The following is a 55,648-nucleotide window of genomic DNA, read 5'->3' on the forward strand; positions in this document are numbered from 1 at the left end:
GCGGGTCGAACCGGGAAGTCGCAACCCGGCCGGCTCCACCGCGACACCCCGGCACGACCGCCAGCGCCACGCAACACCCCGGCTCGACCCGCCGGATCGGGGCACTACACGGCTCGACCCGCCGGCGCCGGCGCGACTTCCCGGACCGACCCGCCGGTTCGCTGTCGACTTCCCGGACCGACCCGCCGGTTCGACGTCGACTTCCCGGCTCGACCCGCCGGGGTGGGGCCACTACCCGGCTCGACCCGCCGAAATCAGGCCGGCGATTCAGCGGGTCGGGCCGGGTAGTGAGGGATGGCCGGCGGGTCGGGCCGGGTAGTGAGGGATGGCCGGCGGGTCGGGCCGGGTAGTGAGGGATGGCCGGCGGGTCGGGCCGGGTAGTGAGGGATGGCCGGCGGGTCGGGCCGGGTAGTGAGGGACGGCCGGCGGGTCGGGCCGGGTAGTGAGGTATGGCCGGCGGGTCGGTCCGGGCAGTGACGAATGGCCTTCAGCCCAGGCGTTCCTGGAGGTGGATGGTGATCTGGTCGCCGGGGTTCTTGCCGAGCCGGGCGCGGAGGTCGGCCTTGACCGGGAGTTTGTGGGTGCCGTCGCCGAGCGCCATGAACGAGCTCTCGAACGGGTGCCCGTCCATCGTGCCGCGAACCTTGACGAGCCCACGCGTGCCGAAGTATTCGGCCGAACCGGGCATCTGGACGTAGGTCCAGCCGCCCTTCTCGGGACTCTTCAGCAGCGGCGCGGTGAACTGTTCGTCCAGCGGCCCGGCCTTGCTGTTCTTCATGGTGGTTCCTCCTCGACTGTCGGTTCCTTCACTACCTACGTAGAGGCCGTGCCGCCGCTTTCGACATCACCCTAGAACTTCTTTCCGCGAGTGGCAGGATGGCTGGGTGCCCTTGAACGTGACCGTCCGACCGGGTGTCCGGACCGATGTGCCGGCGGTTCTCGACCTGCTTGACGGCGCGACCGAGTGGTTGGTGGCTCGAGGGCGGACGCAACAGTGGGGGACCGAGCCGCACTCGACGAGCATCCGGCGGGTCGAGCAGGTGAACGGATTCGTCGACGCGGGTGGGCTGTGGATCGCCGAGTCAGCTGGTCGTGCGGTCGGCGCGCTCGCGGTGGGCGAGGCGATGCCGTACGTGCCGCCTGCCACCGAGCCGGAGTTGTACATCCAGCTGCTGGTGACGGATCGCGCATCGCAAGGCCAAGGCATCGGCGCCGAACTCCTGGATCACGCCCGGTCGCTTGCGCGCAAGGATGGCGTCGACCTGCTGCGGGTGGACTGCTTCGCGGGGGGCGACGGGGCCTTGGTCCGGTACTACGAGAAGCAGGGATTCACCCGCGCCGAGCCGTTCGCAGTACGGGTCAATGACTCGGAATGGCTGGGGCAGGTTCTGTACCAGCGTCTGTGATCGGCTGATCTCGGAGCGGGCCGACGAGCGTGCGGTGAACGGTGCCGTGGGCATCGCTGCAGTGCGCGGTCTGGTCGCTGGCCGACGCGTGATCGACCTGCAGCGTCGAATGGGTCAGCTGATGCCGCTCGGCCAGCAGCGCCTCCACCTCGCCGCGGATCTGGTGACAGTCCAGCCCCTCCTGCACAAGTATGTGCGCCGATGCGGCCGGCTCGCCCGACGTGATCTCCCAGACGTGCAGGTCGTGGACCTCGACTACGCCCGGTACTGCGCACAGCTGGGCGCCGAGGGCTTGCGGATCGACCCCCGCAGGTGCTGCCTCGAGGAAGATGCGGCCGGAGTCGCGGACCAGGCTGATCCCGGCCTTCAACATCAGTACTGCGACCACCAGCGCGGCGATCGCGTCGGCGCGGGCGAATCCGGTCAACAGCACGATCAGTCCGGCCAGCGCGGTGGCGGCGAAGGCGAACAGGTCGTTCAGGATGTGCTGGAAGGCGCCTTCGATGTTCAGGCTCGTGCGGTTCGCCTTGCTGATCAGCCAGGTCGCGATCAGGTTCACCACGATGCCGACCAGACCGGTGATCAGGACCAGCGCGCCCTGCACGTCGGGCGGATGGATCATCCGGCGGATCGACTCGTAGACAAAGTACGCCGCCAGCAGGAGCAGGGTGATCCCGTTCGCCTGCGCGGAGAGGATCTCGACCCGCTTCAGGCCGTAAGTGAATCCACCGGCCGGCGGGCGGGCGGACAACCGGATGGCGATCAGGGCGAGCGCGATCGCGGCGGCGTCCGTGAGCATGTGTGCCGCATCGCTGATCAGCGCGAGCGAACCGGCCGCGAGGCCGACGACCACCTCGGCGGCCATGAACGCCAGGATCAACGCGAGCGCACCACTCAGCAACCGCCGATCGGCGCTCGCACTGACGCCGTGCCCGTGCCCGTGTCCCGCGCTCACGAGGTGCCGTTCCGTTCCGGGTGGATGGCGTCAGTGTGCTCGGTGTGGGTGACGGCCAGGTCGACGAGCATGCGGACGTGGGCGTCGTCGAGCCGGTAGTAGGCCATCCGCCCGTCCCGGCGGACCGAGACGACGCGGTGCGCGCGCAGTAGGCGGAGGGCATGGGAGGTCGCGGACTCGCTCATCCCGGTCACCGCGGCGAGGTCGCAGACGCAGAGCTCGCCGTCGAGGAGCGCGACCAGCAGCTTCAGCCGCCGGGGGTCGCCGAGCAGGCCGAACACGTCGGACGTGTCGACGATGTCCTGCTCAGAAGGCATCCTGGCGTTGACGGCAGCCACCCGCTCGGGGTCGACGAGCCGCACGTTGCACTCGTCCATCCTCGCGGCAGCTTGCACATCTGCAGAACTCTTCATACGTCCAGCCTAGCCGCTCCACCCGCCGAGCGACCACTTCTCAAGACCGTCACCGTAACCATCCACGTGCGCTGACCGAGTCAACTCGTCGGGCCCGTCCGATCCGGACAGGCCCGACGATGCGAACCATCAGGGCCGCAGCTTCCCGAAGATCACCCGACTGAGCAGAGCAACCAGAACAGACGCGATGAGCCCTGCCAAGGCGATCACCGAAATGACGCAGGCGACGTTCGTGGCCATCGCCAACTTGGCGTCGGACTTCGTGAAGCCTTCGGTCAGGATCGCGAGAGCGGCGAGCATGCTGAAGCCGATGCCCGCGGAGGTCATCACGATCAGGTGATGCCCGCCGAGCGTTGCTGTAGATGTAAGTCGTGACGAGTGGTCCAGCCACGGACCGAAGGTGTGCATCCAGACGACTGCCATCAGATCGGCAGCCATCAGGACCCACATGCTGGTGGCGGAGCGAGAGGTACTGTGCGTGGAGTTCAACATTGTCACCACCTCCTACTTGCACGGAGGACCAGCAACGCCGTCGGAGATCGGCGTAGGCCTGGACTTGGACAAACGCGCCACGTCGGTTGCGTCGCTCGTGGGCGCCCGCTTCGGTTCGACGAACCGACAAAGTCGGGACAGGACTCCATGAACGCTTCGCATGGCTGGGTGGGGTCCTGTCGTCTCCTCTACCGCTACTACCGACTACACCTAAAGTCAGTAGATTCCATGTATTGAGAGTAGATCTGGTGTAGTCGACTTGCAACGCGGCGAGTCGATTTGGTATGAACCGTGACCTGTGGTTACTGTGCGCTGGTCTCTCTTCACGGAGTGCTGACGAAGTCCCCCCACGCGGAGCCTGACTTGGGCCGCAAGGTCTCGAATGGGATTCTCCTACAGCACTTCGGGTGTCTTCGGGTGTATACACAGGTGTACGGCTATCGACCATATAGGTGCGCGGGCAGTCAACAATCCGGGAGTGATCTTGGCCCCTTCAGCCGAGGCCGTTCGTCTTGCCAGCAAGCTACGCGACCTCCGCGAATCGCATGAGCCGAGGCTGACTCAGGCGGTGTTGGCCGACGCGCTGAGCGCTGAAAAGCCGGTGGCAGTCGCGACGATCAGTTCGTGGGAGTCCTTGACTACCCCCAAGCTGCCGCCGGCGGAGCGACTGCACTCCTACGCGCTGTTGTTCTGCACGGATCGACCGATCACCGATCCTCCGCATCTCGTGCGGGAGAGCGAGCTCTCGACGGACGAGCAAAGGCGCTATCAAGACCTTTATCAGGAGCTCATCGGTCTACGCGATGCAGTCCATGGCGGTGTGCGCGGTTCTTCGCTGAGCGGCTCCTCCACGTGGACGTTCGAGGACGGGCCGGTCACGATCATCTGCCCAGAGGCACCGAGCGTGGACTGGCCTCCACTGGCGAATGAGAAGGATCCCAACTACACGCGGATGTATCGGTACGCCGATCTTGACTCCTTGATCGAGTTGTGGGGGCACGTCCGCGCTGCCAACCCCGACCTGAGCGTGGTCCATCGGCTGCCTTCAGAAGTGGTTGCCGATGAGCTGTCCGGTCATGTTGTCGTGCTCGGCGGCGTCGCCTGGAACCAGTTGGCGAAACGTTTGCTGAGGACCCTGCGCGAATTACCTGTGTCGCAGGTCGAAGTCGCGGACCTGAACACAGGCGAGATTTTCAGGAGCAGCGGTGCCGGCGGCCGAGAGTTCCGTCCGCTGTTTGAAGAAACCGAGGACGGTCGGGCACTGGTCGAGGACGTCGCGTTGCTGGCGCGCCTGCGTAATCCCTTCAATCACAGTCGAACCGTCACCATTTGCAACGGCATCCACAGTCGCGGCGTGCTGGGGTCCGTGCGAGCCCTCACCGATCTCAATGTCCGTGAGCGCAACGAGGCCTACCTCTCCGAACACTTTCCGGGCGGATCGTTCGCGTTGCTCATGCGCGTACCAGTCGTGGGAGCCGAGACACTCTCACCCGACCTGGAGATCGCTTCGAACCGACTCTACGAATGGTCTCCGAAAAAGAAGGCGACGGTCGAGTGAGCAATCAGACCAAACATGTGCCGTCACACGCTTCACTTCTGCGAGACGTGTCGGCCGTGTCCGTGTCGCCCGCAAGCAGTCGTCTGGATGCCATCGTGGTCCCGGCAGCGCGACCATCGTTGCAGCGTCTCATCTCACTGTCCGCCCAGCTGTCAGTCCCGCTGGTGGTGCTGTGCAGCCGGCAGGCGCAGGCAGACAAGATCGCGGCACGAGTGGAGGAGACGTTCGGTGCACGGGCGTTGATCATCGATGTGCCCGAAAAGTATCAGTTGCTCGGTCATCAGCCCCTCACCTCCCATGACGCCTTCCGAACAGCCAGCAATGAACGTTCGAGCGATCTCAGCATCAAACGCAACCTCGGCCTGGTCCTGGCCCGCCTGCGTGGCTGGAAGAAGATCCTCTTCGTCGACGACGACATCTACCAACTCCAACCGCGCCACATTTCGCGGCTTGCCGGCTCACTCGACCGTCATCCGGTCGCGTCGATGGCCAGCAGCGAGTTCCCGGACAACTCTGTCGTGTGTCACGCGCGACGCCTCGCCGGACTCGGACAGGACGTGTTCGTCAGCGGCGCAGTACTTGGCGTCAACACACAGTATCCAACGCTGTCGTTCTTTCCCGATATCTACAACGAGGATTGGTTCTTCTTCGCCCAGCACGCGGCCGCACGCTCACTACCAAAGATCGGCAACGTCCGGCAGGACGAGTATCAGCCATACGCCGATCCGGAGCGGGCTGCCCGCGAGGAGTTGGGCGATGTCCTTGCCGAGGGTCTGTACGCGTTGTTCAACGGTACGCTTGGCTGGGATCTGAAGGATCAGCTGAACGCTGCGACCAGCATCAGTCATTGGCGATTATTCATACAGGATCGCCACTCCATGATTTCCGAGACCTACGATCGCCTCTCAGCTGTGCCATACACCAGCGATTCGACGGACTCGAATGAAATCCGTGATGCGCAGAGGTCGCTGCGCCGAGCCGCGAAGCAGTTGGACGACACCGTCACGCCAGAGCTCTGCGTCAGCTTCATCAAGAGCTGGCGCGAAGACGAAGCTCGCTGGCACAAGGTCATGCCTGGCATCGGCTCTGCACTCAGTGAACGCGAGGCAATGAACAGGCTCGAGCTGAAAGATTGGATTTCCTGCGGTTACGGCTCCGGTCCGGAATCGTTCGTGTCGCTGATGGCTGCCTTACAATCCAACCTAAGCCGCTCCTCAACTCGGCGCGGAGCATCGGTCAGAGGCTGACGCTCCCCAGTGGTCTCGAAGCCCAAGTGTTCGTAAGCCGCACGAGCTTCATCGTTGCCGTCGAGAATCCACACCATCCAAGTGCGAACGTCCGGCTCCAACTCGGCCAGGTAGCGAAGGATGGCGCGCAGTACACCACTTCTGCGGTGCAGTGGATCGACCCAGACCGACTCGAGATGTCGTTCATCCGTCGGTCGGTCGTCGACCCGGACCAAGCACGCCACACCGACAACCTGATCACCGCTCCGAGCAACGATCCAGGCATCTTCGACAGCGAGAGCGCGCCATTCCGTCTCACCCCAAGACGCTTCGGCCTTTGACAGGAACGCGTCCGGAGAATCCCTGAGGGCACGCAGACGAACGTCCCGGAGGATTTTCCAATCGTCTCCAGCAGCACCTCGACGTCCAAGTCGACCTCCCCAGGCGCGTCTCAGCACTGCCGTTGAGCCGGTTCCAGTCTTGGTTATCGTGGCGGCACCGGCAATCGCGTCCTGAGTGTCGTCACAGTGAACGCGGCTGATTCCGTCGGCGGTCGAAGTACTAGTGTCTAGGCCACGCCCATCGGGGCCTCGCGGTGCACCACTCTGCTGGACGCCACTATCACCGCCCCGGCGCCTGCCGCGAAAGAGTGTCAGAGTGGGGGAATGAGCGACGAATTTCCCGAGCCGCGGGCCGGGGAGCGGGAATCGTTGGAGCAGTTCCTGGACTTTCATCGGCGGGGTGTCGTGGAGGCCCTGGATGAGGCCGACGACGAGGCGGCAGCCGCCCGGGTGTTGCCGGCGTCGGAGCTGACCATCGGCGGGATCGTGAAGCACCTGGCCGTCGTCGAGGATCTCTGGTTCACCCACAAGCTGCTCGGTGAGCCACGACCGGCGCCCTGGGACGAGGAGTTGTTCGCGGCAGACGCCGACTGGGACTTCAACTCGAGCAGGCATGACTCGGTAGCGGCGATCCGGGCGATCTACCTCGCCGCCTGCGACCGCAGCCGGGCGGCCGCGGCGCAGTTCGCGGCGCTCGACGCGACCGCTGCCCTACCGTCATTCGACAATGAACCCGTCAGTCTGCGGTGGATCTTCCTGCACCTGATCGAGGAGACCGCGCAGCATCGCGGTCACCTCGATCTGCTCCTGGATGCGGTTCGTCAGAACAACGGCGACAGCTCGGACCAGCGGGAGGCTCGGCAGTAGACCGGGATCACGTCGAGCGGTACGTCCCGGGTAACGAGGCCCCCATCCACGCGCTCGCCGGTCCAGACGTCGACCCAGTCGCCGGCCGGGAGATACGTCGTCCAGGTGGTGGCGGCGGGCTCGAGGACGGGGCTGACCAACAGGTCGTTGCCGAGCAGATACTGGTGCGGGAAGTCCCACACCGAAGGGTCGGCGAAGTCGAAGAACAGCGGGCGCATCAGCGGCCGGTCGGTGGTGATCGTGAGGGCCGCCTGTTCGACCAGGTAGGGCAGCAGCCGCTCGCGGAGCTCGGCGTACTGACGGAACAGCGGGATGACACGTTCGTCGCCGGTGATCTCCGCGACATGCCAGGGCGTGCGATCCCGGAGCGGAAGCTGATGGTGGTTGAACTCCGAGTGGTACTGCATGATCGGCATGAACACCGAAGCCGCCACAGCTCGCAGATACAGCTCGGCGTCGGGGACCGGACCCGAGAACCCGGCGAGATCCCAGCCCCAGTAGACGATTCCACAGGAGGCGGCGGTCAGCCCGGCGGTCACGGAGGAGCGGAACGCCTCCCAGGTGGAATCCTCGTCGCCGGCCCAGAAGATGCCGTGCGCCTGCGATCCGGTGAATCCCGATCGTGAGAACGTCACCGGCGCCTTGCCCGCCGAGCGCAGCAGATCGCCGAAGGTCCGCGCGTAGTGCACCGGGAACAAGTTGTTGCCCTCATCCCCACGACGGCCGTCCGCATAGACCAGATCGTGTCCCCACGCGTGCTCGCCGCCGTCGGTCTTGAACCCGTCGACGTCGAGGTCCTCGACCAGGTAGCGCCGCTTCTCCGTCCACCAGTCGCGGGTCCGCTGCACGGACAGGTCGGGCATCAGCGCGTGAGGGAACCACCAACCGCGATTGTGGTACGCCGTACCGTCCGCCTCGAGGACGACGTGTCCCTCCCGCACCATCGCCGCGGCATCAGCTGCGACCTGGCCCGTGGTGATCTCGGTCTTCTGCAAGGGGATCTGCCACAGGATCACCTTGATCCCGCGGGCGTGCAGTTCGTCGATCATCGCCTTCGGATCCGGCCACACGCCGTCGTGGCGATAGCTGAAGTCGCCGGCCTTGTGGGCGCTGCCGTCGGCGGTCACCTCGTACCGCGCGTCGCGCCAGATGGTGATGCCCTCTTCGTCGCTCCAGGCCTCGATCACCACGGCACCCACCGGGATCGCCAGGTCCCGGTGCGCGTCCATCCTGGCCATCACCAGCTCCTGGGTGTTCCACTCGTTGCCAGAGGCCCACAATCGGAACACCCAGGACGGCAACTCCTCGGCCCGGCCGACCTCATCCAGGAATGCCTTCAGTACTGCGGCCGGCCCGCCCTCGTAGATCGCCAGGTCGACGGTCGGTTCGTCGCCGAGGGCAACCTCTACCACCAGCTTGTCGCCCACAGACGAATACCAGGTACGCCGGGACGTGCGCAGGTGGAATCCCCAGCCGTTGCCTGAGGCATCCACCACATGGGCGAACGGCATCGGGAGATAGGTCCGGCCGTGCACGCCCTGCGACTTGTACTGCTCGAACACCACGGCATCGAGTGATCGCCCACGCTGGTCGAGCGCGTCGTACCGCTCGCCGAACCCGACCAGGTGGTCGTCCGGCCGCAACTCGAAGGCAAACCGAGCCCGGTGAACCCCGACGGCGGACACCAACCACTCCACGTCCAGGACCCGCTCATCACCGCCCCGCACCTCGCCAACAGCGTCCCGCGTCCACGCTGCAGGCGACACCTCGAACCACTCAGTCGTCTCGACGGCAGAGGCGCCGTGCGCGTGGAATCGGTACTTCACCGGAGCGTCGACCGGCGGCGTCACGCCGGACCACCCGCCGTCGCCGCCGAGCGCGTTCGCCTGGGCCTCGCTCAGGTGGCCTTCGCCGCCTGCGAGTGCGGCAGCATCCGACGCCGCGACCTGCGCCGGCGTGAGGTCGAGCTCGGTCGACCCCCACTCGCAGACAACCCGCTCGACGTTCGGCGAGACGACCACGCCGAGGCGAACCGGTTCGCCGGTCAGCGGCAGGACCGGCACGCGCTGGTCGGGGGAGGTGGCGTACGGGTGCTCGATGCCGTACGGGCGGTGCGTGATCATTCAGTCTTCCTTGTCAGCAGCGTCGGCTGTAGCGGTGATGCCGAGTTCGTCGGCGAGAATCAAATACATCCCATGTGACCAGAGCAACGGCGTCGCCACCGTTCCCCACCGAGCGATCCACTCGTCGCGCGAACCCGGATGCAAGAGGTGGTGCGGCACCTGCTCGGGCAGCTCGCCACGCTCGTCAGCCTGGTCGGCGATCCACCTCAGCTGCCGAAGTGCGCCGGCCCGATCTCCCGCGACTGCGAGGTTCCACCCGAGCAGTGCGGACAGCAGGATCCACTGGCCACCGCCGTAGAACACATCCGCGGTGAACCGATGAACCCCGCCGTCCACAGCGAGATCCCGCGCCACGGTCGCCAGCGTCGTACCGGCGAGGTCCTCGCCAGGGGCAACCAGTCCGAACGGCACGATGCAGGACGGTAACGACCCGTCGACTGCCGAACCGCCCAGCCACTTCGACAGATGCCCATCGGCGATGCCCTCGGCAACCACCAGTGCACGGATGCGCGCGGCAACAGTCAGCACGTCCGCCGAGACAAAGGGTGCGATGGCAACGAGCCCGCCATAGATCGCGCCCAGCGTCGACACATGCCGGTGCTCGACGTGCTCCTCCCACCAGTCGTAACAGGGTCGATCCCAGAAGGCGACGAGATAGTCGACGGCCACCTCGATCCCGGCCTGCCACCGCGACAGCTCCAACCCGTACCGCGCAGCGTGGGTGACCACCGCCCACAACCACAGGCCGTACCCGTCGGTCTGGAAGTCCCACCACGGGTCGGACCCGTCCTTGCCGTCGAACGTGAACCTGGTCGGCAGCATCGCCTCGTTCGTTGGCACCTCACCCCGGGCGACCGCCGCGCGCAGGTCGTCCACCTGCGCGCGGCGACGACGCAGTACGCCGTCCACCCAGTCGTGGAACCGCCCCGCCGACGCGACATCGCCGTACCGCGAGATGCCCTCCGCGGTGAAGGATCCGTCGCGCAGCCACGCGTACCCCTTGTACGCCGAGAACGTCGGTGCGGCGGGGTAGGCCCCTCCAGCGTCCTGGTGCTCGGTGATGACGGCGTGGCTGTGCCGGGCCAGGTCGCGCAGGCGGGTGAGTTCTTCGGTTTCGGCAAGGGCGGAGATCATCGGGTCCGTCACTTCTTCAGCAGGCCGTTGACCTTGGTCTGGGCATCGGCGAGCGCCTTCTCCACCGGCTTGCGGCCGGCGGCAGCGGAGGTGAGTTCCTGCGTGACCAGGTCCTGCATCTCCTGCTGACGCTCGATCACCGGCGGCAGCACGGTCGCCTCGAGCGCGGTGAAGACCGCTTTGCGGTTGGCCGGCTTCTTCTGGTCCAGGTACGGCGCGAGCTTCGTCTCGTCCGCGACCGGCGGCAGCTCCCACGAGGTCGCGAGCCGGGTCTTGGTGGTGTCGTCCGAGGACGCAAGGAAGGTGACCCACTTCTGCGCGGCGTCGGCGTTCTTCGAGGCGGCCGAGACGACCAGGCCGTTCACGAACATCGCGGACGCCTTCTCGGTGTTGCCGGGCTCGACCACGACGTCCCAGTCGAACGGCGCGTCGGCCATTCCGCTGAACATCCAGATCCCGGTGTGCCACATCGCGAGCTTGCCCGACTTGAACAGCTTCGAGTCGAAGTCAGGAGTGCCGGCGCCGTCGGCCTCGGTCGGCATCGTCTTGCCGACCTTGTCGATCAGGAACTTGGCCGCCTCGACGCCCTGCGGGGAGTTGAAGGTCGCCGCGGTCCGGTCGGCGTTCAGGAACTCGCCGCCGTTCTGCGCGAGCACCTTGTAGAACTCGTTGTACGACACCGGCTGGTAGTCGCCCCACACCTTCGCGCCCTTGTCAGTGAGCTTCTGTGCCGCGGCCTGCTCGTCCTTCCAGGTCCAGTCGGCGGTCGGCTCGGCTACCCCGGCCCGCTTGAACAGGGCCTTGTTGTAGAAGAGCACGACGTTCGAGAAGGACTCCGGTACGCCGTACTGCTTGCCGCCGTCGGTGAACGCGTCGTACAGCGACTTCTTGTACGCCGAGGAGTCCACATCCTTCAGCTCCGCCAGCGAGCCGTTCTTCGCATATGTCACGAAGTTCTCGTAGTTCAGCTCGAAGGTGTCGGCCGCGGTGCCACCAGCAACAGCGGTCTGGAGCTTCGTGAAGTAGTTGGCGTAGGGGACCGTCTCGACCTGGACGGTGATGTTCGGATTGGCGGTCTGGAAGGCGGTGACCAGTGCCGCCAGGTCCTTCTCGTGCCCGTCGTTGGCGGAGAAGTTCAGGTAGCGCACGACGGACTTGCCTTCCGGTGCCGCGGCTTGCTTGGTTGCCGATCCCTGCCCGCAGGCAGTCAGCGCGAGCGCAGCGGCAAGGCCGATGCCCGCCGTCTTCAAAAGGCGCATGGTGGGTCCCTTCACTTTCACTTGATGCCGGTGTGGGCCACACCGGCGATGATGTGGCGCTGCGCGAGCAGGTAGACGATCGCGATGGGCACGATCGAGACGACGGATCCCGCCATCACGACGTCCCACTGGGTGGTGAACTGGCCCTGCAAGGTGGACAGGCCCAGCGGTAGCGTCATGAGCTCCGGCGACCGGATCACGACGAGTGGCCAGAGGAAGCTGTTCCAGCTACCCATGAACGCGAACACCGCGACGGTCGCTAGCGCGGGCCGGATCAGCGGCAACACGATGGTGGTGAAGATGCGCAGATGACCCGCGCCGTCGATGGTGGCCGCCTCGTCGAGCTCCATCGGTACCGCGGTGACCGCCTGGCGCAGCAGGAACACCCCGAACGCCGAGGCGATCGTCGGCGCCAGCAGCGCGAAGTACGTGTCCTGCAGGTTGAGCGTCTTCATCTCGATGAACAGCGGCACGACCAGCACCTGCAGCGGGACCATCAGCGTGGCCAGGTAGAACCCGAACACCACGTTCTTCAGCGGGAACCTCAGCCGGGCGAACCCGTACGCCGCCATCGAGCCAGTGACGAGTTGAAGTGCCGTCGAGGCGACGGCCACGCCCAGCGAGTTGACGATGATCCGCCAGATCGGCATCGCGTCCAGGAGAGTCCGGTAGGCCCCGAGTGTGGGGTTGTCGACGATCAGGGTCGGGCCGTCGGCCAGCGATCCCTCGGGCGTGATCGACGTGATCACTGTCCACAGGAACGGGAAGAGCATGATCGCGGCGCCGACCAGCACAGCGACGTACAGGGCGATCCTGGCCGCGAGCGACCTGGTCTCCGGACCCTCGTACTGCGCCGCGCGGCGCGCGGTCCTGCGTCGGGTGTCACGCATAGTGCACCCACCGGCGCTGGCCGCGGATCTGGATCACGGTGATGACGAGGATCAGCGCGAACAGGATCCACGAGAGCGCGGACGCCTCACCCGCGCGGCCGTAGCGGAAGGTGAGGTCGTAGATCTGCCCGACCACCACCTGGCTGGACCCGGCCGGGCCGCCCGCGGTCATCACGTAGACCTGGTCGAACACCTGGAAGCCGTTGATCAGGGAGATCACGACCACGAAGAACGTCGACGGCGACAGCAGCGGCAGGGTGATCCGCCAGAACCGTTGCCACGCGTTCGACCCGTCCACCTTGGCGGCCTCGTAGAACTCACCAGGGATGGACTGCAGTCCGGCGAGCAGGATCACCATCACGAAGCCGAGGTCCTTCCACGCCGACGAAAGGATCACCGCCGGCAGGGCCCAGTGCGGGTCCGTCCACCAGCCGGGTTCGGGCAGGCCGAGCGTGCCGAGCACTTGGTTGACCAGACCGTTCGTGGGGTTCAGCAACCACTTCCAGACGAGCGCGACGACCACCCAGCTGGTGACCACGGGAAGGAAGTACGTCGCTCGCAGGAAGGCGCGTCCCTTCAGCCTCTGGTTGAGCGCCAGCGCCAGGCACAGCCCACCGGCGTACACGATCGGCAGGTAGCCGGCGACGTAGATCAGCGTGTGCAGGAGGACCCGTCGCGTCATCGGGTCGGTGATCAGGTTCGAGTAGTTGCCGAGGCCGACCCACTCCATCGGGGAGATCAGGTTCCACCTGTGCAGGCTCACCCACAGCGACGAGACCATCGGCACCAGCGTGAAGATGAAGAGCGGGATCGCGCTAGGCAGCAGGAAGAACAGAACCCAGCCAACGTTCTTGGCCCGTCCGGTCCTCATCCGGCGCCGAGCCGAGCGCGCACCAGGCGGCTTTGCTCGCCGCCGTTGTTGGCCGAGTCGAACGGGCTCGACAGCACCAGGGAAGCCGCTCCCCGGGCCCACTGGTCCTCCGTCCACGGCTCCACCACCACGGGCACCGCCTTGCGGGCCGGTAGCAACGATCGCCGGAACGACGGCTCGAACCCGGTCTGCCAGAATTCCCATCCGTCCACTCCCTCACCCATCAGGACGACGACCTCGGGGTCGACCGTGTGGATCACGCCGGCCAGCGCCCGCCCGAGCATCCCGCCGGCCTCTTCGAAGATCTGCTGCGCCGCGTCGTCGCCGTTGGCGGCCGCGCGCGACAAGGTGGTCAAGGTGCCGCGCCGGCCGATCACGCCACGGGCCCGAGCGGTTCGCTGCAGCCCGGCAGAGCCGATGTTGGCCTCGAGGCAGCCGGTCGAGCCGCACGTGCAGGGCGGCTCCTCGGCCCCCGACAGCCCGACCGGGATATGCCCGATCTCGCCGGCGCCGCCGTTCGCGCCGCGGTAGATGCCGCCATCGACGACGATGCCGCAGCCGATGCCGCGCCCGATCGTGACGACCAGGTACGACGAGTGGTCGCGGCCGATTCCGTACAGGCGCTCGGCGGCGGCCAGGGTGTTCACGTCGTTGTCGACGAGCACGGGGGTTCCGATCGCGGCCCGCAGGACCGGTCCGACCTGGGCGCCCTGCCAGGACAGCGTGGGGGCGTCGACGACGCCGGACGCCTGGGAGTCGACAGAACCCGGTACGCCGATGCCCACACCGAGCAGGCGGTCGTCGAGTTCGCCGACCTCTTTCGCGAGGATCTGGCCCAGCCGGTTGATCGCGTCCGGAGCGCCCGGGTCGTAGTCGTGCGAGGTCGACGAGCGCACCGTTCCGTCGAGCTCGACCGTGACGACGGCGACGTGGTCGGCGGTGACCTTCGCGCCCATCGCGACACCGGCGTCGTTGAGGAGCCCCAGCAACCGCGCCGGCCGACCGCCGTTGGAGGGGACCGACTCTAGCTCCTCGATCAGGCCGCGGGCGATCAGGTCCTTGGTCGCCTGGGTGACGGTGGCGGGGCTGAGCTTCAGCGTCCGGGCGATCTCGGTCCGCGACGTCGGGCCCTGGGTGCCCAGCAGCCCGACGATGCCGGCCGGCACCAGCTCCCCGCGAGGAATCACAGTCTCTCCCGACTTACTTCGACACTAAATTTAGTGGGAAACTAAGCCCGCCGAGCAGGGAAGTCAAGAGCGAGTGGACTAGGTCGCGCTCCCGCCCGGGCGCTTTCCCGGCCCTTCGGGTCCGTGGCACAGGCATGCCAGTGTCACCGGGCCCAGCTCATTCTGAGATCCTCGTCACGTACAGGTATGTCCTGAGTAAGGACTGTGTGAAGAATCGCTGCTGACGGCTCTGCAGGCGTGGCTGAGCGGGCGTCGGACCGTAAGTTCGGAGAGGTGTCAGTCGAGGTCAGGAGTGAACGAAGTGCAACGGGGCTGTCAGGTCATGCCGTCGGCATGCCTGCAGAGAGCGGCGTCGGCAAGGTCGTGTCGACGATGAACAAGATCCTCGCCATCGCCGGGGTGGCATTGCTGCTCGGCGGGTTGGCGCTCGGCTTCCGGTCGGTCTCGACCGCCGGCACCGACTGCGGTTCCGCCTTCCAGCCGGCCAGGGGCATCACGCCGATGGCCTGCGACGGCCGCCTGAACAATTCCGCCACGCTGGTTGCCGTCGTGATGATCGCCGGCGCCCTCTGCCTGGTCGCTGCCTTCGTCGTCAAGGTCGTCCGCGATCGCTCCCACGTCTGAACCACCTCGGCTGCCCGGGTTCGGCCTGGGAGGGTGTGGGCACGAGCCTGCGATCAAGGTCGGAGCACGAGCTTGCCTGTCGTACTGCGGGCGAGCAGGTCCTCGTGGGCGCGGCGAGCGTCGCCCAGCGGGTAGTTGCCGCCGACAAGGGGGCGGATCTTGCCCGTCGCGGTCAACTCCAGGAGCTCGGTGAGTGGTTCCTGGTAGCCGCGGGGATATTCCATCGCCGGCCGGAGCCAGAACCCGGCCACCACTTTGTTGCTCTCAGCAAGTACTTCGAGGTCCACAAGCGGGCGACCTTCCCGGGCGGCGTTGCCGTACGAGACCAATCGGCCGAACCCGCCGAGAACGTCCATACCCGCCAGCAGAGTCACGCCGCCGATGGCATCCAGGACCACGTCGACGGGCCGGCCGTCGTTGGCGGCCCGCACCCGGCCTGCATATCCGTCCAGTGCGCTGTCCACGGCGACGTCCGCGCCCAGCCTCACCGCGAGCGCCTGCTTCTCAGGTGTCGACGCCGCGGCGATCACCCGACCGGCCCCGAAGTACTTCGCCAGTTGCACCGCGAGTGAGCCGACCCCACCTGCGGCCGCGTTCACGACGACGGACTCCCCGGGCGCGAGGCGGGCCGAGTTCCGCAGTACGTGCCAGGCGGTCAGCCCCTGCACCAGCAGTGCGAGCGCCTCGCCATCCTCGACATCATCCGGTACGTCGACTGCGCGGGCAGCCGGCACGACCGCAGCCTCGGCGTATCCGCCGCCTGCGAAGATCGGGGCGAGCATCCGCCGGCCGTCCGGAGTACGTCCCACGACCTCGACGCCGGGGATGAAGGGAAGATCGGTGCCGCCGCGGTACGACCCTTCGGTGCGGTGCGTATCCGCATAGTTCACACCGGCCGCGGCGACCTCGACCAGGAGTTCACCGGGTGCGGGGACCGGGGCTGGGACCTCGACGGGAACGAGGACCTCCGGTCCGCCGAACCGGCTGACCTGGATGGCGCGCATGACTGATTCCTCTCGACCGGTGCTGGGGCTCGCTCACGGTACGAAGGCCCCGGGATGCCCAACAGTGCCGGCCGCTGATGGAAGAGATGATTCCATGAATGAATGCTCATGGAAGGGGTAGTCTGTTGGGCGTGCCTGAGGATCTCACCGCTGCGGAACTGCGCATCCTGGACGCCGTCGAGCGCGAGGGCAGCTTCTCCGCGGCCGCCTCGAAGCTGGGCCTGACCCAGTCGGCGATCTCGCACTCGGTCCGCGTCGTCGAGCGCAAGCTCGGGGCGGTCCTGTTCGAGCGCGGCCGGCACGGTGCTCGGGCCACGGCCGCCGGGGCCCGAGCCGTCATGCATGGACGCGGCGTCCTGCGTCTGCTCGGCGTACTGCGGGCGGACGCGCAGGCGGCGTCCGGTGGTGAGCTTTCGACCAAGCTGCGAATCGCGGCGTTCCGGAGTGCTGCCGCCCAGTTGCTGCCGTCGGCGCTGAGGCGGCTGACCACCAGACACCGGCAGTTGTCGTACGACGTCGCGATCGTCCGCGATATCGATGATGGCACCGCTGCCGAGGTGGTCGCCGGGCGGGCCGATCTCGCGATCGTCAACCTGCCGCATCGGCTGCCTGCGGGGACCGGCCTGGTCGGTGGAACGCTGGTGGACGAGCCGTACGTGCTGATCCACCCGGCCGGCGAGGACGACCCGCGGTCGCTGCCGGTGATCGACTGGCAGGAGAACTGCTCGACCGAGACGAAGGCGTGGTTCCGGTCCCAGGAGTGGTTGCCGCCGGCCACGATCACCGTGGCCGACGACACCGTGCTGCTGGCGATGGTCGCCCACGGCCTGGGGATGGCCGTGGTGCCGCTGACCATCGCGGCCGACCGGGCGCCGGGCGTCGTGGTGGAGGACCTCGGCCCCGCCGCGCCCCGCAGGACCATCGGCTATCTGGCGACACCCGAACTTGCCCGCAGTACTGCGGTCCGTGAGCTCGTCCGGGAACTCCGGGCCGAGCGAACCTCCTCGCCACCGAATCCCTCGGATACGGATGGTGGCGGGGATGATCCGGGCATCATGATGGGTCCGTGGAGGGAGGAACAGTGAGCGAAGTACTCGATCCTGTGAGCAGTGAAGCGCTCGACCCAGTGAGCAGCGCCGACCGGTTCGCCGAGCTGGCAGTCGAGCTGCACGAGTCGGACGGAGTCGGCGAGACCGTCGAGGCGGTGCTGTCGTTCGCCCTCGATGCGGTCGGCTGCACCCAGGCCGGCGTCGCAGTCCTGAACCGCGGCCGGCTGGAGGTCGCCGCGGTGACCGATCCGGTGATCGAGGACATCTACCGGTGCCAGATCGACGACGGCGAGGGTCCGCTGATCACCGCCGGGCTCGAGCAGCGAACGATCCGGGTGCCGGACACGGCGAAGGAGACCCGCTGGCCGCGCTGGAGCACGATGATCAGCGCACTGGGGCTGCAGACCGTGATGCAGGTGCCGCTGACGATCGCCGGCAGGACCGTCGGCGTACTGAGCCTCTACAGCACCAAGGTCGACGGCTTCGACGACGACGACGAGGCGGTCGCCCACATCCTCGCCCGGCATGCCGCCGTGGCGATGGCCACGGCCAGGCAGGAGGAGTCGCTGGTCGAGGCGGTGGACGCGCGGAAGTTGATCGGGCAGGCGATGGGCATCCTGATGGAGCGGTTCGCGGTCGACAGCGATCGGGCCTTCGCGATCCTGCGCCGCTACTCCCAGGACAACAACATCAAGCTGCGCGCCGTCGCCGAACAACTCATCGAGACCCGGAAGCTGCCCGGCCAACTATCGTGACGTCATGAGCTTCACCGGTTTCCCGACGGCCGCCCTGGACTTCTACGACGACCTGGAGATGGACAACAGCAAGACCTTCTGGAACGAGCACAAGCACGTGTACGAGGAGTCCGTCCGGGCGCCGATGGCCGCACTGCTCGCCGCACTCGAGGAGGAGTTCGGCCCGGCCAAGGTCTTCCGCCCGTACCGCGACGTCCGCTTCGCCAAGGACAAGACGCCGTACAAGACGCATCAGGGTGCGTTCATCGCCTGCGGTCCGTCGACCGGCTGGTACGTCGAACTCGCGGCGCCGGGTGTCCGCGTCGGCGCGGGCTTCTACGAGGCGCCGGCCGATCGCCTGGCCCGGATCCGGACCGCGATCGACGAGGAGCGGCGCGGCAGCGAACTCGAGAAGCTGCTCGCGGATCTCCAGACCGACGGCTGGACGCTCGGCGGCGACAAGCTCAAGACCAGCCCGCGCGGGTACGACGCGGAGCACCCCCGGATCGAGCTGCTTCGGCACAAGTCGATGACACTGGGGAAGTCCTACGGGTTCGAACCGGTGATCCACTCCGCCGACCTGGTCGGCGAGGTCCGCCGCGACTGGCGGGCCACCACCCCATTTCTGGAATGGATCACCGCGAACGCGTGAGCGGTGATCAGTCGTCGAGCTCCTTCAGCACCCGGGCGATGTGGTCGCGGGTCCGGGCCGGCGGGGGAGCGGCGACGCACAACGCCTCCATCGTCGCCGTGTACTGATCGAGGTCCTCGAGCTTGTCCAGATAGAGCGCACTGGTCAGGTGCTCGATGTAGACGATGTCCGGCAGGTCATGCTCGGGGAACCGGAGAATGCTGTACGCGCCGCCGGTGGCCGCGTGGCCGCCGGAGGAGAACGGCATCACCTGGAGCGTGACATTTGGCAGGTGCGTCGCCTCGATCAGCGACTCGAGCTGGACGCGCATCGCCTTCACCCCGCCGATCGGCCGGCGCAGTACGGACTCGTCGACCACGGCCCAGAGACGGACCGGGTTCACCGGGCGGTGCAGCACCTCCTGGCGACCGACGCGCAGCGCGACCCGGCGCTCGACCTCCTCCGGCGGGATCAGCCCGCGGCCGAGCTGCACAACGGCTCGCACATACTCCGGGGTCTGCAGTAGGCCGGGAATGAACTGCAGCTCATAAGTACGGATCAGCTGCGCTGCGGCCTCGAGGCCCAGGTAGGAGTGGAACCAGCTCGGCAGCACGTCGCCGAAGCGGTGCCACCAGCCGGGGTTGTTCGCCTCCCGGGCGAGCGCCAGCAGTCGGTCGCGTTCGTCGCCGTCGTCCAGGCCGTACAGCTTCAGCAGGTCGCTGACATCGCGCTCCTTGAAGCCGACCCGGCCCAGCTCCATCCGGCCGAGTTTGTCCTGACATTTTCAGCGGCAATCGGGCCCGATTCCGGCGTCGTAGAGCCCGCTCAGTGGCCGGTCTGAGCCTGCGAGGGGCCGTTCGAGGGTCACAACTCAAAAACGTGCGGATGCACGTGCATCGGGCGCTTGCATTCGTTCTGTGCGACCGCCATGATTGCTCTATGCACAGAAGGTGAGCTGAATCTCGCAAAAAGTGACATCGCGTGATTCGGCAGGCCGGTCCACAGACCGCCGGCGGTGACGTCGGCATGACTGGTTGGGGAACCCGAGTCGATGAGCAACCACGACACAGAGGCCGTTGACCACAGCGCCGATACAACCGGCGGTCGTGCGCCTGACGAGCTGACCGAACGGGAGATCCAGGAACTGGTGGCGCGCTGCCCCGAGCAGCAGCGCTGGGCCTTCGAAGGCTGGCTTCGCGGCGTCCGTCACCTCGATGGTGATCCGATCGTGAGCCTGGGATGAACCTCGACAGAGCAGGAGGCCGGAAGATGGTGCGGATCTGGTTAGGCGACCATCTGATCGCCGAGTATGTCGCCGAGCCGGACAGGGCCTCGCGGTACCAGCGGGTGATGACGCCCAAGTTCACCGGATTGCGAATCACTGTGGACAGTGCGGCCACCGCCGGTTCACTCTCAGAACTCCCGAACGAACAGCTCTGGCCCCTCACTGTTCAGTGAGCTCCGGCTCGGTCGGCGAACTGGAGTGAACCGCTCCCCGACTTCGCAGTGCTGTCATTGCCTGCTTGATCACTTGTCTTGAAGTACTGCGCTCCGAAGGCCGGTCTCCCGTGCGGAGATCGGCCTTTGTCGTGCCGGCGGTCCGGACGTTAAGAGGCCCCCTCACCACTCGCCTGGTGAAGGGGCCTCTTGCTTTCGTGATTCTCTAAGCGAGGTCGTCGAACTCCCCGTCGTGAACGCCTCCGAGGAATGCCTCGATCTCGGCCTTGGTGAAGACCAGCGCCGGTCCGTCGGTGTGACGCGAGTTCCGCATCGCCACGCCGCCGCCCGGCAGCTTCGCTACCTCTACGCAGTTGCCGTTGGGGCCACTCCGCTGACTCTTCCGCCAGGTCAGCTCGCTCATCGCGTCGCCGGGCATGCCGTTGTAGATAGCAGTCATCAGCTGCACCTTCCGTACGTCTTTGGCATATGCACGTGCATTTGGGCTTGCATTTGCATCGTACACGTTCCTGAGCCCTGTGTCCGGTCCATTACGTAGTGTGTTGAAACGCCCGTTGGGTACGGCGTGGCGGTCGCTGGCGGTGATGAGATTGAGGGCGCCGCGCACGGGGAAGGTCCAGCCAGGCAGTGCGTAGTACGGAGGTCGGCGGCATCCAGTCGCTGCTCGCCGGCGCCCGGCCGGGAACACCTCGCCCCGGCAACGTGGAACCCACCGGTCTCGACCAGGAATCGGTGTCGCGACCAGCGCGCATCGACCTTCTCCGATCACGATGTGCGGATCCGGTATCTGCGAAGTATTCGGCGCCCGGATCTGAAAATGCCGCAGTTCCCATTGGGCCGGAAGTAGCACCTGGATCGGCAGTCACATGACCCGCTCACGATCAACCGAAAGGCCTTGTGTAGTTGAGAGATCAGGGATCCGGCAGGGATTGGTTGAATCCACAGCTGGACACTCCCGCAGCGCGTGATCCAGCCGTTGACTGGTCTGCGAATGCACTAGGCTCGCGACAATAATCCCTACCAAACAAAGGCTGCGCCGATGGCGACTCCCGACGGCCCGGAAGCACCTCCGGAGTTCGACACTTCCCAACCCACCATCGCGCGCGTCTATGACGCCCTGCTCGGTGGTAAGGACAATTTCGCCGCCGACCGCGAGGGTGCGGCGACCTATCTGAAATACGTTCCGGACGCCGGTCGTTGTGCGATCGAGAACCGTGAAGCCCTGGTCAAGGGCGTGCAGTATCTGGTCCGATCAGCGGGGATCGACCAGTTCCTGGACATCGGGAGCGGTCTGCCGACGCAGAAGAACACCCACCAGGCGGCTCAGGAGATCAATCCTGAGGCGAAGGTGGTCTACGTCGACGTCGACCCGATCGTGCTGGCTCACGGCCGGGCGCTGCTGGCGACGAACGACAGCACCATCGTCGTGACGGCAGACCTGCGGGAGCCGCAAGGCATCCTGGGGAACAAGGAGATCCAGGACCACCTGGACTTCAGCCGTCCGGTCGCGCTGATGATCGTCGGCATCCACATGCACTTCCATGACGACGAGAAGCCGGACGAGTGGGTCCGCACGTTGATGGACGCATTGGCGCCTGGCAGCTACCTGTTCATCACCGACTTCGTCGACACAGGTGAGCCGCTGCAGAAGGCGATGGAGCAGGCCGGTCTGGAGAGCCTGGGCAACGGCTGGATCCGGACCCCCGAGCGGATCGAGCAGCACTTCCTCGGTCTGCCGCTCCTGCCGCCCGGTCTCGACTTCCTGGCGCGCTGGTTCCCCGAGAACCCCGACGCCGAGGTGCCGGAGGTCGAGGATCTGCAGCCGTACCAGCGGATCCTGATGGCAGGCATCGCCCTCAAGGCCTGATCCAAGCACCACCCGGATGGCGCGCGACCACCTCGGTCGCGCGCCTTTCGTTTGCCTGTCGATGCGGCGCCAGAGCGAGCTTCGCCGGAGCGGGCCGCCACCGGCGCTGCGGCTGACAGAGATGACGTGGATCAGGTCGTCCGCGAGCCGGGTGCCGTCCACCTCGGTCGCCATGCTCTCGATCGCAGGCAGCCGTGCACTCGGTCCGGGGGCGGCTATTTGCCCAGGGCAAAGCGAACGCTCGGGCGTACGGTGGATGTCGTCTGCGTGTGCCGCTTGTGACTGTGGGTGCGGGGTACCTGCAGAATGAGAGGTCACAGCTTCGATTGATGGAGAACCACCTCGTGCAGTACCCGATGATCAGGACAGTGCCGGCCGACGCGGTCGCCATTGTGCGGGCCTACCCGCCGATGGTGAGCTGCTTCGCGGCGGCCCTGGCCGGTACGGCGCTGGTGTTCGACGTGTTCTACCTGGTCGCTAGTCCCGGGCTCAAGCTGGCCGCCGTCTACGCGATTCCCGTGCTGGCCGGGCTGATCGCCGGGTTGATGGCGGCGGCCGACGATGTGGAGCTTGAACGGCCGGTGCTCGGCTGGAGTGTCGCCACGACGGTTGCCGTGGGCATCACCAACTTCGTGGTGGTCGCGATGATCGCGACGATGCGCCGGACCGGGCCCTCGGACTGGGCAGCCGGTGGCCGGGCGGTTCTGCTGGCCGGGTGCAGCGTGGTCTCGGTCGCGATCACCATCGTTGTCATCGGCAACCTGATCCCGACGCTGGGGATCGAGCTCAAGACGAAGCTGCCGAACAAGAAGGTGAAGGTCTACGTGCCGCCGGCCGTCGTCCGGCCGAAGGTGAGCAAGGAAGCGGCCGCGCGCGGGACGAAACCTCGGCTGAGCGAGGAAACCGTTGCGCACGGGGCGAAACCCCGGCTGCGTGACGAAGCCGCGACGCGTTCCAAGCCGACAAAGGTGGTGCAGGCGGACTACGAGGACACGATGATCCTGGATGGTCTGGACGAGTACTACGGGACAGAGCTCGAGGAGCCGGTGCCCACCTTCGTCCCGCCGTCGCCGCGAGTGGTCGACCTCGACGAGCCGCGGGAGATCGCGCCGCGGTCCGAAGGCACCGGCCACGCCGACCGCCGCGCACCCCGCCCACGCCGTACGCCGTCCGTCCCGCCGTCGCGTCGGCCGCACCAATACGGCCGACGGCCCGAACGCTGACCCCGGCCGAACGCGCACGTTCGCTGGCGCCAGCTCGAGCGGACTCGTCGGTGCAGCGACTTTCTGAGTTTGCGCCCAATGGGCGGTGTCGTTCAGGTCACGAAAGACAGCCCTTTCTCGGTGAGGGCTTCGCGGAGGATGCGGGAAGACTCTGCCACTAGCCTCCGACAATCGCAGCCGGTGTGACACTGGGGGTCGTTGGCCGAGGAGGTGGCGGTGAAGCTGGTCTGGGACTTGGTCGTGGTGGGTGCCGGCCCCGCCGGAGCGGCGACGGCACTGGGCGCGTTGGCAGCCGATCCCAATTTGTCGGTGCTGCTGCTCGATCGGCACGACTTCCCTCGCGACAAGGCCTGTGGTGACGGGATCGCGCCGCACGTGCTCGACCTGCTCGCCGAGGTCGGCGTCACCGGCCTCCTCGACGACCGAACGCCGGTGCGTCACCTCTCGCTCCACCGCGGCGGCCTCGCGGTCGACCGTGAGATGGCGCGACCGGCCTGGGTGGTGCCGAGGAAGGTGTTCGACCAGCGGCTTCTCGAAGCCGCCCAGGCTGCGGGGGCTCACCTCGTCCGACATCGCGCCCGAGAGCTCGACGTACTGCGGGCTTCGGTGCGGGTGGACGACCTGGTCGGCCAGTTCGTGGTCGGTGCGGATGGCGCGAATTCCGTCGTACGGCGTTCGCTCGGCGCCGCGGGTGGTCCGGTCGCCTTGGCCATTCGGGGATATGCGCCCACGCCGCCGGGACGTGCGGCCCGTCAGGTGATCGTGTTCGGGTTGGGCCGCCAACCGTCGTACGCGTGGTCCTTCGACCGTGGGGACGGACTGTCGAACGTCGGGTACGGCGAGCAGTTGTCCGCGGCGCGAGCGCATCCGACCCGGGCGGAGCTCCTCACCCGGCTCGACGAGTTGCTGCCGGGCGCGACCGACGGTGGCTCGAACTGGCGAGCGCATCATCTGCCCTTGTCCACGTGGTCCTGGCGTCCGGCCTCGGGCAGGGTGATGCTGGTTGGAGACGCAGCCGGGTTGATCAATCCGATGACTGGTGAGGGCATCTACTACGCGGTGGCCACGGGGTTGCTCGCCGGCCGAGCCGCCGCAGCCGCGATCGGTGCGGGCGACGCCAGCGCGGGCTCGACGTACCGGCGGGAAGCCGGACGGCTGCTTGGCCGGCACCTGCGCCACACCGCGCTCACGGCTCAGCTGTGCCGGTCCGGGCGAATCCTCGACCTGGGAATCCAGGCATCGGCGGAGGATCAGCACGTCTTCGACGACCTGGTCGAAATCGGCCTTGCGAACGGGCACATCACGCCGGGGCTGGTGCGCGGCCTGTTCCGGAGAAAATAGCTCGTGGCGGATGTAGAAAGGCGCTGGTCGGGTCCGAGGTACCGGTGTCAGCAAGCCTGCCGAGAAAGGACCCTGAAATGAACGAGAAGACTTTGCTCGCCGACGAGACCGACGAGCTGCAGCGGTTGGGGCGGCTGGTGGGGAAGTGGGAGGTGTCGGGTGGGGCGACCGGCACGACCAGTTTCGAGTGGATGGAAGGCGGGTTCTTCCTGATCCAGCGCGGCGACCTCCTGCACGACGGCCACGTGGTGCGGATGACGGAGATCATCGGCCGGGAGCACCCGTTCGGCGAGAAGCCGGGGACCGAGATCAAGTCCCGCGTCTACGACACCAACGGGAACACGCTCGACTACGTGTACGAGCTGGAGGGTGACGTGCTGACCATCTGGGGTGGTTACAAGGGCTCGCCGGGGTACTTCCGCGGCGAGTTCAGCGCCGACGGAGATCGCCTGACCGGCGACTGGGTCTACCCTGGCGGCGGCTACCACGCGACGATGGTCAGGAGCTGAGGGGAGCTACGGTGAAGTACCTGCTACTTGCTTATGGCAACCAGGCTGACTGGGACACCGTGGACGTGACCAGCCCGGAGTTCCTTGCCGCGTGCAAGTTCTACGAGGATCTGAGCAATGAGCTCACCGCCTCGGGAGAACTGCTGACGACCGAGGGCCTGGCACATCCCGCGTTGTCCCGGACGATCCGGAGGACCGCCGATGGTCCGGTGGCCAGCGAGGGACCGTTCGCGGAGTCGAAGGAGGTGCTCGCCAGCCTCGCGATCGTGGACTGCGACAGCCACGACCGCGCGATGGAGATCGCCGCGAGCATCGTCGAGGCAGTCGGTGACACGGTCGAGGTCCGTCCGATCATGCAGGGCCCGCCGAGCTGATGTCCGAGGTTCCACGGTCCGAGGAGCTGTGGCGCGAGTTGGCGCCGCAGGTCCTCGGAGCGCTGGTCCGGCGGTACGGGCATTTCGAGTCCTGTGAGGACGCCGTCCAGGAAGCACTCGTGGCGGCCTCCCGGCAATGGCCCGAGGACGGCGTTCCCGAAGAGCCGCGGACCTGGCTGATCCGGGTGGCTTCCCGTCGGCTGATCGACATCCTGCGGAGTGAACAGTCCCGCCGGGAGCGGGAAGAGGCGGTCTTCGTCTCTGCCGGTTCACCCGCTGTGCCTGATACCGATGACTCGCTGACGTTGCTGTTCCTCTGTTGTCACCCGGATCTGACGACTTCGTCGCAGATCGCGCTCACGTTGCGGGCGGTGGGTGGCCTCAGCACCGCCGAGATCGCCTATGCGCTGCTGACACCCGAGGCGACGATGGGACAGCGGATCAGCCGAGCCAAGCAGAAGGTCCGGGGAACACCCTTCCGTGCGCCCGCGGAGTACGGGGAGCGGCTGGCCGCAGTACTGCAGGTGCTGTATCTGATCTTCAACGAGGGATACACCGGTACGGCGGGGGAGTCGCTGCAGCGAGTCGAGCTTGCGACGGAGGCGATCCGGCTGGCGCGGATGCTGCACGGGATCCTGCCCGATGACGGTGAGGTGTCCGGGCTGCTTGCGCTGATGCTGCTCACCGATGCCCGGCGTGCTGCTCGTACTACGCCGGCGGGTGCGCTGGTTCCGTTGGCCGAGCAGGATCGCGAGTTGTGGGATCAGTCCGCGATCGCCGAGGGAGTCGCGCTCGTGACGCGGGCGATGTCGTCGACCGAGCTCGGGCCGTATCAGCTGCAGGCCGCGATCGCCGCAGTACACGACGAGGCCAGGCATTCGGACGACACTGACTGGCGGCAGATTCTCGGTCTCTACCACCTGCTCGAACCGATGCTCGAGGGCCCGGTCGTCACGCTCAACCGCGCTGTCGCGACCGCCATGGTGCACGGCCCCGCCGCCGGCCTCGCGCTTCTCGACACGCTGAAGGCCGACGAGCGGCTCGCGCGCAACCATCGCTATTCCGCAGTCCGCGCGCACTTGCTCGAGCTCGACGGCCAGCTCGAAGCCGCCGTCACTACCTATCGCGAGGCCGCCAAACTAACCATCAACAGCGCCGAACAGCGGTACCTCCTGACTCGAGCCACCCGCCTATGAACCGTTCCCGCTTCGGTGGACGCTGGGGGAGCAGGCCAGGATCGGGGGCTGTGGTCCGCGGATGCCTGATCAGTGCGGTGTAGATCTGGCCGTCACCGTCTCGGGATGCCGATCGCGTTGAGCTTCTGGTTGTCGTGGCGATGATCGGCCAGGTGGCGACTATTGGTCACGGTGAAATTCTTGCGTCACGCGGCGCTGTCCTGTGATGTTGTCCCGACCACCGGTAGGCCGCCGTCGTTGCGGCTGACCCGCCTCTCAGGCCCCCACCGTCAGAAAGTGGCGTCATGCTCCGCTCAAAGGCCATCCCATTTCGCGCCTTGCTCGTTCCACTCGTCACCATCACCACAGTCGCCGGCAGCGTCCTCGTCGGCCCTGCAGCCGCTGCGCCCGCTCCCGCATCACCCTCGCCCACCCCCGCCGAGCAGCAGCAGTCGGACGGCACCAAGAAGGTGCCGATGCCCGACGGGGGAACCATCAGCGTCGCCCCGGACGGCACGGCCACCCTTACTTCGGCACAGGGCAGGGTGCTGGGTATCAAGAAGTTGGTTGTCCCGCAGGGTAGTTCCGGGCTCGGCCCCTTGGTGGGCCCGAGCGATGACCAGGTCCGGGCGGCGTTCACCCAGTCGCCGTACCAGAAGGCGCCTACCGACGTGGTGGCCGTCCTGTCCGACGCCACGGCAGTCACCGGCGCCCCGGTGGTTGGCAAGCGGGCCTTCGGTACCCGCGCCCCGGTCACCTCGAACGCCGGCGTCAACTCGGCGTTGGCCAAGGTCGGCGCGGCGTCGGTGCAGCCGATGTTCCCGGATCTGCCGGCCGTCGATGCCGCCCGGCTGACCGCGAGTGCCCGTGGCCGTCTCGGCGCCGGCGCACCTGATTTGTCGAAGATGGTGCTGGTACACCTCAAGGGTGGTGACGCGGACGCGGCAGCGAAAATCCTCGATGCCACCTCCGGTGTGACCTCGGCTCGGCCGGACCTACAGGTCACGACCATGTCCACACCCGCGTCACCCTTGCCGTCCTCGGTCGCCAACGACGCCCAGAACACACTGCGTGGCCTGCAGGCGAACACGAAGCCGCCGACCGCGCCGGGGACCGGGCTGCCGACCAACTTCGGCCTGACCTCGTCCCTGCAGAGCTTCCTGAACGCCGGTGGCACCAACGCGATGGGCGCCTACAGCCTGTTGCAGAACCGGTTCGGACAGCTGCCCGGCACGGGTGAGCTGATCACCAATGTGTCGGTCGGTGATCTGACCGATCAGAGCATGGCCGACGCCGGCGACAGCTACGTGCAGGGGTTCGGGCCGACGACGATTGTCCAGAACGGCCAGCGGTACCTGGACCTGCCCTCCATGCCGCTGATCCCGACGTACACCGCAGGGCCCAGCGGCCGGCTGGACCCGCTCGGGTCGACCGAGAACGAGGATCCGTTGCTGGGGGAGGTGATGCTCGACTTCGGCGTGATGGCACCGCTACCGCACAACCTGCAGCGCCCGTCCAACCTGGGCAGCGGCGTGACCGACCTGCTCGGCATCGCTCCGGGCGCGCAGTACCGCCTGGTGGTGCCGCAGCAACCGACCTTCGACCAGATCGCGGCCGCGTTGCTGGCCGCCGCCCAGCAGAACCCGCGCCCCGACGTGATCACCGCTAGCCTCGGCTTCGGCACCGACGCGTTCGGCTTTCCCAGCCGCTACCTCGAAGACGACCCGATCATCCAAACGGTGATCGCCTCGATCGTGCAGCAGTACCACATCGTCGTAACCATCTCCTCCAACGACGGCACCCGGCTGTTCACGCCTGCCGCGGTCGGCCCCGACGGGGGAAGCACCGCCACCAACACCACCCGCCAGCCGGGTGCGACGACCGACATCAACGACGACCAGACCTCGACAACGCCGAGCCAGGTCCTCGACAGCGGCGCGATCGCGGTCGGCGGCACCACCTTGGACGACATAGCGTCGGTCTCACCGCAGACCGGTGGACCGCTGTCGCAGAATCCGACGTTCGCGACCACGCGCACCAACGGGGGCGGCAACTTCTCCTCCGGGTTCGGCAGCCGGATCAACGTGTCCGCACCCAGTGATGGGATCGCGGTCTACGAACACAAGAGGGCGGCCCCGGAGCACCCGGTCACGCCGCAGGAAGTCGTACCGGTGCTGAGCGGCGGAACGTCCGCCTCGGCGCCGATGACCGCGGCCGCGGCCGCGGTCGTGCTGCAGACAGCCAAGCTCACCGGCAAGTCGATGAGCCCCGAGGACGTGCGCTCGCTGCTGGAGAACACCGGCCGTGAGGTGGCCACTCCACCGCAGATCGACCAGCCGCTCAACGTCGGCCGCCAGATCGACATCACCGCGGCCGTCAGCGCGGTCCTCGGTGACGCGCACGGACAGCACCAGGCACAGAATGCTCAAGGCGACAGCGGATCGGCTGCGTCATCCACCAGCATCGTGCGGCTGTCGGTTGCCCATCGGCAAACGATCAGCAACCTTGGCGGCCAATTCACCGAGTACACCGATCCGGATCGGATCGACCTGGCCGATTCGAACCTCCCAGGCCAGGACACCGGTGCGGGCTTGAACGGACCGGTCACCATCGGTGCGGATGTGACAGGTCTACCCAAAGGCAAGAAGCCGGACTACGTGCTGCGCATCGGGGGTCACGAGTTCCACTCCCAGGTTCCGGCGGTTCGGCTGATGCCGAAGCAGATGCTGCAGGCGGCCGGGTTGCCGCTCGTGTCGACCACTGACCGGACCCTCCAGCTCACCTTCGAGGTCCGCTCCGCAGGGCAGCTGCTCGCCTCCGCGCACCAGCCGCTCGTGTTCGGTCCCACCGACGGTACCTACCTCGAGGCGCTCGCTCCGGTCGCGCCCGCCACGGTGAAGGCCGGCAGCCCGGTGACGGTGCATTACGACCTCACCGGCGTGCGGAACGTGAGCTCACCCCGGGTGGTCGTGTCGACGGTCGGGCACTGGAGCCCGGCGGCGGCGCCGTTGTTCACCGCCGCCTACACGGCCCCGCTGACCGGCTTGTCCGGTGACGTGACCATCCCGGCAACCGCGTTCGACGGTGGTGGCGGCATGTACGGAATCGGCCTCATCACCGGAACCGCAGGACTCCACAACGGACCCGTGTTCGGCGAGTTCACCGCGATCCGGGTAGCCGGCGGGACACCGGCACAGCGCCCGGCGGCACCGACCCTTGCGGTTGCCGGGAGCAACCAGTTCGGGCACGTCGTGGAGATCCCCAAGACCGCGCCCGGGTTCAAACTGCGCTACGACGTACGCGGCGCGGCCGGCGCGGCCTTCGAGATTTCTGCCCCGGCGGCACCCACCGTGTACAACTCGCTCAACACGGTCACCAACGCCAATGGCACGGTCCGTGACCACGACGGGGTGGACACCGGGTCCGTCGTCTACCAACAGTTGCCCACCAGCAGCGGCACCGTCGCCCTCGACGCGGTGAAGCTCGGGCTCGCCGGTTCGCTGAACTACAGCATCCGGGTGTTCCCGACCGACCGCAACGGAAAGGTGGTCGGGCAGGCGTCGGCAACCTCGATGCTGACCCTCGACGACGGACTGGCCCCTGACGGTGGTCAGATCTCCAGCTTCGCCATACAGCCCGGCGGCACCTCCGCCGCCGCGGTCTTCGACCCGACGACCGGCGGAGAGTCCCTGCGCGAGTACGACGCCGCGACCGGCACCTACGGCCGGACGTTCGCCACGGACCCGCCAACGCTCTACCAGAGCGGCTACCAGATCATCGGCATCGACGCCGGTATCCACCGACTCCTGGTACTGCACTGGATCAACTGGGGTCCGTTCGGGATACCGTGCTCGGCGGCTAACCCGTCGTCATTGCAGACCTACGACACGCTCACCACGAAACTGGTCAGCGAAGTCTCCAGCGACTGCCAGTACACCGCTCTTGGCGGGCGGGTCGACACGATCCGCCACCGGGCCGCCGTTCTGGCCCACCGGACCAGCGACAATGCCGACATCCTGCTGCCGCTGGCCCTCTCCACCGGATCAGTCGGCACGCCTATCGAGGTTGATACCGACCCGACCGTGCAGTCAACCGGGCAGTACCACGGCATCGCCATGAATCGGACGACCGGCCAGGTCTACCTTTCCAGGACGGTCGGCCTGTGCAGCAGTTCGGGCCTGAGCGCACTCATCTCCCTGAACCTGGACTCGGGCGTGCAGACCCCAGCCGTCGCCGGTCTCTGTGTCGGCGGCCTCGACGTCGACGAGGGCGCCAACCAGGTGTATGAGGACACCCTGCGTACGCCGTTCAGCCGGTTCCTCCCGCCCGTCGCAACGCTCTCAGGGTTCGCCGGCGACACCATGAATGCCCTCACCCCGATAGTGGCGCGCCCAGGCCAGCCATCGATCGGCCTCGTCATCGACTCGAGGCAGCATCTCGCGCTGCTCCCTTTCCTGTCATCGGCCGCGGCGGGGGACAACAACGCGACCAGCCAGGCCGACGTCGTCGACCTGGCCACCGGAAATACCGTGTCCGCGGTCTCGAACTTCAATTTCTTCACCGGCTTCTGGGGCGGCCACTTCAACCCCGATCCTTCTTATTCGCTCATCAACCCCGGTGTGGACATAGACAACCAGCCGATGCAGCTCGATCCGGCCACCCGCACCGGGTGGACCATCTCCGGTGACGGCAGGCAGATCCAGCACTTCAAGTACTAGCCGAAAATAAGCGAGCTGGCCCCGCGGGAGATCCTCTTCCGCGGGGCCAGTTCGTTCCATTGGATGTCGGCGTGCCGATTTCGTCGGTGAAGCACCGATGCCAGGTGCAACGGCGAATTCGCTCATCTTTGTCCGCCGGCGGGTGTCCGTTCGAAGCGCCAACCGGGCCCGATCGCCGACGGCGACTTCGGTCAGGCCGGCCTTATCTGCCTCTGACGATTCCGCACGCAGGCGAGCCGGACAAGCCGCCTGGAACGATCAACCGGTTGCGGGCTCAGTTCGCCTGCCTGTACAAGTACGGCAGCCGTAGTTCGTGATGATGCCTTTCGGCAGTGGGCCGCGGAGGGCTGGGGGGTGGGGGTGCGGCCCTGACCAAGAGTGGGGGCCTGGGACAGGTAGTGGGGACCTTGTACACGTTATTTCGTGTCCGCGGTCCCTGTTTGGTGTTCAAGGTCACCGCTTCGTGACCGCTGCGCACCACCGAGTCGGGTGCTGATCACTGGCGGCGTGGTTTCGGCGGGATCGTGAGCCCCGGAGCGCCAACACTGATCAACCGCGGCTGAGCCTCCAGCCGAGCGTGCGTAGGCCTGCTCGCGACCAGGACCCGCAGGTTGGTGAGTGCTGGCAGTCCGGGCCCGTCCCCGCAACATCACAAACTCCCTGCTGCGCCGCAGTCAGATCGTCGATGCCTGCCCAGCCCAGTGCTGCCGCCGCAGACGTCGCTCGGGCGGGACCGCTGATAGCGGCCCCGCCCGAGCGACGTACTAGGAGTGGTTACTTCAGCCCGAAGGCGCGGGTGATGCTCTGGATGATGCTGTTGCCCTGGTTGTCGTGCGCGGAGGCGCGCAGGGTGACGTACGGCGCGTGGGCCGGGGCGCGCAGTACGGTCTTCCAGCCGTCACCGACGTGGTTTAGCGCTGCCCGCTGCCAGGTGGCGCCGTCGTCGTAGGAGACGTCAAGCGTGACGACGCCGATCGCCTTGGAGCTCGGTCCTCCTGGGAGGTGGGAGGGAGTGACCACGAGGTCGGCGTTCCGGCGTGCCTTGCCCGCAGTGTTGGTGTCGACCTTGTAGTCGAGCTGGATCAACGGCAGGGTCGCGGACGTGCCGGTCTCGCCGGCCGCCGAGGTGAACCCCCACTCGGTCCGCGTGCTGGTGGAGTACGGGTTCGTCCAGTCGCCCCGGGAGTTCTCCGAGACGAGCCGGTAGGGAAGGCGCTGGGGGCTGAGTCCCTGGACCCCTACCGAGTCCGAGCCCAGCTGCAGGAGCGTGTCTCCCTGGTACAGCTTCACCGTGTTCGTGACCAGGGGGTTGCTGAAGGTGCTGCCCACGTGGCCCGCACCGGAGTCCCCCCAGCCGGGGACATCGGCGTAGATCTCGTCATCGGTCCTCTTCTGCACCCCTGTCCGGTTGTCGAGGCGGGGACGCTGGATCGGGCCGAACCAGTGAAGGTCGCGGGTGGTGCCCGCCTTGTAGCCCACCCCCGCGGCCGTCTCCTGGACTTCACCGAGGAGCTCGGCCCTCTCCCTCCACTGGATGTCCGTGCCGGCAGAGACCCAGTCGGTGCGCTCACCCTGGGCGGGAGCCTCGTTGAGGAAAGAGGGGCCTGTCGTGATTCCCTGCCAGATGTCCGAGCGGTATTCGATCGCCCTGTCCTGCTGGTAGTTGCGGAAGGAGACGTCGACGCGGGCCAAGTCCGCCTCTGCCGGCCGGTAGGTCAGGTCGTCGGGTACCGCGCCGACGTAGTGACGGACAAGGTCGTAGAGATAGTCCGTGACGCGGCTGGAGACCAGGGTCAGCGGGGTCTTGCCGTGCTGGATCTGGGTGATCAGCTCCTCGCCCTCGTCCTGGGTGAGGGTGGCAGCTGAGACAGGCGGAAGGGACGGAAGGGAGCTGATGGGCTGCCTGGCCCAGGGCGCCAGCCGGCCCGCTCCATCGTTGACGACCAGCAGCAGCCGTGCGCCGGCCTGTGCGGCCGCCGCCTCCTGCTGCTCCAGTACGACGCTGTCGTTGCGGCGCACCACGACGATCTTGCCCTCGGCCCGTAGTCCGGCGTAGTCGGCCGGGGCGCCCTGACCGGCGAAGACCGCATCGAGGGTCATCCGTCCATCGGGAAGCGGCGTCGAACCTCGCTGAAACCTGAGGTCGTCGAAGCTCCGCTTGCCGGAGGCCACAGTCAGTGCAGGCTCCTCCTTGCGCCAGCGCGCGCCGAAGAAGAAGTCGCCGTTGGTGACCTTCTTGCCCGTGGGCAGCGCCCACATGCTGTCGTACCCGGGCATGAAGGTGCCCGCGGTGCCCATGATGTATTGGTCGGAACCGAAGTATCGGTAGAACTCCATGTGGTCAGTTGAGTCGGTGGTCTCCTTGGGAACGACGGCCCTGACCTGCCGGGCGGCCGAGGCGTCCAGCGTGACCGCGCGATCCCGGTCCAGGACGATCTCGGGAGCGCTCAGCAGCGCTACGCCGAGGGAGTGCGGGCCGTGTGTGCCCTGCACGTCGGCCTGGAGGAAAGCAGCGTACGTGCCGACCGGCAGCCGGACGTCGAGCGTGCCCGACTCATCGATCCTGTAGAAGTTGGAGAAGTTCTTGCCCGCCACGAGGAGCAGTCCGGAGAGCGGCTCGCCGCTGCGGTCCTTGGCGGTGACCGAAATGCTGTAGCGCTCCGATTCCTTGCCCACCCCGATGAGAGTGCGGGCGAGGACCTTGCCGTTGGTGTCGGAGGCGTTGATCATGCCGCTGAAGTCGCTGCCCACAGGGGCCTTGTCCAGGTTGGCCGTGTAGGTGACCTTGCTGGTGCCGTGCGCGGGCACGGTGACCTGCGTGGCGGACAGGGTGAACAGACCCGCAGGCGCATCAGGCACGTTGACCGCCAGATTGAGGGTGACCGGGGCGTCGGCAGTGTTGGTGTAGGTCACCTCCTTGTCGTGCTTCTCACCGGGCTCGTGTGGCCACAGGTGGTAGCCGGCGTAAGCGCTGCCGGTCGCGAACACCGTGTCCCGCACAGCGGCCGCGACGTCCAGGCGGCCGGCCCCGGCCTCATAGGGGGTGTACTGCGGGGTGGCCTTGGTGGAGCTGATCAGGGCATCTTTGAGCTGTTGGCCAGTCCAGTCCGGGTGCGCTGCGGCCAGCAGCGCGGCGGCTCCCGCGACGTGCGGGGCGGCCATCGAGGTGCCGCTCATCGTCGTGTAGGGGCCGTCGTTGCCCGGCTGCGCGGCTCGGTGGGAAAGGGCCGCCAGCACGTCGACTCCCGGTGCGGTGAGTTCCGGCTTGAGCCCGAAGTCGCCCACGCGCGGGCCCTGGCTGGAGAAGCCGGCGAGCTGGTCGGAACTGTCCACGGCGCCGACGGTCAGTGCGGCGTCCGCGGCGCCCGGCGAGCCGACGGTGTTCGGGAGACCGCTGTTGCCCGCCGCGATGACGAAGAGCGCGCCGGTCTCCGCGCTGAGCTTGTTGACGGCCTCGCTCATCGGGTCGGTGCCGTCGGTCGGGCCGCCTCCGAGACTCATGTTGATGATCTTGGCGTGCTGGTCGCGCGCGGCCCACTCCATGCCCGCCAGGATCCACGAGACTTGGCCTTGGCCACCGCAATCATTGCCGTCGCATTCCGCGGCGAGCACCTTGCCGATATGCAGGCGGGCATCGGGGGCGACGCCCTTCTCTCTTCCGCCAGAGACGGCGCCGGTGCCGGCGATGATGGAGGCGACGTGCGTGCCATGGCCTAGGTAGTCGTCGAAGACGCCCTCGGTGGGCACGAAGCTGGCCGAGCCGGCGATGCGGTCCGCCAGGTCCGGGTGGCTGTTGTCCACGCCGGTGTCCAGCACGGCGACGTCGACACCCTTACCGGTGTTTCCCGCCGCCCATACCTCCGGGGCGCCGATCTGCGCGGTGGTGTCGGCCAGAGTGGCCTTGACCTTCCCGTCCAGCCACACCTTGGCGATGCCATCGGTGAAGGAGGGCTGGGCGCCGCTGGTGAGGCGTGCGGTACTTTGCCCGCCGGCCGCTCTGGTGAGCCCGGACCAGAAGTCGGCGGCGTGGTCGTGGCTCTCGGTCAGTGCGGCGCCCTGGATGCTGCTGAGGGTGCGGGTCTTCGCGACTCCAGCGGGAAGCGCTTGGGCGCGGGCGAAGGCGGCGCTGCCGGTATAGCTGACGAGCAGAGGGAGATGGTCGGTGTGCGCGTCATCGTAACCGTCGGCGAGGAGCTCGGTGACGTCGAACAGTCCCTTGTCCAGGCGCCCGGCAGAGACGTACGGCAGGGCGGAGTCGGGGTAGACGTAGGTGTCCTTCCCGACCTGGTGGATCTTGAACCCGACGGCTTCACCGTGCGGTCCCGTGACCTCCCGGTTCTCGGTGCCGTCGGCGGCGGTGGTGACGGTGACCGTGTCCCCGGTGATCAGGGTGACGGTGCGTTGCAGGGCAGGATGGGCTCCGGCGGCATCCGACGCGTTCGTCGCCCCGGGCGTGGTGGCCGACGCGGCGGCGAATGACGACGGGATGGCCGTCAGGATCGCCAGTGCAGACCCGAAAGCGATCAGCTTCGATCTGCGGGAAAATGGGGTTGGCAAAGCGGCTCCATTTGATGAAGGAAAGAGACACCAAAACCTCAAAGGCGGCCTGAAGGGCACCAGTACAGGTTCACAGGTCAAAAGGGACACCAGGACGCGTTCTCGGTCAAAGCGGCCCGATCAACGAATACTTGGCGTGGACGATCAGAGTTAAAGCTTGTGGGGCGGGCGATGTCTAGATGAGGCGCTTGTCCGATATCGCCAGCTGGCGAATCCCGCCACTACCGGCCCGACCGCCCGCCGGCGGTGACTGCCGTCCGCGATGCCAGCACCACCTCGATCACCACGCTGCCCGAGCGACTCCGCAAGTCGCTGGCCTGGGACCAGGACGCCGAGATGGCCCAGCACACCCAACTGCGCATCGACACCTGGCTGATCGTCCATTTTTGCCGACCCTTGGCGCAGGCGGCCTTGGTCGGCGGTCTGGCGGTTGGGCGAGGTTCGCCGGTACCGTCTGCGCTGTGTCGGAAAAGGTACTGGTGCTTCTGCTGGGTGTCGTTCTTGCTGCGGGGCTTGCTGGGGTAGCGGTGGTGACCGACGCCCCTCTGATTCTCGCTGTCGCAGCAGCCATGGCTTTCGTGTCCGTCGGCTACGCGATGCCGGCCCGCGGACTGCCGCTACTACTCGCGCGGCGGCAGGCGAAGCCGCTCGGGGTGGCCCGCACAGCGTTCGTGTTCACCTTTCTGGGCATCTCGATGGTATGGGCGACCACGACCGCCCTCGTCACCAGCGAACCGTATCTACGGATGGCAGGCTGGATGATCGTGGCCTTGTTCAGCGTGTCAGGGGCCACCATCGTGGCAGGAATACGTTGCGCCGAAGATCTGAAGGCGACTCCAGTCGACGAGCCGAGACCCTGACGGCTCTACCGCGTCAAGGTATGAGCTTGAACTCTCTTAGTGCCTGTTCCTGACTGGATTCAAGTGGCTGGCGATGCCGGTCGACTTTTCCGCCGTGGTCCACGGTCTACAACTTCTTCGCCACCTGGGCAGCCGCCGGCGCGACCATCGACCTGCTCGACGCGCTGCGGGAACGAGTCCGTATCGGCGAGGGTTACACGGCCACCCCGACCGCGCAGCCATCGACTCCCAGCCCGCACGCGCTGCCGAGACCCTCTGGCGTTCCAACCGCGGCTGCGACGACTACACCGTCCGGCTGTTCGCGCCTCGCGGCTGGGCCGAGCCGGTCGAGTTCATGTCCACTGAAGCACCAAGTGCGCCATCTTCCTGATGAGCCTCGAGGATCTGGTCGAGACTGGCACGGCGCGCCGGCGCCGGACGACGTCCGGATCAGCGACTGGCACTGACGATCAGCGGGAGGCCACCTCGGCGTCCCAGTATGGGGGCAGGTCGGCCGGTTCCCACGACGGATCGGGACGGAAATCCGTGTACCGGCCGTCGAACGGGAACCGGCCGGCCTCGATGTCGCCGATGATGCGCTCGCCAACGGCGCGGATGCCGTCCGCCTCGGCTGCCGTCCAGTACGCCGGATGGTCGACGCGCTCGGCCAGCTCGTCCTCGTCTTTCAGCGACCAACTGCGATCGGCCGCGACCAGGATGTCGAGCGCGTGATCGAGGATGTCGGTCCCGGCCGACCAGCGGCGGACCGGGGACTCCAGGTTCACGTACCACCCTTCGAAGCGCATCTCCAGGTCGAAGAACCACCACACCGAATGGTCGGCCTCGGGTTCGGTGCGGATCAGCACGTGCCGGCCTTCCCAGCGCCGCGGCCAGAGCATGGACGGCGTACGGTCCCGCTCCGCCAGCGACATCTTCCGGATCGACGCGCCGTCCCGAGTGCCGCGCAGCATGCAGTCCGATCCGGCCGCGGTCCAGGTGAGCAGCGCCTCCGCGTCGTCGCGCACGACCCGCGTGGTCTGCACCGCGGCGATCATCCCGTTGAGGTGGACGTCGCGGCGGGTGATCGATCGACCAGGAGCGAAGATCATCGGGACATGGTACGGCCGTCTGGGTTACGCCGCAGCCGGCCATGAGGTTCAGGAACAGGCGTCTGGTTCGTGGGGTTCGCTCGCCGTCGGTTGAGCGGCGGGCCAGTGGTGGCTGACCGCCGACCGGCACGTCGATGGTCAACTCGGCTAGTTCTCGTGTTCGTCGCCCCAGGGGGAGGTCCAGGCTGCCGGGTCGGTACTTGTACCGGACTGGGTTGGCGCGGAGGGTGGGGCCTGGTTGGGTTCGTCGCCCCAGGGGTTGAGGCGCGCGGCTTCCTCCGGGGAGATCCAGGGGATGTCGCCGGTGTAGGGCCAGGCCCGGGCAGGGGTGGGTGGCCGAGCGGCGGTTGTTGTCGGCGGCAACGGGTTGTCCCCGGGCCGGCCTGGGTCGGTCGCGTCAACGGATCCAGGCGTGCCGGGTGGCGGTTTGCCTGGTTCCGGTGCCGGTGCCGGTTCCGGTGCCGGTGCTGGGCGGTAGCGGAGGCGGGTGGGCTTGGGGTCGGCCCATTGGGGGCGGGTGACCTGGACGACTCCGTCGGTGATGGCGACGTTCCAGTAGCCGTTGTGGGTGTCACGGTGGTCGTGTTTGCACGTCAAGACGAGGTTTTCGAGGCTGGTGGGTCCGCCTTCGGCCCAGTGAACGATGTGGTGGGTGTCGCACATGCTGGGTGGTGCGCCGCAGATGACGCAGCCTTTGTCGCGGGCATTGAGGGCCAGGCGCACAGCCTCGGTGACGTAGCGTTGTTCGATCCCGACGTCCAGGGGTCGCGAGTTGGATCCGAGGACGATGGGCAGGATGCCGGCGTCGCAGGCGAGTCTTCGTACTGCGGACGCGGAGAGTCTGTCGCCGTGAATGAGGTCGCCGAACCCTGGTGGCGCGCCGCGCTCGTTGAGTGCGGTGAAGAGGTCGAGTTGGCAGGTGGTTCCGCTCCCGCTCCTCTCAGCACGGCTCGTGGCGTCCTCGCTCTGACTGGTGGGCAGGGGCCTTGGCCGGATCCGCCGAGGAGACCGGTGGCGTTGTTGAGGGCGGCGGTGAGCTCGTTGTAGTCGATCGTGACGGTGATGTGGGGCTTGATCGCGCCGTGACCAGTGGTGACGGCTCCGGCGGCGGCGTTGAGGACGGTGGCGAGGGCGTCGGACTGCCGCTTGCCCTTGGAGCGTGGGTCCCGCCGGCCATCGATGGTCTTGTGCGGCTTGGAGTTCTCGAGGATCAGCGTGTTGAGGAGTTCCGCGTTCTCGTTGGCGAGGCGGCCTGTGAAGGTGACACCGTGGTCGGTCTTCCTCAACTGAAGGGTTTCTTGGTCGTAGGCCCTGTCTTCGGCGGGTTCAGGGCCGTCGGTGTCGACGATGTCGCGGACCTTCTTCCCTAGCCGGTGCAGGCCGGGTGGATCCAGCCCGCGCGCGGCCTCGACCATTTGTTCCTCGGCGACGCGCAGGTCCTCGACCGGCACCCTTCCCGTCGCGGCCACCGGCTCGAGGGCGGCGACGATCGCCTTGGCCTGCCCCAGGTGCAGCCATACCGGCGCTTGCTGGGTGTCCACGTCTGCGGCCTCGGCGCAGGGCTCGTGCTTCGCAATGCCGTCGGTGTCGTCGATGTCGTCGGGGTCGTCGGGGTCGAACGGGGTGGGTAGGGCGGCCGAGACCACTTCGTACTTGGGGAGCGTGGTGGCGAGTTTGAGATCGGCGCGGACCTGCGCGAGGCTCAGTCGGTGCCGCACCGAGAGGAGCGTTGGGAGATCGGCGGCGCCGAGCGTATTGGCATAGCCGCTGTGGTCTAGGGAGGCCATGAGTTGCAGCCGATAGGTCTCACGCCGGGCGGACTCGTCGTGCAGTGCGTCGAGAGCGGCTAGCTTTTCGCTGTCGCTCATCGACCACACCGGTCGCACGTCCACGAGTTCCATACCAAGACTCTAGACACCACCGCCGACAGTTTCGAGGCGTAGAACCCGTTATAAATAAGGGAGTTTGGATTCGGACGGATCCGGTCAAGTTGTCCACAGCAATTTCGTCCTGTGGATGTGGAACGTGGTCAATTCGGCTTGGTTTTCCACAGCCGCGACCCGTTCGGGTCGTAGTTACTACCGCGGGTCTCGCGTGAATGAAGCAGCTTTACCTCGCGCTAGCATGACGTATGTCGTTGCGTGTTGTCGTGCAGCTGCCGGCGAAGGATCGTGCCGAGCCGACTCATTGGACGCTGAGGGTGTCGGGACGAACGAGATCGTGCAGCAGGGCTCGGGGCGCAGTGAGTGTCCCGCAGTAGGCAATTCAGGCATCACGTTGCAACTCAGGAAGGTAGGAACATGAGAGCTCTCCTCACATCGGCCGGGATCAAGAACAGCAGCATCCACGACGCGCTGGTTGACCTGCTGGGCAAGCCGATCGCCGAGTCCAACGCCCTCTTTGTCCCGACCGCGATCTACCCCTTCCCCGGCGGGGCCGGCATGGCGTGGCAGGCGATCAGCGGCAAGGCTCCATCGCAGCTGTGTCAACTGGGTTGGAAATCGCTGGGGATCCTGGAGCTGTCGGTGCTGCCGAGCATCGAAGAGGCTGCTTGGGTGCCAACGGTCCGGGACGCCGACGCATTGCTGGTATGGGGCGGCGACCCCCTGTTTCTCGCCAACTGGATGCGGCGCTCCGGTTTGACCGATCTCCTGCCGACGCTGCGCTCCGAGGCGGTCTACGTGGGGGTGAGCGCCGGCAGCATCGCTGCTACCTCCACCTTCGTAGAGACCTACCCCGAACCGCCCCGCGGGAACGATGGACCGCTGAAGTCGGAGAACATCGTCTTCGCCACGTCCCAGGGTGACGTCGACAGAATCCTGGTCACGGGACAGGGAGCGGGACTCGTTGACTTCGCGGTGATCCCGCACCTGGAGCACGCGGACCACCCCGACGCGTCCTTGGCCAACGCAGAGAGGTGGGCGGCACGGATTCCTGCGCCGACGTACGCGATCGACGACGAGACCGCCATCAAGGTGACCGACGGCACCGTCGAAGTCGTCTCCGAGGGACAGTGGAAACTGTTCCAGCCCTAGCGGGTTCGGGCAGCTGCCCGAAATCCTCACCAAGCCACTGGCGGTCAAAGATCATCGTTCACGCGACACTAGAAGGGCATGCCGTGGCAAGGTGAAGCGGAGAGGAGTTGTTGTGCTAGCGGTGAAGCAGGGGTCGGTTGCGGACGTTGGGTCGGTGTGGCCGTTGTGGGCTTCGATGGTGGAGCACCATCGGGCAGTCGCGGGCGAGGACTGGCCGGTCCGTACTGCGGAAGCTGCCTGGGCGATTCGGCGGGAGCAGTATGTCGGGTGGCTAACAGACGGCAGTGGGACGTTGCTGCTGGCAACTACTGACGCCGGCCTGGTCGGGTACGCGATGCTGCAGATCCAGCCGTCGGGCGCGAGCTGGGATCTCGGGCCGTCCATCGGCGAGTTGGAGTCGCTGGCCGTGGTGCCGGAGGCTCGCGGCCAGGGGGTCGGGCATCGGCTGATGGGGGAATGCCGGAAGCTGCTGCGCGAACGCGGCATCGACCATTGGACCGTCGGCGTCGTCGAGGCGAACGAGGATGCGGTACGCCTCTACCTGCGCGAAGGCTTCAAGCCCTACTACCGTCAACTCCTTGGTCGGGTCTGAAAGAGCGCCTCAGCGCGGCGCGGCCGGCTGGGTTCGACCCGGAGAGCCGGCTGGCGATTCCTTTCGCGGTGTCGGGCGGTCTGTTCTGGCACGACACCGACCAGATGGGATTGCCATGGCATTGAAGTTCAGTCTGTTTCTGCCGACCGGATTCGCCGGCGAACTAGCCGGGTTCACCGACCCCGGCGAGGCACTCGACCGGGTGATCGAGCAGGCAAGGACGGCGGAGGAGGTCGGGTTCCACGCGGTCTGGTTGCCGGACCACTTCCAGACCATCCCGCCCTCGCGGGCCTACATGTTCGAGTCGTGGTCGGTACTCGCGGGGCTGGCCGCTCGCACCGAGCGGATCCGGATCGGCCAACTCGTGAGCGGGAACGGCTACAGAAATCCTGCTCTGCAGGCAAAGATCGCGTCCACGGTCGACGTGTTGTCGAAGGGACGGCTGACGTTCGGCATCGGCGCGGGCTGGTACGAGCGCGACTACGAGGCCTACGGATATCCCTTCACCGACGGGCCGGACCGGCTCCGGCAGCTTCGGGAAGCGCTGCAGATCATCCAATCCCTGTGGACGAATGACCTGACCAGCTTCGACGGGAAGTACTACAAGCTGGTCGAAGCGGTCAACCAGCCGCAGGGACTCCAGCAGCCCCGGATCCCGATGATGATCGCGGGCGGCGGCGAGAAGGTGACGTTGAAGCTGGTCGCGGAGTACGCGGATCTCTGCAACGTGATGGACTCCCCGGCCGGCGCGGAGCGGAGGTTCTCGATCCTGCGGGATCACTGTGCCACGGTCAGCCGTGACTACGACGAGATCACCCGCACGGTCACGACGCATTGCCTGGTCGCTGATTCCGACGAGGAAGCGGCCGCGGCGCTGTCAGCTGGAATGGGGGCCTTCTATCCGGGCGATTTCGGTTCCTACCTGCTCTACGGGTCCGTCGACACGGTCCGCCGCCGCATCGAGGCCTTCGAAGCGGCCGGTGTCGAGGAGCTGATCATCGGCTTCCATCAGGCCACCAACCCAGAAGCGATCCGCCACTTCGCGAAGGAATTCCTGACCTGAGGCAACCGGGGTCCGCGGTCCAAACCGCGGACCCCGGTGTCTGACTTTCCGCCGATCAGGTGTGCGGGATGATCGACTCTCCGGCGGTGATCTCGGGCAGGTGCTCGCGGACCATGTAGCCGCTCGCGCAGACCAGCCAGACCGCCGCCACCAGCAGCGGGACGGTGGTCATCAGGGTGCCTCCGGCAACGAATGCCCCATCGGAGACGAAGATCCCGAACGCGCCTGCGAACGACACCAGCGCGGCCAGCAAGGCGAGATAGCCGAGCCAGTCCGGCATCAACCTGGTCCGCAGTACTCCGACCCCGGCAGCCGCCAGTGGCAGCGTGGCGGCGAAGCCGATCATCGTGGTCAGCACAGCCGACCACTGGTACATCATCAGCGTCATCGCCGCGTCTCGTCCATCGATGCCATACGCGGTCGCCGCGTTGACTGCGGCGTTGACGAAGATGGCGCCTCCCACCAGTACAGACCCCGCCAGCAGGGCCATGTGGAGATCACTGCGTTCGTCCCGCTCGCGCATCGCCTCCGCGAAGGCCGCGGAGAACCAGATGATCAATCCGGCTGCGGCGCTCAGCATCAGCGCTCCGACCAGGATCGAGGTCCGGCCGTCGGCGAAGTAACTAGTGATCTCGTTCGCGGACTTGTCGACGCTTGGCGGGTTGCCGGGCAGGAACTTGCCCAGCAGTACCAGTACGACGAACGCCAGTCCGGCGAAGCCACCCCAACGCAACTCATGTCGCCCAGTCATGGGGAACCACCTCCAGGACATACACCGCGGAACTGTGGTGCATCTACTGCTGATACTCCGCCGTTCTCTCCCCGCGTCAAGCCCTCGATATCACCCATCGTGATCGAAGCCGCCACTCAGATTCCGTCGGCGCTGAGAAGGTCGGAGGGTGGCGCCAGCTCGGGCATCGCCGCGTTCGAGCGCGCGTGCCCAGCCGGTACTACGGGCGCGCGCTACGGAGAACTCGGCAAGGTCGCGTGGTACCGCGGCAATTCCGGGGAGCGACTCCACGAGGTCGGCGGGAAGCAGCCGAACGCTTGGGGTCTGTACGACACGTTGGGCAATATCTGGGAATGGTGCTGGGACATCTACGATGCCGAGGTCTATGGCACATACCGGGTCCTTCGTGGTGGCGGCTGGTTCGATGAACCGTGGAGCTGTCGCGCCTCGGTCGGGCGCCGAAGCCATCCCACCCTCAGCCTGGACGACGTCGGCATCCGGCTGGCCCGCAACACGGTGCGCCCGGAGGCTCCGTCAGGTAGGACTCCCGCCGGCTGCACTTGAGGTTGCAGCCGGCCGGATCGTCCGGTGGATCAGGACGCTTCGCTGTCCTGCTGGAAGGCGCGACGGGCCAGCTGGACCCGGCTGTGCACATCGAGTTTGCTAAAGACCTGCCGCAGTTGGAAATCGACGGTATGCCTGGATAGGTTCGACAGCTCCGCGATCTGGCGGTTCGTCAGTCCCTCGACCACCAGGTCAGCGACTCGTCGCTCGGCGGGGGACAGGGCGGCCCAGCCGGTTGAATCAGGGCTCATCAGATGGGCGAGGTTCGCCGTGCTCATGGTGTGCTCCACTTCGATGCTGGTAGAGGTTGTTGCCACCAGCATCGTCCCGGGAGCGGCCGGAGGTCATCGTGCTGGCGACACCAACCGGTGCTTCGAATTTGAGCACTCAGGCCGGTGGGGCCTCTGCCATCGCGAGCGTGACGGTCCACGAGCGGGTGGCGAGATGGAGGTTGAACTGCGTGTCCGGATCCGACAGGTCGTGCCCGGAGATCTCCCGGATCCGCTTCAGCCGGTAGCGCAGGGTGTTGCGATGCAGGATGAGGGCCTTCGCGGTCGCCTCATAGTTGCCGCCGTTGTCGAGGTAGCTGGCCAGCGTCTCCACCAGTTGGCTGCCGTCCTTGGAAGCGTCGTAGTCGAGCAAGGACCCCAGCCACCGGTGCAGAAAGGACTCGAGCGAACCGATGTCGGCGATCTCGGAGAGTAGCTGGTAGACGCCCAGATCCTCGAATTTGGTGACCTGCTCGGGAGCGTGCGTGGTGACCTGGAGTTTGAGGGCGAGCTGGGCCTGACCGTGCGAACGAGGGAAGTCGGGTGGGTCCGTGCAGGGCGCGCCCACCCCGACGCGACAGCTGCCGTGACCGCCCAGCTGGTCGACGACGGCCGTGCGGAACTGTTCCCAGTTGTGGTCCGTGTCCGCCAGCACCGCCACGTTGCCGGCCCTCGTGACCATCAGACTGCCGACCTGCGTGATCCGGGTCGCCTTCTGGACGGCACGGAAGAAGGCGTCCGGCTCGACGCGGTGCCGTCTGCCCTGGGTGAGCACGAGGACCCGGTGCCGCCTGGACAGGTCGTAGCCCAGCGCGTGGGCGCGGCTCGCGGCGCTCTCCGCGTCGGTGCCCGCGAGGAGCTCCTCGACGAGGTCGCGGCGCAGCCGGAGCTCGGTCTCTGCCAAGGCACGCTGGTGGGCGAGTTCGAGCGCGAGGACGGTATTGCCATGCTCCAGCGCGAGTTGCTCGCTCTCACCCGCAGTACCGTCGGGATCGATGAGGGCGATGACGCCCTCGACTTGGTGGCCAGGCTGTGACACCGCGGTCAGGCGGCCGTTCGAGCGGACCGCTCCGGCGCTCCGGACCGCAGGCTTGAGCAACTTGTCGCGCTGGGTCGCCGACACCTTCGGGTACGGGTCCGGACAGCCGGGGCCGGCCCAGGCCAGCAGGTTGCCGTAACGGTCCTCGATCGCGACGGGGTAGCCACTGAGCTCGTGCACTGCGGTGGCAATCCCCGTCGGGCCCTCGCCGGCGGCGGCCGCGGCGGTCAAACGGTCGTGAATGGCGATGATCCGGCGTTCGAGGGCATGCAGCCTGGCGTTGGCCATGGCCGCGCCCGCCTGCTGGAACAGGACGGTGAGCAGGAACTGGTGATACTCCTCGGGCTCGGTCTCGCGACTGACGAGGATGTGGCCGGCATTGCCGCGCAGGCCGACCAGTGGGAAGGCCCACGACCAGTCGTAGCCTTCGACCAGGACCGGACCGTTCCTGTCGCCGAGGGACTGGATGCGGGCGGCCACGAGGTCGGCCTCCGGTGGCGCCCCGATCGGACCGACCTGTCGCCAGGCGCCGTCCAGGTAGGCGCCGGTCGTACGACAGCGGCCGAGCGACGGCACCGCGGCGGTCGCCAGCCGGAGAATCTCGTCCTCGTTGCCGCTGGTCGTCATCACCATCGACAAGGCGAGCAACGGCCGGAAGGTGGCCAGCTGCTCACGAACCCCGTTGATGGATGAGGTCATACGTGTGTGCGGTCGAACTCGTCCGGCTCCACGAAGTACATGTTCTCCAGAACGGTGTCGCCCATCAGGACCATCGGATGCGTCTTCAGGATGTCCACGAACAGCTGGCTGGTGCTGAAGTCGAGCAGGTCGTAGAGGCACAAGAGGATCTGGGGGTACTTCGGCGCGAACCGGTTGACGTCCGACTCGTACCCGACCCATTCCTCCGCGCCGATGGCCTGGTTCACCGCCGTCGTCATCTCGCCGGTGTACCGGGCGAACGGCCACGCGCCGGAGACGAGTGTGCCGGCTGCCTCCGCCTCCCAGTAGGTCACCATCTCCGGTCGGGTGAACCCGGCGTCGGGGTTGTAGAAGTCGCTCGAGAGCCTGAGGTCGAGCTGGCCCGGATCGGCTTCGACCCCGAGCTCCGCCGCGATGGCCGCCTCGCTTGGCCCGTCGAGGATTCCGACACACTTGGCACCGGACTGGACCCCCTCGCGAAGGAACGGGGCCACGATGGCGTTGCGCTCGTCCTTTCCGCGGAAGAAGGCGCAGAAATGGGTGCCCGGCGGTACGGAGAGCCCCGAGAAGCCTAGGTCGACCTGCATGCCCATGGACTGCCCCCTTGGGGGGTGAGTAGCGGCTTGTCGCCCTAGACGATACGGCAGTAGTCCAGGCTGGACATCATCCTTTCGTGCAGGGGTTCAACAGACGTTCAGCAGACCTTTGGCAACGACCGGCCCGCGTCAGGTGTTGCGTGGGGCAAACATGATCACGGCGACGCCGGCCAGGCAGATCGCGGCGCCGATCAGATCCCACCTGTCGGGGCGGAACCCGTCGAGCAGCACGCCCCAGGCAAGCGAACCGGCCACGAACACCCCGCCGTACGCCGCCAGGATCCGGCCGAAGTTCGGGTCGGACTGGAAGGTTGCCACGAACCCGTAGGCACCGAGCGCGATGACGCCGCTGGCGATCCACCACAGCCCGCGGTGCTCGCGCCATCCCTGCCAGACCAGCCAGGCCCCACCGATCTCGGCGATCGCCGCAAGCAGGAACAGCGCGACCGACCGAACGACGCTCACACCTGGCCCGCCTGGCTGCCGGCTGACCGCGCGAGACCGGTGAACGGGATCGCGCAGTCAGAGGTGCCCGCGCAGGTGGCGAGGTCGTCGCAGCCGGCAGACAGCGCGGCGCGCAGGGTGTCGGCTAGGACTGTGAGGTCAGCGATCTTGGCTTCCACGTCCACCAGTTTGGCGGCTCCAGCGGCCTGAAGACCTGCTCCCTCGCCGGGACAGTGCCGGTGGCGGGTGCTGTCAAGCAGCCCGCGCAGGGTCCTTACTTGCTGTGCACGATTTGGATCAGGTTGCCGCAGGTGTCGTCCAGGACCGCTGTGGTGACCTCGCCCATCTCCAGCGGCTCCTGAGTGAACAAGACCCCGAGCTCGCGGAGCCTGTTGAACTCCGCAGCCACGTCGTCCACAGCGAAGGAGGTGGCCGGGATGCCGTCCTCGACCAGCGCCTCCTTGTACGGCTTCACGGCGGGATGGCCGTCGGGCTCCAGCAGCAGTTCGGTCCCGTCGAGGTCTTCCGGTGAGACGACAGTGAGCCAACGGTGCTGGCCCAGGGGGACCTCGGTCTTCTTCACGAAGCCGAGCACGTCGGTATAGAAGCGCAGGGCCTTGTCCTGGTCATCAACGAAGACGCTGGACAGATGGATCCTCATGGGCTGCCTCCGGTTGTATCGCGCTTTAGCCACCGGGTGACGACGCGCTCAAGGGGTTCGGTGTTCAGATCGTGGAACTTGTAGCGGCCCTGACGCCGTGTACGGATCAGATCCGCGGTTTCCAGTACAGCCAAATGTTGACTGATCGCCTGGCGGGACAATCCCACACCGTGCTTGGTCATCAGCCGCGTGCAAATCTCGAACAGGGTCTGGCCGTCCCGCTCCACCAGTTCGTCGAGAATGTGCCGGCGGGTGGGGTCGGCCAGGGCCTTGAAGACATCCTCCGCCATAAGCCTCACTATAGGCAAGTAGCGACTTGCCTATCAAGGGAGGACTATCCCAGCTGGTCGCGGCGGCGTGTCAGGTAGGCGGTCTCGGCGGTGTTGCCGGCCAGTTCGATGGCTTTGTCGTACGCCGCGCGCGACTTCTGACTGCGGCCCAGCCGGCGCAGCAGGTCGGCGCGGGTCGCGTGGTAGGCGTGATAGCCGGCCAACTTGTCCTCAAGGCGGTCGACGGCTGCCAGTGCCACCTCGGGGCCGTCGAGCTCGGCGACTGCGATGGCCCGGTTGAGGGCGACGATCGGCGAGGGGTCGAGGCGGACGAGCTGCTCGTAGAGGGCGACGACCTGAGACCAGTCGGTGTCGCGTACGTCGCGGGCGAAGGTGTGCACGGCGTTGATCGCCGCGAGGATCTGGTAGCGACCCGGTGTCACGCGAGAGGCCAGGCGTTCGCGCACGAGCCGATGACCCTCGGCGATCAGCGCCGCATCCCAGGCCCCACGGTCCTGCTCGTCGAGGGTGACCAGTTCGCCGCTCGCCGAGACCCGGGCGGTGTGGCGGGCCTCGGTGAGGAGCATCAGCGCGAGCAGCCCGGCCACCTCGCCGTCGTCCGGCAGGAGGTCCCGGATCAGGCGGGTGAGCCGGATCGCCTCGGCGGTCAGGTCGTGACGTACGGGATCGGTGTCGGGGCCGGTGGCCAGGTAGCCCTCGTTGAAGACGAGAAAGAGGACGGCGAGTACGCCGGACACACGTCCCGGCAGATCGTCGGCGGACGGTATCCGATAGGGGATGCGAGCCGCCTTGATCTTGGCCTTGGCGCGGGTGATCCGCTGGCCCATGGCGGTCTCCTGCACCAGGAAGGCGCGGGCGATCTCGGGCACGGTCAGACCGCCGACCATGCGCAGCGTCAGCGCCATCCGGGCCTCCATCGCGAGCGCCGGGTGACAGCAGGTGAAGATCAGCCGGAGCCGCTCGTCGTCGATGGCACCGAGAGGCTCGGGCGGGTCGTCGTACAACACCTGAGCCTCCTTGTGCTTGTCGTCGCGCTTGTTCTCGCGCCGGATCCGGTCGATGGCCTTGTGGTTGGCGGTGGTGGTCAGCCAGGCGCCGGGGTTGGGGGGTACGCCGTCGGCCGGCCACCGCGCGACGGCGGTCGCGAACGCCTCGGCCGCCGCTTCCTCGGCGATGTCGAGGTCGCCGAAACGCCTGGTCAGGGCGGCGAGCACCCGCGCCCACTCGTCGTGGTGGGCCCGTGTGATCGCCTCCTCGACGTCGCTCACTGGAACGGCCGCACCTCGATCTTCCGGTCGCAGACCTTCGACGCCTCGGTGGCGAGCTTGAGCGCCACGTCGAGGTCGGGGGCATCCCACACCCAGACGCCGGCGAGGTACTCCTTCGACTCCACGAAAGGCCCGTCGCTGAACACCGCCTGCTCGCCCCGGTTGTCTATGACCGTGGCCGCCTCGGTGTCCGCGAGCCCGCCCGCGAAGACCCAGTAGCCCTCGGCGATCAGTCGTTCGTTGAACGCGCTGATGGCAGGCTGCCTGTCCGTGCTGCCGGGATTGCCCTTGTCATCTATCACGGAAACCAGGTACTGCATCTGAAGATCATCTCCTGTGGTTCGGGGTGCCCCTCGTGGGCGGCCGCTCACCCCTGCAACGAACAACTCTGCCCCGATCCGACACCGCCTCCCGGATTTCTTCAAGGACATTCGGCGACGTCCTTCTCGTTTCCAGTGTGGGTGGGTCTTGGCCATGCGGCTGGAACCGGTCGGGTCGTCTAGTACGACAGCCGTAGTTCGTGATGATGCCTTTCGGCAGGGGGCCGCGGAGGGCTGGGTGGGTGCGGCCCTGACCAGCGGCCCCGACCAAGAGTGGGGACCTGGGACAGGTAGTCGGGGCCTTGAACACGTTATTTCGTGTCCGCGGTCCCTGTTTGGTGTTCAAGGTCACCGCTTCGGGAGTGGGTCGAGCACTTCCTGGTACCGCTGCGGATCAGTGACGTGATCACCCGGCCCGGCGTGAACTCAGTTCCTGCTGTTGAAGTCGTCTGTTGCCTCTAGCCACGACACATCAATTTTGTGTTGGATGAGCCGGCGGTACTGGAGACAATGCACACAGCTCGACACCCGCCCCTCAGCCAGCTTGATCGTGCGTCGCCTTGCCAGGTCACCATCCATGGCGCTGCAGCCAGTCGGCCACCACGTCTGTCGCGGGGCTTGCAGGATCGCCGAAACCGCTCCGGCCGTGGTCAAGGCCGGCGAACTCAGCGACATCGATCCCGACACCGCGAAGGATGTACTGGTCCTTGAGCGAGACGCGCTGCGCATCCAGAGTGCCCCAGTACATCAACTTCGGTATTGCCATCTGGCGGAGCTCGGCGTGCCAGTTGTAGCTGTGGAACAAGTTCCAGAACGTTCGGCTGCCGACTGGGATGCGACGCTCTCGGTTCATCCGGGCAAGCCACGCGTCGGACAAGCCACGCAGCACGTTGAACCCACCGCACACCATCAGCCGTGCCCGGGGGGTTGCTTGAGCGGTCGCGCATGCCATTGCGCCACCTTGCGAGAAGCCCCAAACCGCGAACTCGGGAATGTCTTCTTGGTCGCAGACCGCGAGGATCTGCTCGTGGATACCGACTGGTGGGTAGGGGTCTGGGCGGTCGCTTCGGCCGAACCCGAGCGGCTCAATCTGCACCATCGTGTACTGGTCCGCGAGTCGCTCGAACGGTACATAGGAGCCGCGGTCCTTCTTAGGTAACACCACCGCTGGGCCGCTCCCGGTCACCGCATATCGGAGCTGGTGACCGGCAAACGTCGCAGTCTTCCAGCGCACCGCGTTCACGACACCTCCGGCGGCCGTCGAGTCACAGTCATGCCAGTTGCCCGGGATGCTACGTGAGAGCGCCGACATCGTGTCTAAGGCGAGGAATATGGTCGTCGCCGCCGCGCCGGCCAGCTCGACCTGTTCGATCTCCTCGCATCCCCCGACAAGCAACGCATCGCCTTCCCAGGCACCCACCGAACCACCCCTCCCGGCGGCAACCGCCGCTTGGCGCAACTTCATCACCGACCACCTCAGGCCCGAACTACAGGTGGGTGCGGCGGCTGAATTCTGCATGCTTAGGGCATGCAGGTGACTTGGGAGCAGGCTCTTGCCTGGCGGATGACGCGGCATTTCCTCGTACGACGTGCAGCGCCCGCCGAGCTCGTCGACGTCACGGCCCGCATCTGTGGATTGCACGCGCAGGTGCGGTCGTCGCCGGAGCTCAGCTTGTGGGCTCGGATCGACGGGCTCGACGCCGACGCCGTACGCCAGGCGTTGTGGAAACGGCGGACCTTGGTGAAGCTATGGGCCGCGCGCGGGACTCTGTATCTGCTGCCGGCCCGTGAGCTCAGCCTCTGGCTCTCCGCGCTCAGCGCGATGCCGAAATTCGGCAACACCAGCGAGCCCGACGAGCTCGCCCGCGCCGTTGACCAGGCTTTGCGAGGCCGCGAACTGACGCGGGAGGAGCTTGCCGCCGAGGTGGAACGCCGTACCGGGTCGCAGGAGCTGGCAGGCTTCGTCCGGTCGAGCTGGGGCTCCTACCTCAAGGCGGCGTCGTTTCAGGGCCTGATCTGCTTCGCTGGATCCGATGGAGCCCAGGTGCGCTTCACCAGCCCCGCGACCTGGGTCCGGACCGCCATCAACCATCGCGAACCGGAGCAGGCCGTGCGCGACATCACCCGGCGCTTCCTCACCGCGTACGGCCCCGCGACTCCTGCGGATCTCGGCCGCTGGTGGCTCGGACCGCCGGCGCCGCGCCGCACGGCGCGCATGCTTGCGAGCCTGGCCGAAGAGACGACCCAGGTGGACGTGGACGGCACCAAGGCTCTGGTTCTGACCGACGACCTCGACGAACTGCGGTCCGCCCAACCGCTGGAGGTCACCAGGCTGCTGCCGGCCTTCGATCCGTGGGTCATCGGAGCGGCGCGACACTCACCACTGATGCCTTCCGGCGACGTACGACGGATCTTTCGTCCGCAGGGCTGGGTATCACCGACGCTGCTGGTCGACGGCCGAATCGCCGGCGTCTGGCGGCACGAACGAAAGGGACAGCGCCTTGTCGTGGAGTTGGAGCCGTTCGGTCGGCTGGCAGCGCGGGCGCGACAGGGTCTTGAAGCGGAAGCCGAACGCCTCGCAGGCTTCCTCTCCGGACAGCTCGACGTGAACTGGAGCTGACCTCGCATGGATGGGCGCCCAGGGGGTACTGCGGCGTCGGCCGAGTGTGCTGATCAGGTGGTGACTGAAGATGAGTGACGAGTGGACCATCGGCGTTCCTGTCCTGTCGCGTGGACGTCACCGCAATGCCCGCAAGGGCGGCTGCTTCATGGAGTTCGCGTCGTACTTGGCCGGCCAACCGTGGTCGGACCACCCCGACTGCACCGACCCGCTGCTGGCTTTGGTCGCGCGTGAGGTCAACGACGAGACCTCCGACCGCGGCCGGACCGAGTTGGCGCCGCTGATCCCGTCAGTCATCGGGGTGACGACCGATGATCCACGACTGCCGCCGGCCCTCGTCGCCCGGTGTGTCCGATTGGTGCTGCCGGTCGTATCCCCGCAATTCCAGTGTGTTCTGGCGGTTGCCTTGTTGTCTGCCGAGCACGTCCTGGCCCAGCTCGAGCACAGGCCGCGCGGCGATATCCGGGCAGCCAGCGTGCAGGCACTGAACGAAGTACCGGTGGCTCGGAGCTGGGCGGAAGCCTTCATCGCGGATCGCACGCCATCCTGCTACTCGCGCTATGCGAGCCGTTACGCACCGCGTGCGCTTGCCGGTGCTGTTCGAGCGGTCACTGATTTCCGTACTCCGAACGCGGACCAGCTGCTACGACAGTTGTTGGTCGAGTCCATCGACGAGTGTCACCAGTGGATGCCAACCGCCGGGCCCAAGCTCAGCGGGCCGGCACAATCTCTGCAGGGAGGATCAGCGTCGGCACGGAGCTCGTGATCCTGAGCAGCGCAGGCCCACCGCAGTGGACTACCTGGTTTCAAACCGCTGGGTGTCTCAAAAGGGTGGATAGTGAGCCTTAGGTGACCGGCCGCGCTTGCCCCAGTGTCGTCCCCCCGGAGCTGGGGCAACCCCCCGGCGGGGCTGGTCACCGTGCTATCCGGTGCGCGCGACCAAGGAGGCCTGATGCAGCTCGCGAGCTACCTCGGCCTCCTCTGGGACTCGGAGGAGTCGTTGGCCAACGCGGCACAGTTGGTCGGCGCACACCACGGCGACGAACCGGAGATCGCACACCTCTGCAAGGTCCTCGGCGACCAGTCGGCCGGGCATATGAGTGCCCTGGAGCCCGTCGTCGAACGGTACGGCGAGCATGACGACCCCGAGCCTGGTCGGCTCCAAGCAGCCGAGTTCCGCGGAACCCGCGAGGGGAGCATGGGGCTGCTCCGCGATCTCCAGGACCTTCACGTGCTGGCGTCTTTCGTCGACGTCACTTGGACCGTTGTCGGCCGAGCCGCCGAAGCTCTGCATGACCACGACCTTGTGACCGTGGTCCGGACCTGCGAGACGGAGACCGCCCAGCAACTGGCCTGGCTCCGCACCCGGATCAAGGAGGTCGCCCCCAATGCCCTGACTGCGGCCGACTGACGAGAGCCGGGAGCCGGGAGTTCAATCGGCGGGTTGATCAGCAGGGCTGTGAGCCGGCCGACTCACGAGCCTGGAGCCGAGGCCGGCTCGAGGCGGACACAGCAGTGGCCGGGCTCCGGCTTGAGGTGTGCTTGCAGGCGGATGGTGCCCAGGCCGGCGAGGAGTCCGTCGAGCAGGCAGAGGTTCATCTCGCAGACCAGGTCGGTGTGCTGTTTGGCCAGCGTGTGAAAAGGGCAGTTGCCGAGGACGATTGCGTTCTTGTCAATGCGCGGCTCGAAGCCTTGTTCCTCGAGGATGCGCAGCACGACATCTGGGCCGTTCGCCTGGCCGATCGCGTCGCGGTCACCGGCGGCGAGCTCGTTTCCGAGTTCACGGGCGCGCCGGTCGAGGGCTGCTCGCGGGGACTCGCCCGACGCTTCGGCGTCCTCGATCGCTGTCGCGAGCAGGCGTCCCGCCAGGTCGTAGCGGAGTTCCGGCAAGGACACCGAGACGTGGCGCTCCGAGCGACGGTACAGCTTCATCGGGCGTCCGGCGCCGGGGCCGGACCGGCCGGTGCGGCGCTCGTACATCACCTCGAGCAGGCCCTCGTCGGCCAGCCGGTCGAGGTGGAATGCGGCGGTCGTGCGTCTCAGACCCAGAGCCGTGGCCGCCTCGTCCCGCGTTACTGGGCCCGTCTGGCGCACCACATGGTCGTACAGCCTGCGCCGCGTCGGCTCCTCCAACACGGCGACCGCCAAGATCCGGGCTTCCCGGGAGTCGTTCACGAGATCGATTCTAAAGCCAACTTCCATTGACGAAAACTCGGGAAGGCTTCTAAAGTCAAAACACATCGACTTTAGAAGGAGTGAGTGGAATGACGACTGAAGTGCCAAGCACCCGCACAGCCGGCCCAGGCGCGCTGTCGGACCCGGCGTACCAGGCCTTCCTGGCCCTCCGAACGGTCTTCACGGTGGCGCCGATCGTGTTCGGTCTGGACAAGTTCGCCAACCTGCTCACCGACTGGCCGGGCTATCTGGCCTCGTGGGTCAACGAAATCGTTCCAGGCTCCGGGCAGGACGCCATGTATGCCGTCGGGATCATCGAGATCGTGGCCGGCGTGGCTGTCGCGTTGATTCCACGATTCGGCGGGCTGCTCGTCGCGGCGTGGCTTTCGGGCATCATCGTCAACCTGCTGACGATCCCGGGCTTCTACGACGTCGCGCTGCGCGACTTCGGCCTCCTGGTCGCCGCGCTGGCGCTGTCTCGTCTCGCCGTCACCTACGCACCCGCCCGACCCGGCTCCTGAGCCTCTGTTGCCCTGGGCAAGGACATCGCCTGACCGATGACGGGAGCGAGTTCGCGGCGGACGCGGTCGTCGTGGGATCGGCGCGATCCCCAAGATCGGTCTCTCAGAACAGGCGGAGCTGAGCTGTGGGACGAAGGCATCGCGCCCGTCCAGGAACTGATCCGCAGCCGGCAACTGGTCGATCCGGATCGGCTTGCGGACACGTCGGTGCCACTGGCGTCGCATGTCATGGTCTAGCCGCGACGAACCACCCTGCCCCTGGCGGCAACCGCCAGCACATAGCGAGCGAGCCCCGGGGGCGTGGAGCACTGCATGGTCGTGCCTAGGCTCCTGCCATGGATACGCTTTTGGAGCGGGTGTTCCTCCGCCCGCTCGTCTTGTCAGATGTGGAGACGTATGCGTCCTGGGGTCTGGACCGCGCCTTCTGCGAGCACGCCGGGTGGACCGTTGACCTGCCTTTGGCCGCCCACCAGGCGCACTGGCACACGTTGGTCGCGCAGCCGAGACTGGACCATACGCGCCTCGCGGCAGTTGCCGGAGTTCAGCTGGTGGGCTACGTCGATTTCGCCGGTGACGAGCCGGATCGACGCGAGCTGGGCTACGCCATCGGACCGTCTGAGCGCTGGGGCCAAGGTCTGGGAGGGACCGTTGCACGACTAGGCGTCGAGCACGGCTTCCACCAACTGGGGTTCCGTGAGATCTGGGCTGAAGCAATAGACGCGAATCGCGCGTCAGTTCGCATCCTCACTTCTCTCGGGATGACCGAGACCGGCAGAGGCCAGGCAGAGTCGTTCCTGGGGACTGCAAGCTTCTACCGGCAGTTCTCCA

General features: G+C 66.9%; 56 protein-coding genes and 1 pseudogene (1 of these 57 running past the window's edge). 27 read left to right on the plus strand and 30 right to left on the minus strand.

Features of this window, described 5'->3' with window-relative positions; all coding sequences use genetic code 11:
* Positions 1-487: 487 nt before the first annotated feature.
* Positions 488-778, minus strand: a complete 291-nt coding sequence (locus tag ABD210_RS04695; protein WP_344109127.1) for a DUF1905 domain-containing protein — start codon at positions 776-778, stop codon at positions 488-490.
* Between the two features lie 106 nt (positions 779-884).
* Between ABD210_RS04695 and ABD210_RS04700 the strand changes: the two genes are divergently transcribed.
* The gene (locus ABD210_RS04700; protein ID WP_344109129.1) at positions 885-1,406 is read left to right on the plus strand and encodes a GNAT family N-acetyltransferase; all 522 of its coding nucleotides are present in this window, start codon (positions 885-887) and stop codon (positions 1,404-1,406) included.
* Here the strand turns inward: ABD210_RS04700 and ABD210_RS04705 are convergent.
* The 3 genes from ABD210_RS04705 to ABD210_RS04715 all read right to left on the minus strand — a co-directional run bounded on the left by ABD210_RS04705 (position 1,360) and on the right by ABD210_RS04715 (position 3,212).
* Positions 1,360-2,361, minus strand: coding sequence for a cation diffusion facilitator family transporter (locus ABD210_RS04705; protein ID WP_344109132.1), 1,002 nt, complete (start codon positions 2,359-2,361; stop codon positions 1,360-1,362). The genes ABD210_RS04700 and ABD210_RS04705 overlap by 47 nt on opposite strands.
* Positions 2,358-2,774 carry an ArsR/SmtB family transcription factor gene (locus ABD210_RS04710; RefSeq protein ID WP_344109134.1) on the minus strand — a complete coding sequence of 139 codons (417 nt, stop codon included), beginning with the start codon at positions 2,772-2,774 and terminating at the stop codon, positions 2,358-2,360. Before ABD210_RS04710 ends, ABD210_RS04705 begins: the two co-directional genes overlap by 4 nt.
* Positions 2,775-2,903: 129 nt before the next feature.
* A complete protein-coding gene (locus ABD210_RS04715) occupies positions 2,904-3,212 on the minus strand; it encodes a hypothetical protein (protein ID WP_344109136.1) in 309 nt (102 codons plus the stop codon).
* A gap of 532 nt (positions 3,213-3,744) precedes the next feature.
* On the opposite strand from ABD210_RS04715, the gene ABD210_RS04720 reads away from it, so the two are divergent.
* Together ABD210_RS04720 and ABD210_RS04725 are read left to right on the plus strand one after the other, a co-directional pair.
* Positions 3,745-4,824, plus strand: a complete 1,080-nt coding sequence (locus tag ABD210_RS04720; protein ID WP_344109139.1) for a hypothetical protein — start codon at positions 3,745-3,747, stop codon at positions 4,822-4,824.
* On the plus strand, positions 4,821-6,071 hold the full coding sequence (locus ABD210_RS04725; protein WP_344109142.1) for a hypothetical protein: 1,251 nt from the start codon (positions 4,821-4,823) through the stop codon (positions 6,069-6,071). The genes ABD210_RS04720 and ABD210_RS04725 overlap by 4 nt, the downstream gene beginning before the upstream one ends.
* Here the strand turns inward: ABD210_RS04725 and ABD210_RS32390 are convergent.
* Positions 5,972-6,784, minus strand: a complete 813-nt coding sequence (locus ABD210_RS32390; RefSeq protein WP_425552628.1) for a GNAT family N-acetyltransferase — start codon at positions 6,782-6,784, stop codon at positions 5,972-5,974. The two genes, ABD210_RS04725 and ABD210_RS32390, sit on opposite strands and share 100 nt — an antisense overlap.
* Here ABD210_RS32390 and ABD210_RS04730 point away from each other — a divergent pair.
* Positions 6,716-7,258 (plus strand): mycothiol transferase, encoded by a 543-nt coding sequence (locus ABD210_RS04730; RefSeq protein WP_344109145.1) that lies wholly within the window; start codon positions 6,716-6,718, stop codon positions 7,256-7,258. The genes ABD210_RS32390 and ABD210_RS04730 overlap by 69 nt on opposite strands.
* On the opposite strand, the gene ABD210_RS04735 is transcribed toward ABD210_RS04730, so the two are convergent.
* From ABD210_RS04735 to ABD210_RS04760, 6 genes are read right to left on the minus strand one after another with little or no spacing between them, the layout of a single operon-like run.
* A complete protein-coding gene (locus ABD210_RS04735; RefSeq protein WP_344109148.1) occupies positions 7,213-9,381 on the minus strand; it encodes a glycoside hydrolase family 31 protein in 2,169 nt (722 codons plus the stop codon). The two genes, ABD210_RS04730 and ABD210_RS04735, sit on opposite strands and share 46 nt — an antisense overlap.
* Positions 9,382-10,515, minus strand: coding sequence for a glycoside hydrolase family 15 protein (locus ABD210_RS04740; RefSeq protein WP_344109151.1), 1,134 nt, complete (start codon positions 10,513-10,515; stop codon positions 9,382-9,384).
* 8 nt (positions 10,516-10,523) lie between these two features.
* Complete coding sequence (locus tag ABD210_RS04745) at positions 10,524-11,774, minus strand: ABC transporter substrate-binding protein (protein ID WP_344109153.1); 1,251 nt, start codon at positions 11,772-11,774, stop codon at positions 10,524-10,526.
* 17 nt (positions 11,775-11,791) lie between these two features.
* Complete coding sequence (locus ABD210_RS04750; RefSeq protein WP_344109155.1) at positions 11,792-12,664, minus strand: carbohydrate ABC transporter permease; 873 nt, start codon at positions 12,662-12,664, stop codon at positions 11,792-11,794.
* A complete protein-coding gene (locus tag ABD210_RS04755; protein WP_344109157.1) occupies positions 12,657-13,535 on the minus strand; it encodes a carbohydrate ABC transporter permease in 879 nt (292 codons plus the stop codon). The genes ABD210_RS04750 and ABD210_RS04755 overlap by 8 nt, the downstream gene beginning before the upstream one ends.
* Positions 13,532-14,722: an ROK family transcriptional regulator gene (locus tag ABD210_RS04760; protein WP_344109159.1), complete on the minus strand. Its 1,191-nt coding sequence runs from the start codon at positions 14,720-14,722 to the stop codon at positions 13,532-13,534. Before ABD210_RS04760 ends, ABD210_RS04755 begins: the two co-directional genes overlap by 4 nt.
* Before the next feature lie 333 nt (positions 14,723-15,055).
* Between ABD210_RS04760 and ABD210_RS04765 the strand changes: the two genes are divergently transcribed.
* Positions 15,056-15,346, plus strand: coding sequence for a hypothetical protein (locus ABD210_RS04765; RefSeq protein ID WP_344109161.1), 291 nt, complete (start codon positions 15,056-15,058; stop codon positions 15,344-15,346).
* A gap of 53 nt (positions 15,347-15,399) precedes the next feature.
* On the opposite strand, the gene ABD210_RS04770 is transcribed toward ABD210_RS04765, so the two are convergent.
* Complete coding sequence (locus tag ABD210_RS04770; protein ID WP_344109163.1) at positions 15,400-16,350, minus strand: quinone oxidoreductase family protein; 951 nt, start codon at positions 16,348-16,350, stop codon at positions 15,400-15,402.
* A gap of 131 nt (positions 16,351-16,481) precedes the next feature.
* Between ABD210_RS04770 and ABD210_RS04775 the strand changes: the two genes are divergently transcribed.
* Genes ABD210_RS04775 through ABD210_RS04785 form a run of 3 tightly spaced genes read left to right on the plus strand, consistent with a single transcriptional unit; the run spans position 16,482 to position 18,785 of the window.
* A complete protein-coding gene (locus ABD210_RS04775; RefSeq protein ID WP_344109165.1) occupies positions 16,482-17,435 on the plus strand; it encodes a LysR family transcriptional regulator in 954 nt (317 codons plus the stop codon).
* Positions 17,432-18,154, plus strand: coding sequence for a GAF and ANTAR domain-containing protein (locus ABD210_RS04780; protein ID WP_344109167.1), 723 nt, complete (start codon positions 17,432-17,434; stop codon positions 18,152-18,154). Before ABD210_RS04775 ends, ABD210_RS04780 begins: the two co-directional genes overlap by 4 nt.
* A gap of 4 nt (positions 18,155-18,158) precedes the next feature.
* Positions 18,159-18,785: a DUF2461 domain-containing protein gene (locus tag ABD210_RS04785; protein ID WP_344109170.1), complete on the plus strand. Its 627-nt coding sequence runs from the start codon at positions 18,159-18,161 to the stop codon at positions 18,783-18,785.
* A 7-nt stretch (positions 18,786-18,792) separates the two neighbouring features.
* On the opposite strand, the gene ABD210_RS04790 is transcribed toward ABD210_RS04785, so the two are convergent.
* A complete protein-coding gene (locus ABD210_RS04790) occupies positions 18,793-19,524 on the minus strand; it encodes a DUF5753 domain-containing protein (protein ID WP_344109172.1) in 732 nt (243 codons plus the stop codon).
* A 291-nt stretch (positions 19,525-19,815) separates the two neighbouring features.
* On the opposite strand from ABD210_RS04790, the gene ABD210_RS04795 reads away from it, so the two are divergent.
* Together ABD210_RS04795 and ABD210_RS04800 are read left to right on the plus strand one after the other, a co-directional pair.
* Positions 19,816-20,007 (plus strand): hypothetical protein, encoded by a 192-nt coding sequence (locus ABD210_RS04795; RefSeq protein ID WP_344109175.1) that lies wholly within the window; start codon positions 19,816-19,818, stop codon positions 20,005-20,007.
* Between the two features lie 26 nt (positions 20,008-20,033).
* Positions 20,034-20,222 (plus strand): hypothetical protein, encoded by a 189-nt coding sequence (locus ABD210_RS04800; RefSeq protein WP_344109177.1) that lies wholly within the window; start codon positions 20,034-20,036, stop codon positions 20,220-20,222.
* Between the two features lie 205 nt (positions 20,223-20,427).
* Here the strand turns inward: ABD210_RS04800 and ABD210_RS04805 are convergent, their stop codons facing one another.
* Entirely contained in the window at positions 20,428-20,661 is a 234-nt protein-coding gene (locus ABD210_RS04805; protein ID WP_344109179.1) for a DUF397 domain-containing protein, read from the minus strand.
* Positions 20,662-21,261: 600 nt separating this feature from the next.
* On the opposite strand from ABD210_RS04805, the gene ABD210_RS04810 reads away from it, so the two are divergent.
* The 7 genes from ABD210_RS04810 to ABD210_RS04840 all read left to right on the plus strand — a co-directional run bounded on the left by ABD210_RS04810 (position 21,262) and on the right by ABD210_RS04840 (position 31,429).
* The gene (locus tag ABD210_RS04810) at positions 21,262-22,089 is read left to right on the plus strand and encodes an SAM-dependent methyltransferase (RefSeq protein WP_344109181.1); all 828 of its coding nucleotides are present in this window, start codon (positions 21,262-21,264) and stop codon (positions 22,087-22,089) included.
* A 329-nt stretch (positions 22,090-22,418) separates the two neighbouring features.
* Complete coding sequence (locus ABD210_RS04815) at positions 22,419-23,312, plus strand: DUF2231 domain-containing protein (protein ID WP_344109183.1); 894 nt, start codon at positions 22,419-22,421, stop codon at positions 23,310-23,312.
* 216 nt (positions 23,313-23,528) lie between these two features.
* Positions 23,529-24,653: an NAD(P)/FAD-dependent oxidoreductase gene (locus ABD210_RS04820; protein ID WP_344109186.1), complete on the plus strand. Its 1,125-nt coding sequence runs from the start codon at positions 23,529-23,531 to the stop codon at positions 24,651-24,653.
* Between the two features lie 77 nt (positions 24,654-24,730).
* Positions 24,731-25,162, plus strand: a complete 432-nt coding sequence (locus tag ABD210_RS04825; protein WP_344109188.1) for a hypothetical protein — start codon at positions 24,731-24,733, stop codon at positions 25,160-25,162.
* An 11-nt stretch (positions 25,163-25,173) separates the two neighbouring features.
* Positions 25,174-25,536: a YciI family protein gene (locus tag ABD210_RS04830; RefSeq protein WP_344109190.1), complete on the plus strand. Its 363-nt coding sequence runs from the start codon at positions 25,174-25,176 to the stop codon at positions 25,534-25,536.
* Positions 25,536-26,732, plus strand: coding sequence for an RNA polymerase sigma factor (locus ABD210_RS04835; RefSeq protein ID WP_344109193.1), 1,197 nt, complete (start codon positions 25,536-25,538; stop codon positions 26,730-26,732). Before ABD210_RS04830 ends, ABD210_RS04835 begins: the two co-directional genes overlap by 1 nt.
* A gap of 284 nt (positions 26,733-27,016) precedes the next feature.
* A complete protein-coding gene (locus ABD210_RS04840; RefSeq protein WP_344109195.1) occupies positions 27,017-31,429 on the plus strand; it encodes a S8 family serine peptidase in 4,413 nt (1,470 codons plus the stop codon).
* 774 nt (positions 31,430-32,203) lie between these two features.
* Here ABD210_RS04840 and ABD210_RS04845 read toward each other — a convergent pair.
* On the minus strand, positions 32,204-35,986 hold the full coding sequence (locus ABD210_RS04845; RefSeq protein ID WP_344109198.1) for a S8 family peptidase: 3,783 nt from the start codon (positions 35,984-35,986) through the stop codon (positions 32,204-32,206).
* Between the two features lie 461 nt (positions 35,987-36,447).
* Between ABD210_RS04845 and ABD210_RS04850 the strand changes: the two genes are divergently transcribed.
* Entirely contained in the window at positions 36,448-36,846 is a 399-nt protein-coding gene (locus tag ABD210_RS04850; protein ID WP_344109200.1) for a hypothetical protein, read from the plus strand.
* A gap of 449 nt (positions 36,847-37,295) precedes the next feature.
* Here ABD210_RS04850 and ABD210_RS04855 read toward each other — a convergent pair whose 3' ends face one another.
* The 3 genes and pseudogenes from ABD210_RS04855 to ABD210_RS04860 all read right to left on the minus strand — a co-directional run.
* Positions 37,296-37,934: a ribonuclease FAU-1 family protein gene (locus ABD210_RS04855; RefSeq protein WP_344109203.1), complete on the minus strand. Its 639-nt coding sequence runs from the start codon at positions 37,932-37,934 to the stop codon at positions 37,296-37,298.
* A 147-nt stretch (positions 37,935-38,081) separates the two neighbouring features.
* A complete protein-coding gene (locus ABD210_RS32395) occupies positions 38,082-38,930 on the minus strand; it encodes an HNH endonuclease signature motif containing protein (RefSeq protein WP_425552635.1) in 849 nt (282 codons plus the stop codon).
* A gap of 5 nt (positions 38,931-38,935) precedes the next feature.
* Positions 38,936-39,835 (minus strand): annotated as a pseudogene (locus ABD210_RS04860) (DUF222 domain-containing protein); the annotation flags it as partial.
* Between the two features lie 399 nt (positions 39,836-40,234).
* On the opposite strand from ABD210_RS04860, the gene ABD210_RS04865 reads away from it, so the two are divergent.
* The 3 genes from ABD210_RS04865 to ABD210_RS04875 all read left to right on the plus strand — a co-directional run bounded on the left by ABD210_RS04865 (position 40,235) and on the right by ABD210_RS04875 (position 42,624).
* The gene (locus ABD210_RS04865; RefSeq protein ID WP_344109208.1) at positions 40,235-40,969 is read left to right on the plus strand and encodes a Type 1 glutamine amidotransferase-like domain-containing protein; all 735 of its coding nucleotides are present in this window, start codon (positions 40,235-40,237) and stop codon (positions 40,967-40,969) included.
* Positions 40,970-41,144: 175 nt separating this feature from the next.
* Entirely contained in the window at positions 41,145-41,561 is a 417-nt protein-coding gene (locus ABD210_RS04870; protein WP_344109211.1) for a GNAT family N-acetyltransferase, read from the plus strand.
* A gap of 115 nt (positions 41,562-41,676) precedes the next feature.
* The gene (locus tag ABD210_RS04875) at positions 41,677-42,624 is read left to right on the plus strand and encodes a TIGR03560 family F420-dependent LLM class oxidoreductase (RefSeq protein WP_344109213.1); all 948 of its coding nucleotides are present in this window, start codon (positions 41,677-41,679) and stop codon (positions 42,622-42,624) included.
* A gap of 55 nt (positions 42,625-42,679) precedes the next feature.
* On the opposite strand, the gene ABD210_RS04880 is transcribed toward ABD210_RS04875, so the two are convergent.
* Positions 42,680-43,375: a DUF4386 family protein gene (locus ABD210_RS04880; RefSeq protein WP_344109215.1), complete on the minus strand. Its 696-nt coding sequence runs from the start codon at positions 43,373-43,375 to the stop codon at positions 42,680-42,682.
* Between the two features lie 99 nt (positions 43,376-43,474).
* On the opposite strand from ABD210_RS04880, the gene ABD210_RS04885 reads away from it, so the two are divergent.
* Positions 43,475-43,918, plus strand: coding sequence for a formylglycine-generating enzyme family protein (locus ABD210_RS04885; RefSeq protein WP_344109218.1), 444 nt, complete (start codon positions 43,475-43,477; stop codon positions 43,916-43,918).
* A 29-nt stretch (positions 43,919-43,947) separates the two neighbouring features.
* On the opposite strand, the gene ABD210_RS04890 is transcribed toward ABD210_RS04885, so the two are convergent.
* The 10 genes from ABD210_RS04890 to ABD210_RS04935 all read right to left on the minus strand — a co-directional run bounded on the left by ABD210_RS04890 (position 43,948) and on the right by ABD210_RS04935 (position 50,969).
* Positions 43,948-44,196 (minus strand): helix-turn-helix domain-containing protein, encoded by a 249-nt coding sequence (locus ABD210_RS04890; protein WP_344109220.1) that lies wholly within the window; start codon positions 44,194-44,196, stop codon positions 43,948-43,950.
* 109 nt (positions 44,197-44,305) lie between these two features.
* Positions 44,306-45,925, minus strand: a complete 1,620-nt coding sequence (locus ABD210_RS04895) for a PucR family transcriptional regulator (protein WP_344109222.1) — start codon at positions 45,923-45,925, stop codon at positions 44,306-44,308.
* On the minus strand, positions 45,922-46,518 hold the full coding sequence (locus tag ABD210_RS04900) for an MEDS domain-containing protein (protein ID WP_344109224.1): 597 nt from the start codon (positions 46,516-46,518) through the stop codon (positions 45,922-45,924). Before ABD210_RS04900 ends, ABD210_RS04895 begins: the two co-directional genes overlap by 4 nt.
* Before the next feature lie 132 nt (positions 46,519-46,650).
* Positions 46,651-46,986, minus strand: coding sequence for a YnfA family protein (locus ABD210_RS04905; RefSeq protein ID WP_344109226.1), 336 nt, complete (start codon positions 46,984-46,986; stop codon positions 46,651-46,653).
* A complete protein-coding gene (locus ABD210_RS04910; RefSeq protein WP_344109228.1) occupies positions 46,983-47,144 on the minus strand; it encodes a hypothetical protein in 162 nt (53 codons plus the stop codon). Before ABD210_RS04910 ends, ABD210_RS04905 begins: the two co-directional genes overlap by 4 nt.
* Positions 47,145-47,239: 95 nt before the next feature.
* Complete coding sequence (locus ABD210_RS04915; RefSeq protein ID WP_344109230.1) at positions 47,240-47,626, minus strand: VOC family protein; 387 nt, start codon at positions 47,624-47,626, stop codon at positions 47,240-47,242.
* Positions 47,623-47,916, minus strand: a complete 294-nt coding sequence (locus ABD210_RS04920) for an ArsR/SmtB family transcription factor (RefSeq protein WP_344109233.1) — start codon at positions 47,914-47,916, stop codon at positions 47,623-47,625. The genes ABD210_RS04915 and ABD210_RS04920 overlap by 4 nt, the downstream gene beginning before the upstream one ends.
* Before the next feature lie 44 nt (positions 47,917-47,960).
* On the minus strand, positions 47,961-49,184 hold the full coding sequence (locus tag ABD210_RS04925; protein WP_344109235.1) for an RNA polymerase sigma factor: 1,224 nt from the start codon (positions 49,182-49,184) through the stop codon (positions 47,961-47,963).
* On the minus strand, positions 49,181-49,504 hold the full coding sequence (locus tag ABD210_RS04930; protein WP_344109237.1) for a YciI family protein: 324 nt from the start codon (positions 49,502-49,504) through the stop codon (positions 49,181-49,183). The genes ABD210_RS04925 and ABD210_RS04930 overlap by 4 nt, the downstream gene beginning before the upstream one ends.
* 568 nt (positions 49,505-50,072) lie before the next feature.
* The gene (locus tag ABD210_RS04935; protein WP_344109239.1) at positions 50,073-50,969 is read right to left on the minus strand and encodes an alpha/beta fold hydrolase; all 897 of its coding nucleotides are present in this window, start codon (positions 50,967-50,969) and stop codon (positions 50,073-50,075) included.
* Between the two features lie 63 nt (positions 50,970-51,032).
* Between ABD210_RS04935 and ABD210_RS04940 the strand changes: the two genes are divergently transcribed.
* The 3 genes from ABD210_RS04940 (at position 51,033) to ABD210_RS04950 (ending at position 53,535) form a co-directional block, all read left to right on the plus strand.
* On the plus strand, positions 51,033-52,124 hold the full coding sequence (locus ABD210_RS04940; RefSeq protein WP_344109241.1) for a winged helix DNA-binding domain-containing protein: 1,092 nt from the start codon (positions 51,033-51,035) through the stop codon (positions 52,122-52,124).
* 70 nt (positions 52,125-52,194) lie between these two features.
* Positions 52,195-52,890, plus strand: coding sequence for a hypothetical protein (locus ABD210_RS04945; RefSeq protein WP_344109243.1), 696 nt, complete (start codon positions 52,195-52,197; stop codon positions 52,888-52,890).
* Between the two features lie 186 nt (positions 52,891-53,076).
* Positions 53,077-53,535 carry a hypothetical protein gene (locus tag ABD210_RS04950; RefSeq protein WP_344109245.1) on the plus strand — a complete coding sequence of 153 codons (459 nt, stop codon included), beginning with the start codon at positions 53,077-53,079 and terminating at the stop codon, positions 53,533-53,535.
* 62 nt (positions 53,536-53,597) lie between these two features.
* On the opposite strand, the gene ABD210_RS04955 is transcribed toward ABD210_RS04950, so the two are convergent.
* The gene (locus ABD210_RS04955; RefSeq protein ID WP_344109247.1) at positions 53,598-54,299 is read right to left on the minus strand and encodes a helix-turn-helix transcriptional regulator; all 702 of its coding nucleotides are present in this window, start codon (positions 54,297-54,299) and stop codon (positions 53,598-53,600) included.
* 89 nt (positions 54,300-54,388) lie between these two features.
* Between ABD210_RS04955 and ABD210_RS04960 the strand changes: the two genes are divergently transcribed.
* Together ABD210_RS04960 and ABD210_RS04965 are read left to right on the plus strand one after the other, a co-directional pair.
* Complete coding sequence (locus ABD210_RS04960; protein WP_344109249.1) at positions 54,389-54,820, plus strand: hypothetical protein; 432 nt, start codon at positions 54,389-54,391, stop codon at positions 54,818-54,820.
* 335 nt (positions 54,821-55,155) lie between these two features.
* Positions 55,156-55,648, plus strand: partial view of a GNAT family N-acetyltransferase gene (locus tag ABD210_RS04965; protein ID WP_344109252.1) — the 5' portion only. Its footprint extends 38 nt past the window's final position; the window shows 493 of its 531 coding nt (coding positions 1-493); its start codon is at positions 55,156-55,158; the stop codon falls past the right edge of the window.

Origin of the sequence: Kribbella alba, from assembly GCF_039529635.1 — a bacterium.
Classification (GTDB): domain Bacteria; phylum Actinomycetota; class Actinomycetes; order Propionibacteriales; family Kribbellaceae; genus Kribbella; species Kribbella alba.

Coding starts and splice junctions, on each gene's coding strand:
- ABD210_RS04695 (WP_344109127.1), bottom strand. CDS start 778: ATGAAGAACAGCAAGGCCGGGCCGCTGGACGAACAGTTCACCGCGCCG.
- ABD210_RS04710 (WP_344109134.1), bottom strand. CDS start 2,774: ATGAAGAGTTCTGCAGATGTGCAAGCTGCCGCGAGGATGGACGAGTGC.
- ABD210_RS04715 (WP_344109136.1), bottom strand. CDS start 3,212: ATGGCTGCCGATCTGATGGCAGTCGTCTGGATGCACACCTTCGGTCCG.
- ABD210_RS04730 (WP_344109145.1), top strand. CDS start 6,716: ATGAGCGACGAATTTCCCGAGCCGCGGGCCGGGGAGCGGGAATCGTTG.
- ABD210_RS32390 (WP_425552628.1), bottom strand. CDS start 6,784: ATGAAAGTCCAGGAACTGCTCCAACGATTCCCGCTCCCCGGCCCGCGG.
- ABD210_RS04735 (WP_344109148.1), bottom strand. CDS start 9,381: ATGATCACGCACCGCCCGTACGGCATCGAGCACCCGTACGCCACCTCC.
- ABD210_RS04740 (WP_344109151.1), bottom strand. CDS start 10,515: ATGATCTCCGCCCTTGCCGAAACCGAAGAACTCACCCGCCTGCGCGAC.
- ABD210_RS04745 (WP_344109153.1), bottom strand. CDS start 11,774: ATGCGCCTTTTGAAGACGGCGGGCATCGGCCTTGCCGCTGCGCTCGCG.
- ABD210_RS04750 (WP_344109155.1), bottom strand. CDS start 12,664: ATGCGTGACACCCGACGCAGGACCGCGCGCCGCGCGGCGCAGTACGAG.
- ABD210_RS04755 (WP_344109157.1), bottom strand. CDS start 13,535: ATGAGGACCGGACGGGCCAAGAACGTTGGCTGGGTTCTGTTCTTCCTG.
- ABD210_RS04765 (WP_344109161.1), top strand. CDS start 15,056: ATGCCTGCAGAGAGCGGCGTCGGCAAGGTCGTGTCGACGATGAACAAG.
- ABD210_RS04770 (WP_344109163.1), bottom strand. CDS start 16,350: ATGCGCGCCATCCAGGTCAGCCGGTTCGGCGGACCGGAGGTCCTCGTT.
- ABD210_RS04785 (WP_344109170.1), top strand. CDS start 18,159: ATGAGCTTCACCGGTTTCCCGACGGCCGCCCTGGACTTCTACGACGAC.
- ABD210_RS04790 (WP_344109172.1), bottom strand. CDS start 19,524: ATGGAGCTGGGCCGGGTCGGCTTCAAGGAGCGCGATGTCAGCGACCTG.
- ABD210_RS04795 (WP_344109175.1), top strand. CDS start 19,816: ATGAGCAACCACGACACAGAGGCCGTTGACCACAGCGCCGATACAACC.
- ABD210_RS04800 (WP_344109177.1), top strand. CDS start 20,034: ATGGTGCGGATCTGGTTAGGCGACCATCTGATCGCCGAGTATGTCGCC.
- ABD210_RS04805 (WP_344109179.1), bottom strand. CDS start 20,661: ATGACTGCTATCTACAACGGCATGCCCGGCGACGCGATGAGCGAGCTG.
- ABD210_RS04810 (WP_344109181.1), top strand. CDS start 21,262: ATGGCGACTCCCGACGGCCCGGAAGCACCTCCGGAGTTCGACACTTCC.
- ABD210_RS04815 (WP_344109183.1), top strand. CDS start 22,419: ATGGAGAACCACCTCGTGCAGTACCCGATGATCAGGACAGTGCCGGCC.
- ABD210_RS04825 (WP_344109188.1), top strand. CDS start 24,731: ATGAACGAGAAGACTTTGCTCGCCGACGAGACCGACGAGCTGCAGCGG.
- ABD210_RS04835 (WP_344109193.1), top strand. CDS start 25,536: ATGTCCGAGGTTCCACGGTCCGAGGAGCTGTGGCGCGAGTTGGCGCCG.
- ABD210_RS04840 (WP_344109195.1), top strand. CDS start 27,017: ATGCTCCGCTCAAAGGCCATCCCATTTCGCGCCTTGCTCGTTCCACTC.
- ABD210_RS04855 (WP_344109203.1), bottom strand. CDS start 37,934: ATGATCTTCGCTCCTGGTCGATCGATCACCCGCCGCGACGTCCACCTC.
- ABD210_RS04865 (WP_344109208.1), top strand. CDS start 40,235: ATGAGAGCTCTCCTCACATCGGCCGGGATCAAGAACAGCAGCATCCAC.
- ABD210_RS04870 (WP_344109211.1), top strand. CDS start 41,145: ATGGTGGAGCACCATCGGGCAGTCGCGGGCGAGGACTGGCCGGTCCGT.
- ABD210_RS04875 (WP_344109213.1), top strand. CDS start 41,677: ATGGCATTGAAGTTCAGTCTGTTTCTGCCGACCGGATTCGCCGGCGAA.
- ABD210_RS04880 (WP_344109215.1), bottom strand. CDS start 43,375: ATGACTGGGCGACATGAGTTGCGTTGGGGTGGCTTCGCCGGACTGGCG.
- ABD210_RS04890 (WP_344109220.1), bottom strand. CDS start 44,196: ATGAGCACGGCGAACCTCGCCCATCTGATGAGCCCTGATTCAACCGGC.
- ABD210_RS04895 (WP_344109222.1), bottom strand. CDS start 45,925: ATGACCTCATCCATCAACGGGGTTCGTGAGCAGCTGGCCACCTTCCGG.
- ABD210_RS04900 (WP_344109224.1), bottom strand. CDS start 46,518: ATGGGCATGCAGGTCGACCTAGGCTTCTCGGGGCTCTCCGTACCGCCG.
- ABD210_RS04915 (WP_344109230.1), bottom strand. CDS start 47,626: ATGAGGATCCATCTGTCCAGCGTCTTCGTTGATGACCAGGACAAGGCC.
- ABD210_RS04920 (WP_344109233.1), bottom strand. CDS start 47,916: ATGGCGGAGGATGTCTTCAAGGCCCTGGCCGACCCCACCCGCCGGCAC.
- ABD210_RS04930 (WP_344109237.1), bottom strand. CDS start 49,504: ATGCAGTACCTGGTTTCCGTGATAGATGACAAGGGCAATCCCGGCAGC.
- ABD210_RS04935 (WP_344109239.1), bottom strand. CDS start 50,969: ATGAAGTTGCGCCAAGCGGCGGTTGCCGCCGGGAGGGGTGGTTCGGTG.
- ABD210_RS04940 (WP_344109241.1), top strand. CDS start 51,033: ATGCAGGTGACTTGGGAGCAGGCTCTTGCCTGGCGGATGACGCGGCAT.
- ABD210_RS04945 (WP_344109243.1), top strand. CDS start 52,195: ATGAGTGACGAGTGGACCATCGGCGTTCCTGTCCTGTCGCGTGGACGT.
- ABD210_RS04950 (WP_344109245.1), top strand. CDS start 53,077: ATGCAGCTCGCGAGCTACCTCGGCCTCCTCTGGGACTCGGAGGAGTCG.
- ABD210_RS04960 (WP_344109249.1), top strand. CDS start 54,389: ATGACGACTGAAGTGCCAAGCACCCGCACAGCCGGCCCAGGCGCGCTG.